The organism is Lentzea kristufekii, assembly GCF_033949925.1.
GTDB classification, from domain to species: Bacteria; Actinomycetota; Actinomycetes; order Mycobacteriales; family Pseudonocardiaceae; genus Lentzea; species Lentzea kristufekii.
On sequence record NZ_JAXAVV010000012.1, the window covers coordinates 167,701 to 222,731 of the forward strand.

Below are 55,031 nucleotides of genomic sequence, written 5' to 3' on the forward strand. Positions count from 1 at the left end.
GCAACATGAACAGGCCGACGGGCCGGTCGAAGTCGATCAGCCGGCCGGCCGCGGCGAAGATCTCGTCCGAGTCGCGCAGATCCGCCTGCACCACCGCCGTGTCGCGGTCGCCCGCGAGGATCAGCTCGCTGTGCGCGACCGCGACCGGGTCCCTGTCGACGTAGACGACCCTGCAGCCGGGCGCCTCCGCCCGCACGATCTCGTGCAGGTTGCCGACGGTCGGGATGCCGGAGCCGATGTCGAGGAACTGCCGCACGCCCTGCTCTGCCATGTGCAACGCGGCCCTGCGCAAAAACGACCTGTTCAGCCGTGCCGCGTCGCGGACGCCGGGCATGATCTGCAGGATCTTCTCGGCCAGCGCGCGGTCCGGGGCGAAGTTGTGGCCACCACCGAGCCAGTAGTCGTACACCCGAGCGGGTGACGGCACCGTCGTGTCCACACCTGGCGGGACCCAGCCGAGGTTGTTGCTCACCGGCTGAGCGTACTTGTGCACACCGGTCCGGCTGAATGGATGAGCATCCGATCGTGTGCATCTGCTCGCCACCACTGGACGGATGGCCCTAGGTTGTTCGGGGTCGCACGAAAGGGTGGTCGCGATGCCGAGCGTCACGACGGTGCCGGGCCGCTGGCCCCTCATCGGGCACTCCGTCACGCTGCTCAGGTCGCCGGTCGAGTTCCTGTCCTCGTTGCCCGCCAGCGGTGACGTGGTCAGGATCTTCCTCGGTCCCCTGCCGGTGTACCTGGTCACGACGCCCGAGCTGGCGCTGCGGCTGCTCACGTCCGACAAGTTCGACAAGGGCATCGTGTTCGACAAGATGCGCCCGCTGTTCGGCAACGGGCTCGCCACGTCGAACGGCGCGTTCAACCAGCGCCAGCGCCGGATGGTGCTGCCCGCGTTCAGCCGTGCGCGCGTGTCCACCTACGCGGAGAACGTGATCACGACGCTCGCCACCGGCCTGCGGGACTCGTGGCACGACGGTCAGCGCCTCGAGTTCGACCTGCTGATGCAGGACTTCGTGCTGACCGTCGCCGGGCGCACGTTGTTCTCCGCCGAGCTCGGGCAGGAGGTGCTGGCCGAGATCAAGCGCTCCATCCCGATCATGCTCAGGCACGTCCTGGTGCGCGCGTTCTCCCCCGGCTTCGTGGAACGGTTGCCGCTCAAGGCGAACCGCGAGTTCGACGAGGCCGCCGCCCGGCTGCGCGAAGCCATCCCCGCTGTCGTCGTGGGCGCGCGCGAAGAGGGCACCGACCACGGTGACCTGCTCTCGGCTCTGCTCGCCGCGCGCGACGAGGACACGGGCGAGGCGATGACCGACGAGCAGATCCACGACGAGGTCGTCACGATCCTCACCACCGGCGCGGAGACGACGGCGGTGGCGCTGGCCTGGTTCTTCCACGAGGTCGGCACGCGCCCCGAGGTGCGCCGGCGGTTCCACGCCGAGGTCGACGCCGTGCTGGGCGACCGGCCGGCGACGTTCGTGGACGTGCCGAAGCTCGAGTACACCGGCCGGATCATCAACGAGGTGCTCCGCCGCACCCCGCCGATCATCCTGATGCGCCGGGCCCGCGAGGACGTCGAGATCGGCGGCGTGCTCGTGCGGAAGGGCTCGGAGATCGCGGTCTCGCAACACACCCTGCACCGCGACCCCCGGTGGTTCCCGGACCCCGGCGGGTTCGACCCGGACCGTTGGGAGCCTTCGAGGGCCGCGGCACTGCCGAAGGGCGCCTTCATCCCGTTCGGTGCCGGCTCGCGGTTCTGCCCAGGTCATTTCCTCGCCCACACGGAGATCGCGATCGCGGCCGCGACGATCGCCACCCGGTGGGACCTCGTCCCCGTTGCGGGACAACGCGTCTACGCCCAGGTGAAGGCCACCATGCAGCCGAACCAGCTGCCCCTGGTGGCCACGAGAAGAAAGCCTCCAGCGTGAAACTGCTGCCCGTTCTTGCCGCTGTGCTGGCGATGACGTCGCTGACGCCTGCCGCGCACGCCTCCGGTGCCGACTGTTCGCTCACCACCCTGCCCGTGTCCGGCCCGACCGGCACCGCGACGATCTCCGGTCAGCTCTGCAAGCCGCTGGGCGTGAACCCGGACTCCGTCCAGCTGCTGGTGCACGGCGGCACGTACAACCGCGCGTACTGGGACCTGCCGGGCGTGCCGGAGTCCTATTCGTACCAGCGGAACATGGCCCGCGAAGGTCGTGCGACGTTCGCGGTCGACCGGCTCGGCACGGGTGCTTCGACGCACCCGCCCAGCCTGCCGCTGCTGATTTCCGTTGAGGCGCGGACGATGCACGAGGTGGTGCAGCACCTGCGCGCCGGTCGTGTCGGTGGCACCGCCTATCGCAAGGTCGTCATCGTCGGGCACTCCGTGGGGTCGGGCATCGTGGCGCTGGAGGCCGCGACCTACCACGACGTCGACGGCGTGGTCCTGTCCGGCATGACGCACATGCCGGCCGTCCCGGTGCTGACACTCGGTGCGGCGCTGGGACTTCAGCCCGTGTTCCTCGACGACCTGCTGGCGAAGCTCGGCAGCGACCCGTTGTACTTCACGACACGGCCGGGTGCACGGGCCGGGTTGTTCTACGCCGTGGACGGCGCCGAGCAGGCCGTGGTGGACGCGGACGAGGCCACGAAGGACCAGGTTTCCGTGCCGGGCATGGGAACCGTGGCCGTGTTCGGCATCGTGCTGCCCACGACGTACGGCATCGACGTGCCGGTGTTCCAGGCGGTCGGCAGTGACGACGTGCTGTTCTGCGGCCTGCTGGCGTTGCGCGACTGCTCGGACGCCGCGAACCTGCGCGCCCAGGAAGCCCCGTACTACCGGCCGGAAGCCCAGCTGCAGACGTACGTGCTGCCGGGCGCGGGTCACTCGCTCGGACTGCACCGCAACGCGGAGGACTACCGCGACGCGACCCGCGCCTGGCTGGGTTCTAGGTTCGGGATGTGAGCCGGGCGGCCGACGTGCCGATGCCCGACGGACCCTGGCTGAACGCTCCCACCTTCACCGGGGTCCGGATCTCGTCCTCGCCGTAACGGCTGGTCTCCTCGTGCCAGTTGAGGATCGCGACGATCCAGTCCTTCAGCTCGTCGGCGTAGCGGGTCAGCGACGCCCGCGTGGCCGAGTCCAGTGAGAAGTCCTCGAACATCTGCGGCAGGTGCGTCTCGACCGAGGAGAGGAACTGCCCGAGGCGGGCGTCCATCAACGAGAAGGTCACTTCGAAAGCGCGGGACTGCGAGACACCGAGGAAGTTCTCGATCACCCTCACCATGTTGTGCACCTCGCCCTCGTACTGGATCTCCTTCAGGTACGAGAACACGTCGTTGACCAGGCAGGCGTAATCCATGGCCGACCGCTCCATGGTCTGGATGACCCGGGTTCCCCAGATCTCCGGCGGCACCGTGGTCGAATGCGAAAAACGCGACAGGGAGGTCGTCAGTTCGGAACCGAACGTCGACCGCCGCATCTCCAGGTAGTCGATCGGGTCCGGAATGCGGTTCTGCTGGATGTTGACGACTTCCCACATCCACGCGTCGACCATGTCGTCCACGGTCTGCCGGAACGTCGCGCGGAACTCGGCGGACATGGGGCCGGCGGTCTTCTGCCACAGGTCGGCCAGGCTGCGTTCCATGGCGTTGACCGGCACCAGGGTCAGCACCATGTCCAGCGGCATGCACTGCTTGAGGCGTGCGGTCTGGAGCTTCAGGCCGGCCAGGTCGCGCAGGCGCCCGAACACCCACGGGTAGACGTCGTCGGCATAGGTGCCCCAGGTCAGCCAGCACGCCGAGAGGAACAGCTCGGCCGGGGTCGCGTCCGGGTCCAGCCCGGACGAGCACAGCGCGAGGTCGAACCCGCGGTGCTTGGCCTCGTCCCAGATGCCCTCGCTGTGGATGCCCATCTCCCGGCCCCACCCGATGATCTCCTCGCGCACCTGGTCGAGGTGCGGCGACAGGGTCAGCGTGAACGGGACGTCGAAGGACGGCAGCGTGTACGGCTCGACGATCTTCGGCGTGCTGGAGAACTGCCTGAGCCGCTGCGGCATGGTCTTGGCGTACGAGCCGAAGACGCCCAGCTGGGGCTTCGGGTCCTTGTTCATGTACCGCGACGACCGCAGGTGCCACTCGTGGCCGCCCGCCTGCCAGTCCTGCAGGCCCTTCACGTAGCCCAGGACGGCCGCGCGCCCGATGGGGTCGATGGTGTGCTCGTCCAGCAGGATCGGCACCTCGGTGAGCGCCGTGTGCTCGAACTGGTGCAGCCGGGAGGTCAGCAGGTCGTTGACGGCCTCGGCGGCCTGCTGCGTGGGCAGGTCGAGGAACTTCTCGAACACCAGCACGCCGTTGGAGAGCTCGCCCTCGTCGAGCACCTCGCGTTCGTAGGAGAACAGGTCGTTGCGCAGGTGCACGGCGTCGCTGAACGTGTCCCTGAGGACCCCGATGGGCCGGGACAGGGCGATGCGTGCGGGCACTTCGAGGCCGACGGCGTGCTCGACGAGGTTCGCGGACCACGGCGCGCCACCGACCTTGCGGCGCATCTCGATGTACTCGATGGGGTTGGACAGCCTGCGGGCGCTGATGTTGTGCAGCTCCCACATCGACTCGTCCAGCAGGTGCTTGGTGTTGGCGGCGAACCGTTCGCGCCAGTCGAGCGAGTGGGTGGGCACGGTGCGCCGCCAGAGGTCGGCGAGGCCCTTCTCCACCGGGTTCTCCGGTGTGGCCGTGATGGCACCGTTGACCGGCATGAACAGCGGCAGCCGGTCGAGGTAGGCCTGCGCGCCCTGGATGTCCGGGTTCCGCTTGTAGAGCTCGACGAAGTGGTCGTCGAAGTAGAAAACCCACACGTACCAGTCGGTGATGAGGTCGAGCGCCTCACCGTCGCAGTCGGGGTGGGTGTACGCGCAGAGCAACGCGTAGTCGTGCGACTCCAGGTCCTCTTCCGTCCAGATGACGGTGCCGTGCTGCGGCACGTCGATCATGTCCATCTCGCGTGCCCAGGCGCGCGTGTGGACGCGGGCGCGTTCGAGGTTCGGGTTCAGCCTGGCCGGGTGGGGCGTGTAGAACTCCGGCAGCTGGAACGGCTGCATGTGCGTTGGACCTCCGCGCGTTGGGCTGACGCACTGCACGCAACCAGCCCGACGCACGGGGACGCCAGATGGTGAAACAGTGATCCACACGTGCGTGGATCACTGTCGCCCGTTCAGCCCAACCCGGTTCACCCCGCGCACACTCAGCGCACGAGCGACTGGGCGCTGAGCTTCACCGCGAACGGGAATTGCAGCTCGATGATTTCTTCACCTTCGGAACGGGCCTGCTCGACGTAGACGCCGTTTTCGAGGTGCAGGCACCGCAGCCACGGACTGTCGTAGTCGATCATCCAGTAGTTCTCGCAGCCGACTTCCTGGAACTTCGCCCGCTTGAGTTCGAGGTCCACGTGCCGCGTGCGGGGCGACAGGACCTCGACCGCCAGCACCGGCGGCCCGATGAGCGCCTGTTTCGAGAACTGCTCGCGCCGGCCCACCACCAGGTCGGGAATGAAGACCGTGTCGTCGGCGAGCACGACGTCGACCGGAGCCGGGAGGACCTCGAGCTCCGGTGGGCAGACAGCGGTCAGCGCCACCAGCAGCCGGGCGACGACCCGCTGGTGCACGGGGCGGGGTGAGGGGCTCATGACGAGCACCCCGTCGACGAGTTCGAAACGGTGCCCGTCATCAGGCATCGCCTCCAGGTCCGCCCACGTCAGTGGTCTGCCGTGGGGAAACGTAGGGACACCACCCATGGTGCGTTCCACCCCCGTGTCGTGGCCACTGCCCGCCGGACGGATCCCGGCGATGCCATTAGACAAGACTGGTCCGTTTCTCACGACTCGCAAGCCCCTTTTGGCCGACCCCGCACCACTGCACGCACACGCCCTCGTCACCACCGTCCCGCAGGGTGAGCGACGGTTGGTCCTGCCGTGGAAGGCACCACCCGGACGGAGCAGCGTGATGGTTTCAATCGAACAAGTGGCTAATTTCTGATCAATTTTCGGGCGATTTTTGATAACGCACACCGCCCTGTCAATTGCCCGCGAATGCGACCCTAACGGAATCTTACGGACGAGCCAAGCACTCTGTTGGAGCAATACCCGGTCGCATTCCCCTGAATCGGTGTGATCGCGGTGGGGACGATGTGGGGACGGGCTTCACCACCCTCGGTGGCGACACCACCGAGGGGAGCAGAGGATGCGCAGGACGTCGGACAGGATCGCGCAGTGGGTGGCCTTCGCCGTGCTGGCGGCGGCCGTGATCACGCTGGTGGCGCTGGGGCTTTCGCTCTAGCGAGGGTCTGTTCCGCGAACGCGACGGCCCGCGGCTGGGGCGTGCTCCTGGCCGCGGCCACCGCCTCCTCGGCACACCGGACGGCGGCGGCCCGGTCGCCCAGCGCCAGGTGCACGGCGGAGAGCTGCCCGAGCACGCGGTCCACGCTCCACCAGCTGCGCTCCCGCACGATCACCAGGCACCGGTGCAGGTGGCCGAGGGCCTCGGCCGGTCTTCCGCCCAGCTGGGCGTCGAGTGACAGGGAGACGAGCAACGCGGCCTGTCCGATGTGGTCTCGCACGTCCTCCATGGACGCCAGCACCGCGTGGTCGTCGGGGAGGTTCGTGTACGTCCGGCACAGTCGTACCGCCTCACGCGCCAGCTCACGTGCGACGGTGTGGTGGCCCATTTCGTAACGCCAGTAGGCGTAGTCGGTCAGGGCGAGCGCTTCCCCGCGGCGATCGGCCGACTCGCGGTAGGCGACCAGCGACCGGTCCGCGTGGACCAGGCACTCCTCGTCGGCGAACGCGTCGAAGTGCACATGAGCGATGTTGTGCAGCGTCAAGGCGGTGGCCCGGACATCACCGTGTTCCTCCATCAACGCGACGGCCTCGCCCATGTACGCCAAGGCCTCCTCGGTCCGGCCCAGCTGGGCGTGGTGGATGCCGATGTGGTGCAGTGCGGCCGCCACCCCGGTCGGCGCACCCGCCTGCCGCATCAGCACGACACCGCGTTCGAAGTAGTCCAGAGACCTGTCGTACTCGTTGCGTTCGCGCGCGATCATGCCGAGCAGGCCCATCACGGACGCCTCACCGCGCAGGTCACCGATCTGCCGCATGAGGTCGAGCGCCTCGCGCAGGTCCTTCTCCGCCTTCGGGTCGCCGTCCTCCATGTACGCCGAACCCAAGCCCCGCAACGCTTCCGCGCGTGCCTTCAGGTCACCGAGGTGGCGTGCGGCGCCGAGGGCGACGTTCAGCACCTCGACCCGCTCCCTGCCGGAGCCGCGCAACAGCAGGTAATGGGCGAACTGGTGCGGTAGCTGCCACGCGTGGTGGAAGAAGCCTTCGTACGCCGCGAGGTAGACGGCGGCCCTGAGGTTCAGCCGCTCGGCCTCCTGCCACGCCAGTGCCTCGAACGGGGTGCGGAACTGCGGCGGGTCGACCAGCTCGTGGGTGACGGCGGAGTCGAGTTCCGGACGGCCCGGGGCGATCCTCCGCGCGGAGTCCTCCGCGCCGCGCAGGTAGTGGTCGAGGATCCGCGCGATCGCCTCCTTCCTCTCCGCCGGATCGACCGACGCCTTGGCGTGGTCCGCCAGGAGGTCGTGGAAGCGGTAGCGGCCGTTCTCCTTCTGCTGCACCAGGTGCGCGTCCAGGAGTTCGTCGAGCAGCCGTTCGGCCTCGGCACGGGTGGTGCCGATGACGGCGGCAGCGAGGTGCGCGTCCCAGTCCTCGCCGGTGTGCAGGCCCAGACACCGGAACAGGCGCTGCTGCTCGGGCGTGAGTTGCTGATAGGACAACGCGAACGCGCCCGCGACGCTGCGTTCCCCCGCGGTCAGTTCCGTCAGCCGCTGCTCGGTGAGGCGGCGGACGAGGTCCCGTGCGGACCAGGCCGGTCGGGTGCGCCAGCGGGCACCGACGATCCGCACGGCCAGCGGGAGGTACCCGCAGAGCCGCACGACCTCCCGGCAGTCCTCGTCCTTCCTGCGGGCGATGCTCGCCAACAGGTTCAGGGAGTCCTCTTCGGACAGCACGTCCAGCGAGATCGTGTGGGCGGCGTCCAGGTCGACGAGGCGGCGCCTGCTGGTGACCAGCACGAGGCCCGTACCGGGCAGCAGCGGGCGGACCTGGGCGGTGCTGCCCGCGTTGTCGAGCACCACGAGTGCCTTGCGGTGGGCCATTTCCGCCCGCCACCGGGCGGCGCGGGCGTCCAGGCCGTCCGGGATGTCCTGCGCGGGCACGCCGAGTGCCGTCAGCAGTTCCAGCAGCGCGTCCGACGGTGTGCGCGGCTCGACGCCCGCCGTGTAGGAGTGCAGGTCCACGAACAGTTGCGCGTCCGGGAAGCGAGCGGCCAGCCGGTGGGCGGCGCGGACCGCGATCGTGGTCTTGCCGATACCCGCCATGCCGTCGATGGCCGTGATCGCGACACATCCGGACGGTACGGCGGCGAGGATCTCGTCCAGATCGGAGGCACGGCCCGCGAAGTCGGCGATGTCGCCGGGCAGGTCGTTGCGCACGCGTGGCCGGTTGTCGGCCGTGAGCACCTGCTGGTGCGCCTGCTGCAGGTCCTTGCCGGGGTCGAGGCCGAGCTCCTCGGCGAGTCTGCCGCGGATGTCGTCGTAGGCCTGCAACGCCTCGGTCTGCCGATCGCAGCGGTGCAGCGCCACGATCAGCTGCGCCCACATCCGTTCCCTGGTCGGGTGCTGGCGGGTGAGCGACCGCAGTTCGGGCACCAGTCGCTCGTGCCGGCCCGCGCGCAGGTCGGCCTCGATCCGGGCTTCCAGCGTTGCCAGGTACTTCTCGGTCAGCGCGGGCACGTGGTCGCGTTCCAGCGCGTCGCTGCCGATGTCCGCGAACGGGCGGCCGCGCCAGAGTGCCAGCGCCTCCGCCGGCTCCAGCTGACCGAACCGGTGGACGTCGACCTCGTCGGGCCGCACGTCCAGCAGGTACCCGCCGGGCCTGGTCAGCACGATGCCGGGCAGTGCCTCGCGGAGGCGGCCGACCGCGGTCTGCAGGGCGTTGCGCGAGCCGCCGGTGAGCTCGACGAGTTCGTCGACACCGACCACCTGGCCCGGACGCAGCAGCAGGGCAGCGAGCACCACGCGCCGCTTCCCCTGCGGGACGTGGACATGGCGCCCGTCGAGCACCACGTCCAGCGGCCCGAGCAGGCCGAACGACCTCACTGCCACTGACCCCAGTGCACGACCTCGTCGAACGGCTTGCGCTTGCGCGTGCGCGGCGAAGCGCCCTCGGACACGTCCTCCTCGGCGGCGTGCCCGATCGCGATCATCCCGATCGGTGTGTAGACGTCCGGCACCCCGAACGCCGCGCGCAGCTCGGGCCACGTCTCCTTGTCGGTGCCGAAGAACACGGCGCCCAGGCCCTCGTCCACGGCCGTCTGCAGGATCAGCAACGCGGCCATGCCGGTGTCGATGTCCCAGTACGGCACAGGCCAGCGGTCCTCCTCGCCGAGCGAGGTCCAGGCCTTGTCAGACTGGGAGTAGCGCTCGAGGTAGACGGCCTTGGCCGAGAACGGGATGACGACGACCGGCGCCGTCTTCGCCTCTTCCCCGCCCCACCACTCGAACATCTCGGTGAGCCGCCGCAACGGCTCGCCCTGCAGCACGAGAAAACCCTGGCCCTGCGAGAACCCCGCCGACGGACCGCGCACGGCGTTGCGCATGATCCGCTGGATGCTCTCGTCGCTGACCGGCTCATCGGTGAACTTGCGCACCATGCGCCGGCGGCGGACCACGTCCTGGAACTCCATCGCGACCCCCAGATAGTCGAGCCTCGACCGTATCAGCGGCCGGGCTCGCCCACTCAGAGCCGGCGAAGCCCTGCCAGCACCCGTTCCAGCAGCATCCCGTCCGGCCTGTCGCCGCCGTACGACGACGCCGTGCGGTGCACGTCGATCAGCCCGTGTCCGGCCATGTCGCCGAGCAGCACCTTCGTGACACCCAGCGGCAGCCCGCGCAGGGAGGCGATCTCCGCCACCGAACGGGGCTGCCTGCACAGGGCCAGCACGTCCTGGTGTTCCGGGCGCACGGCCGTGGACGAGAACTCGTTGACCGAGACCAGGGTCTCGATCTCCAGGTGCACGTCGGACGTGGTGCGGCCGCCGGTCCACGCGTAGGCGCGCACGATCGACGACGACGAGTCGATGCCCGTCTCGACGGACGGCAGCGGCGGGACCGGCTCGAAGGCCAGCGTCGCGTACGGGTCCGGCTTCTGGACGGGTTCCGCGGAACGCTCGGGCTTCTTCTTGCCCCGCTTGCGGATCCTCTCGCTGTCGAAGCTGAAACCGCTGATCAGATCGCCGAAGTTGACCTGTTCGTCGGGCTCTCTCATGCGAGCTCGGCCCGCAGCTCGGGCGTGAGCAGCTGGCCCACCTGCCGCACGACGACGGTCATCTCGTAGGCGATCTGCGCGACGTCGGCGGAGGACGTCGCCAGCACCGCGAGGACGGAGCCGTCGCTGATCGAGGACAGCAGCATCACGCCTCTGTCCATCTGCACGACCGTGCGGACGACCGCCTCGCCGGCGAAGCACTTCGACGCGGACTCGGCGAGGGAGACCACGCCGGCCACGATCGCCGCGAACTGCGGTGCGACGTGCGCCGGCAGCTTCGAGGACGAGATCAACACCAGGCCGTCCGCGGAGATCACCACGGCGTGCTCGATGCCGGGGGTGCGTTCGGCGAAGTTGGTGACCAGCCAGCCGAACTGGTCCACCTGCGTGCTCATCGACTCTCCTGGTTTTCGGGAAGGCCGCGTTGCACACCCCGCTGGAAGGCGTCGAGGAAGCCCCGGGCCGATTCCGGCGTCTGGCGTGCGGGCGCGGGGGGAGGCGGCGGTGCGGCGGCCTGCGTCGTCTGCTGGAACCACGAAGCTCGCTGCCGTTCGATCGTCTCCCCTCGGAAAGACTCCCAGGACTCTTGCCGTCGTGGTGCCAGTTCGGCCGGAACCAACACGATCGCGCGAGTCCCGGCACCTTGCTTCGCATCCAGACGTACCACGATCTGGTGGCGTGCGGCGAGCCTTCCGACGACGAAAAGTCCCATTTCGCGGAAGACCTGGACGTCCACGCCCTCCCCCGCGGCCTCGAGCCGCTGGTTGACGCCTTCGAGCGCCTCGGGGTCGATGCCGATGCCCTGGTCGACCACGTCGATCTGCACGATGTCGCCCGCCTCGATCGACGCGCTGATCGAGACCTGGGTGTGCGGCGGCGAGAACGCCGTCGCGTTGTCGAGGAGTTCGGCGAGCAGGCGGACCAGGTCGCTCGCCACGTAGCCGACGACCTCGGCGTTCGGTGCCGTGTGCACCATCACCCGCTGGTACTGCTCGATCTCCGCGGCCGCCGCGCGCAGCACGTCGGTGAGCGGGATGGGCTTGTGGAACCGCCGCGCCACGTCGCCGCCGGAGAGCACCATCAGGTTCTCGTTGTTGCGGCGCATCCGGGTGGCGAGGTGGTCGAGCTTGAAGAGGTTCGCGAGCTGGTCCGGGTCCTCCTCGTACTTCTCCAGCTCCTCCATCAGCTTGAGCTGGCGTTCGACGAGGCTCTGGCTGCGCCGCGAGAGGTTCACGAAGATGTTGCGCATGTTCGCGCGCATGCCCGCCTGCTCGATGACCGACTTCACGGCCTGCTGGTGCACCGCGTCGAACGCGCGCGCCACCTGGCCGAACTCCTCGGTCGTGTGCACCGGCACGGGCTCGATCTCGGTGCTGCCGCGTCCGGTCGCGACCATCTCGGGGAGCTTGTCCCAGGCCACGTCGAGTGCGGAGCGGCGCAGCGCGTTGAGCGAGCGCAGCAGGTAGCGGCCGACGACGAACCCGATGGTGGCGGCCAGGATCAGGCTGGCGAACAGGATCGCGGACGCCGTGCCTGCGGCGTCGCTGGACTCGTCGCGCAGGCGGTCCGCGGTGGCGCGCAGGTCGTCCTGCAACCCCGTGACCACGCTGCCCATCGACGCCACCACGGCGCCCGTCGCCCTGCTCCAGTCCGCGGCCGCGATCGGCAGCGGCTTGGGCCTGGCGGCGTTGGTGCCGTTGCCCGGGTTCGGCGCGTCGGAGGTCGGGTGCAGCACCGCGGCGGCCAGCATCGTGCGCTGGGCCTCGATGTCCGGGCCGTTGAAGTTCTTGCCGTAGGTCTTCATCTGGTCCGAGGTCGCGAGCGCGGCGAACTCGCCCGCGATGTAGCCGAGCTTGACGTTCGACTCGACCAGCGACCGGACCTCCGCGTTGGTCAGCTGACCGCGGGTGAGCCCGGACAGCACGACCGCCTGCTGGTACAGGACCTGGTCGCGCACGTGCACCACGTGGTGCAGGCCCATGGCCGTGCGCAGCAGCGCGGCGTCGCCGAACTCGCTCGCGATGACCTCGTCCACGTCGAGCAACGAGTCGGTGAGCTCGCTGTAGGTCTTGATCACGGCCGGTACGTCGCCGCCCGCCCGCTCGCGCAACGCGGGCAGGTCGCCGATGCGGCCCTGCACGTCGTTCATGCGGGCGGTCACGACCTCGCCGAGCGAGGTCTTCGCGATCTGGGCGCGCAGCGCCTCGCGGGCGTCGTCGGTGCGCTGGACCTGTTCGGTCAGGAGCTGCGGGCCGACGCCCTCGGCGACGATCCGCCGTTCCATCTGCACGCCCTCGATCACGGGGATCAGGGCGGCACGGACCTTCACCAGTCGCTGGAGCGCCGCGTAGGTCTCGGCACGGTCGATCTGGGAGTTGATCTGCAGCACGCCGGAGCCCACCGCGATGGTGACCGGAACGATCAACACCGCGGCGAGCTTCACCGGCAGGCGCCAGTTGCGCCAGTTGACGAGCGCGTTGAACATCAGACGAAGAGCTTGGCCGCGTTCAGGAAGAGCCGGTACAGGCCGTAGGCGAGCGGCAGGCCCACCCACAACCACGCACCGATCAGCAGCAACGTGCTTGATCGGCTCTCTTGGGGTGAGCTCACTTCTTCACCACGCCTTCCGCTTTTTCCTCGTCCGCCGACTCGGCGGCTTCGGCGGCCTCGGCCTCGTTCCACTTGGCGACCGTGGCCTCGTCGTCGCCCTGGGGCGAGGGCTTGCCGGTCTCCTCAGCGGCCTGCGGCTCGTGGAACTTCGGGTTGACCGGGCGGATCAACTCGTTCGCGACGAAACCGACGACCAGCAGCGAGATCATGATGTAGAACGACGTCGCGTACAAGTCAGGACCGACGTGGCCGGCCCTCTTGCCCGCGTCCGCGATGGCGTTGACGATCAGCGGCCCGAGGACGCCGGCCACCGACCACGCGGTGAGCAGGCGACCGTGGATCGCACCGACCTGGTAGGTGCCGAACAGGTCGCGCAGGTACGCCGGGACGGTCGCGAAGCCCGCGCCGTAGAACGACAGGATCACCATCGCCGCGATCACGAACAGCGGGGTGCTGGTCGAGCCGGCCGTCAGCAGCACCAGGTAGAGCAGCGCGCCGACACCGAGGTAGAGGCGGTAGATGTTCTTGCGGCCCACGACGTCCGAAGTGGACGACCAGACGAACCGGCCCGCCATGTTCGCGGCGGACAGCAGCGCCACGAAACCGGTGGCCGCGGTGGCGGCGACGGGCGTCGAGGACTCCTTGAAGAAGTCGACCAGCATCGGCGCGGCCTTCTCCAGGATGCCGATGCCCGCGGTGACGTTGAAGCACAGCACGACCCACAGCAGCCAGAACTGCGGCGTCTTGATCGCGTTGTTCGCGGAGACGTTGAAGCCGACGTTGGCCTTCGGCTTGTCCTTGAGCAACGCCACCTTCTCCGCCGTGAACTCCGGGGAGGGGAGGCGGATCAGCAGCACGCCGACGCTCATGAAGACCGCGTAGGCGATGCCGTGCACGAGGAAGGCCTTGCCGATGCCCGACGTGGTGGCGCCGAACGCCGTCAGCATCGAGGTCGACCACGGTGACGCGATCAGCGCGCCGCCGCCGAAGCCCATGATCGCGATGCCGGTCGCCATGCCCGGCCGGTCGGGGAACCACTTGATCAGCGTCGAGACCGGCGAGATGTAGCCGATGCCGAGACCGATGCCGCCGACGAGGCCGTAGCCGAGGACGACGACCCAGTACTGACCGGCCCACACGCCGACCGCCGAGATCAGCAGGCCGGAGCAGAAGGCGATCAGGGACATCAGCATGGCCCAGCGCGGGCCCCTGCGCTCCACCGTCGTGCCGAGCACGGCGGCGGAGAGCCCGAGCATCACGATGCCGAGCTGGAACGGCAGTGCGGACTGCGTTCCGGTGATGCCGAGAGATTTCTCCAGCGGCGTCTTGAAGACGCTCCAGGCGTAGGCCTGGCCAATGGAGAGATGAATCGCCAGAGCCGCGGGCGGAACGAGCCAGCGGTTCCATCCGGGAGGCGCGACTTGGCGTTCGCGCGCTAAGAACCCCACTTTATCCCCAACCGTCACCAATAACGCGGACCGGCCGATCCTAGGCCAGGTGCACACGTGCGACAACGGGCTTGACCAAGGCTTCAGGTGTTGCACCTGATGCAACTCGCGACCGTCCACATGATACAAAGCCTGGTTCGAACCATTTGAGACGAATGGGTGTCGGACTTTCAGTCCGGTTTCAGTCCGGTCAGCGTTCGGCATTGGTCCGGTTTCGTCCGTTTCCGGGTTCTCCGTCACGTTGACTGCACACGTGAGAGCGCTACAGTGGGCGCCGCACACGAGGGGCAGGGGTACATGACCAAGGCGATCAGGTCGCCTGGCGAAGCACAGCACGAGTACCGGGAAATCCGGGGTTTCGCGTCGTTCGACGACCCGGAGACTTTGTCGTACGTCGATTCCGACGGCACACCGAACTACGAGCTGATTCGGCAGACCGACGAATTCCGCGTCCTCCGTCGGCGGCTCACGACGTTCATCTTCCCGATGACCGCGCTTTTCCTCGCGTCGTACCTGACCTTCGTACTGCTGTCCGCGTACGCGAAAGACTTCGTCAGCACCAAGGTGATCGGCGTGATCAACCTCGGGATCCTGCTGGGCCTCGGACAGTTTGTGACTTCGATCATCATCACGCTCGGTTATGCCCGTTACGCAAAGCGACGACTGGACCCGCAGCGGAAATTGCTCGCCGAGAAGACGGGCGTCGAGGAGTAAGTCATGCCCACCACCGGCAACCCGGTGCTGAACCTCAGCGTCTTCGCGGTGTTCGTCCTGATCACCCTTTACATCGTCTACCGCGTTTCGAGCCGGAACGTGACGGCGTCGGACTACTACGCCGCCGGCAGCTCGTTCACCGGCGCCCAGAACGGCGTGGCGCTGTCCGGCGACTTCCTGTCCGCCGCGTCGTTCCTCGGCATCTCCGGCGGCATCGCGGCGCACGGCTACGACGGGTTCCTCTACTCCGTCGGCTGGGTCGTCGCGTGGCTGGTCGGCCTGCTGCTGATCGCGGAGGGCCTGCGCAACACCGGCCGCTTCACCGTCGGCGACGTGCTGGCGTTCCGGATGAAGCAGCGCCCGGTCCGCGCGGCCGCGGCGAACGCGACGCTGGTGATCTCGTTCTTCTACATGATCGCGCAGATGGCGGGCGCCGGCGGCCTGATCGCGTTGCTGCTCAACGTGACCTCGAAGTGGGGCCAGGCGATCCTCATCGCGCTGGTCGGCATGGTCATGGTGCTCTACGTGCTGGTCGGCGGCATGAAGGGCACGACCTGGGTGCAGATCATCAAGGCCGTCCTGCTGCTGCTCTGCGTGACGCTGATGAGCGTCTTCCTGCTGGGCAAGTTCGGGTTCAGCCTGTCGGCGATCATGCAGCAGGCCACCGAGAACAACAAGCTCGGTGAGGCGGTGCTGGATCCGGGCGCGAAGTACGGCTTCAGCGCGATGTCCAAACTGGACTTCGTCTCGCTGGCGCTGTCGCTGGTGCTCGGCATCGCGTCGCTTCCGCACGTGCTGATGCGCTTCTACACCGTGCCGAACGCCTCCGAGGCACGTCGTTCGGTCGTGTGGGCGACCTGGACAATGGTCATCTTCTACCTGTGCACGCTGGTGATCGGCTTCGGCGCGATGGCCCTGGTCGGCACCGACAAGATCGCCGCGGCACCGGGTGGCGAGAACTCCGCCGCACCGCTGCTCGCGTTCGAGATCGGTGGCGCGGTGCTGCTCGGCGTCGTGTCCGCCGTCGCCTTCGCCACGATCCTCGCGGTCGTCGCCGGCCTGACACTGGCAGCCTCCGCCTCGTTCGCGCACGACGTCTACGCGAACGTGATCAAGCGCGGCAACGCCGAGCCCCGCAGGGAGATCCGGGTCGCGCGCCTGACGGCCGTGGTGGTCGGCATCCTGTCGATCATCGGCGGCATCGCGGCGAACGGGCAGAACGTCGCGTTCCTCGTGTCGCTCGCGCTGGCCCTGGCCGCCTCGGCGAACCTGTCGACGATCCTCTACACGATCTTCTGGCGGCGCTTCAACACCACCGGCACGCTGTGGAGCATCTACGGCGGCCTGGGCTCGTGCCTGGTGCTGATCCTGTTCTCGCCGGTGATGTCCGGCGCGAAGACGTCGATCTTCCCGGACCTGGACTTCGCGTGGTTCCCGCTCGGCAACCCCGGCCTGGTGTCGATCCCGTTCTCGTTCCTGTGCGGGTTCCTCGCCACGATCTTCTCCAAGCGCGAGCCGGAGCTGGCCGCCAAGGCGGCGGAGATGGAAGTCCGGGCGATCTCGGGCATCGGCGCCCGCACGTAGCCCTGCACTAGTTTCCGGGGATGATCCCCGACTCGTGGGCGATGATCGCGGCCTGCACGCGGTTGCGGACCCCGAGCTGCCGGAAGATCGTGCTGACGTAGACCTTCACGGTGCCCTCGACGACGTGGATGCGGGCGGCGATCTCGGCGTTGGACAGGCCGACGCCGACCAGGCCGAGCACCTCGCGTTCCCGCGCGGTCAGGACCTCGATCCGTTGCGTCGCAAGCGGTCGCGGGTGCGCGTGGGAGAGCTGGTCCACGACTCGCTTCGCCACCATCGGCGACAGGAACGCGCCGCCGTTCGCGACGGCGCGGACCCCGGAGATGATCTCCTGCGGGTCGCCGGTCTTCAGCACGAACCCGGCCGCGCCCTCCCCCAGCGCCCGGCTGATGTACGCGTCGTCGGCGAACGTGGTCAGCACCAGCGTCTTCGTGCCTGGATGGCACTCGCGGATCACCTTGGCCGCGTCCAGGCCGTCGAACACGGGCATGCGGATGTCGAGCACGGCCACGTCGGGCCGGTGCCGGGCCACGAGGTCGATCGCCGCGCTCCCGTTCTCCGCCTCGGCGACCACCTCGATGTCCCCGGCGGTGCCGAGAACGGCCTTCACGCCGAACCTGACCACCGGTTCGTCGTCCGCGAGCACGACCCTGATCAACCGCTCCTCCTGGCGAGCCACTGCTTGGACACGAGCCGATCATCCCGGAAGCACAGCTGGTGCAGGTCGTGACGGTCGCCGTCGAACGGGTTGGGGTGCGTGCTGTAGTAGCGGCACTCGGTGTCCGGCGGGGCGGTGACGCCGAGCGGGTTGTCGACGCGGGTGCGCAGCGGCAGGTCGAGGGCGTCCTCTTGTTGCCCGAGTTGTGCCCGTTCGAACTGCTGTGGTGTGAGAACGGACGTCACGGCGTCGAACACCATGTAGCCGGGCACGCCGACCGCGATTCCCGCGCACACGACCGTGGTGATCAGGACCGTGCGTTTGGCGCTCTTGCGAAGCTCCTTCTCCGTGCGTTCGCGGCGTACGTGTGTGGGCGTCGTCCGGGCACGTGGGCGTTCCGGGAGCTTCGCCCTGACCTCGAACCCTCCGTCGTCGGAGGGCGCTGCCTCGAACCAGCCTCCGACGAGCGCGACTCGTTCGGCGAGGCCCACCAGGCCCTTGCCGCTGCCGACCGCCTGGGTCTTGGGCGCCGGGCCGTTGGTGATGCGGAGCTCGAGGTTCGCGGACAGGCTCACGGTGACCTTCGCGCCGGGAGCGTGCTTGATCACGTTCGTCAGGGCTTCGGCCGTCACCCGGTGGACGGTCCGCGCGATGATGCCGTCGATGGCGGTCCTGCGGCCGTTGACGAGCTCGACGTCGAGTCCGCTCCTGGCAACGACCTCCTCGATCGTCGCGACGGGTTCGTCCTCGTCGGCGCGCAGCACCTGCATGACGTCGGCCAGCCGTTCGGCCGCGGCCGTGACGCTGGCACGGGCGGTTTTGGCTGCCTCGCGCTGTTGTGCGGTGAGCGTCGGCTCCAGCTCCAGCGCGCCGGTCAGCAACGCGGCCCGTGCCAGCTCGTGACCGACGAGGTCGTGCATCTCGCCCGCGAGCCGGGCGCGTTCGGCGTTGCGGGCGTTCTCGACGCTGCGCTCCAGCAACGAGGCGTGCTCCCAGCCGACCTCGCGCAGCTCCGCGTACCGGCGCCGGAACCGGCCGAAGGCCCAGGGCACGACACCGAGCACGCCGATGCCGGAGGTGACGGCGAGCGCGGTGTCGGAGCCACCGCGCTCGGTGAGAGCGACGACGACACCGGCGATCTCGGCGATCGTCAGTGCGATGGCGGTGGGCCGGGGGTCCTCGGCGTTGCGTCCGGCGAGGAAGCTGACCAGTGCCAGTGCGGGAGCCAGCGCCACCACCCTGACGTCGAAGTCGACGGTGACGAGGTAGCAGACGAGCCAGGTCCCCAGTGCGGTTCCCAGTGCGACCGCGGGCCGGTTGCGCACCACGGTGAAAGCCGCGCCGAACAGGACCAGGTAGAGCAGAACCTCCCACACGGCAACCATCATCGCAGTCGCTGCATCACCACGGTCGGCGCGTCCGCCACCTCACCGCGCCGCTGCCTCCTGTCCAGCAGCACCGCGATCCCCCACGACACCAACGCTCCGAGCGCCAGCCCGGCCATGACGTCGTGTACATAGTGGACACCCACGATCACCCGCGACGACGCCGCCGCGATCGCGCACACAGCCGCCACCCAGCCGTAGGTCCGGTGCAGCGCCCAGATCGCCATCGCGGACGCACCGGCGATCACCGAGTGGTTGCTGGGGAACGACCAGTCACCCGGCTCCGGGCACTCCGCGATCGACGGCGCCGTGCGGCAGGGCCGTTCCTCCTGCACGACCAGCTTGACGACCTCGCTGATCGCGTACGCCACCACCACACCGGCACCGGCGAGGAACGCCCGCAGCCTGTGCTGGAACCACAACAACAAGAACATCAACGCGAACACACCGAGCACCGCGTCGGTGCCCACAGTCAGCCAAGTCACCCAGCCGAACCTACGAAGGCGCCGGCGCCGGCGCCCCTGCCCTTCGGAACCGGATGCCCCTTACTTTCGACAAGGCGCCGCCGTGCTGCGGCGACGGCCAGAGCGTGGAGAATGCACGAGGTGCTGATCCAGCGAGCGGCCATCGCACTCGTCCAGGTCCTCGGCCTGGCCGTGTGGTTCTCGATGTCCGCCGTCGTTCCGTCTCTCCAGGCCGAGTGGGGCATCAGCGCGGGTGCCGCGGTGTGGCTGACCGCGTCCGTGCAACTCGGCTTCGTGACAGGCGCGGTCGGGGCCACGGTGCTGAACCTGGCCGACCGCCTCCGCCCGCACCTGCTGCTCGCCTGCTCCGCGGCTCTGGGCGCGGTGTTCACGCTGGTGCTCGGGCTGTTCGTGGACGGGCTGGGCGCCGCGATCCCGTTGCGGTTCCTGACCGGGGTGGCGCTCGCCGGCGTCTACCCGGTGGGCATGAAGCTGATGGCGTCCTGGTCGGAGCCGCGCAACCGCGGACGGGCGCTGGGTGTGCTGATCGGGGCGCTGACGCTGGGCTCGGCGCTCCCCCACGTGTTCGGGCGGCTGCCTTGGCGCGAGGTGCTCTTCGCCGCCGCGGCCATCGCTCTGCTGGGTGCCGTGGTGGCGTTGCTGTTCGTTCGGCCGGGGCCGTTCCTGACCGCCACGACCGCGCAGCTCAACCCGCGTTATGCCGTGCAGATGTTCCGGGAGCGCAAGCCGCGGCTGGTGAACCTCGGCTACTTCGGGCACATGTGGGAGCTGTACGCGCTGTGGACGTGGCTGCCGGCGTTCCTGCTGAGTTCGGGCGAACCCGTTGGTGTCACGGTGTTCCTGACGATGGGCGTGGCCGGGTTCGCCGGCTGTCTCGCGGGCGGCTGGGCGGCGGACAGGTTCGGGCGCGCGCCCGCCGCCGTGGGAGCGCTGACGGTGAGCGGGCTCTGCTGCCTGCTCTCGCCGCTCGCCTGGGGAACGTCGCTGCTGATCGCGTTCTGCGCGGTGTGGGGCGCATCGGTGATCGCGGACTCCGGGGTGTTCTCGGCGTCGCTGAGCGAGGTCGCCGACCCGCGCTACGTCGGGACGGCGCTCACCGCGCTGACCGCCGTCGGGTTCGGGCTGACGGTGGTCAGCATCCAGCTCGTCCCGCTGCTCGCCGACGCCGTGACCTGGCGTTATGCGTTCCTGCTGCTCGTGCCCGGTCCGGTGATCGGTGCGCTCGCCATGCTCAGGACCAGGTCGTAGTAGCCGTCGGGGTTGTCCGCGCCGGACCGGCCGTCGATCAGCTCGCGCACGACGTCGCAGTGCCCGGCGTGCTGCGCGGTCTCGGCCGTGACGCGGACGAGCAGGTGCCCGAACGTGGTCTGCCGCTTGTGCTCCGGCCACCACGGCACCGAGCCCGGCGCGTCCAGCGGCAGGTCCGCGATCGACTCGTCGGTGTGCTTCCAGGCCTGGCGGTACAGGTCGACGAGGTACTCGCGGGACTCGGACGGCTTGGCCCACATGTCGCCGTTCTCCCAGACCGACCCGTCCTCGTTCCACGGCAGCGTCACCGGCGCGGGACGGCCGACGCTGTCGCCGAGGTAGCCGAACTCGATGCCGACCAGGTGCTTCACCAGGCCGAGCAGGTTGGTGCCGCTGGGCACGAGCGGGCGCCGGACGTCGTACTCGCTCAGGCCGTCCAAAGAGGACAGCACCGAGTCGCGCGAGTTCTGGAGGTAGCGCTGGAGGTCGTGAGCGATCATGCCGCCGACCCTAACGCCGTCGGACGACGACGTCCTTCGGTTTCGCCACGACCTCCTGCGGCGGCCGCAGCACGTCCGGTGCGGTGCTCCACTGGCTGTACACGGCGGTGAGCCGCTCGGTCTGCTCGTCGACGGACGGCGCGCTGCGCTCGACCCGCACCGGCCTGTTCTCGTCGTCCACCTCGACGACGAGCCGCACGTCACCGTTCGTGTAGCCGCCCGAGTGCGGCACCCCGCCCGCGGCGAACACGTACCGGTCGCCGTCGTGCTCGGTGAGCCGGAGGGTCTTGCGGTCGATCCCGGTGAACGCGCCGCTCGGTGCGTATCTCTGCTGGGCGAGCGACAACTCCACCGAGAGCGTGCCCACCCACAACGCGTCGTTGAGCCCCATGCCGGAGAACTCCTTGCCGGGCGGCAGGGTGAGATCGCTGTGGCTGAGGTAGTCGTCGTCCTGCACTTTCACCGAGCGGTAGTCGGTGGTGCCGTACCTGCCCTCCACGTGTGCGGTCACGTCCCACTTCGGCCGGCCGCCCATCCAGCTGAAGTGCAGCACACCGGCGTAAGCCTGTTTGTGCGGATGCTTGCCGTCCACCTCGATCTTGACGTCGAGCCGCACGGACTTCTGCTTCTGCATCACCTCCCGCCAGCCGTCGAGCAGTGCCACCGGATCGGCGGGCGTGGCCGAACACGCGGTCAGCACCAGGAGCAGGGACAGGGCCAGACGCATGCCATGAGTCTCCCGCGCTGCTGACGTTTGCACGTCCCGTTCGCCGGAAACCACGAGGGCATGACCGAACACCAGCAGTTCACCACGCCCGAGGGCGGCGGCGAGCCCGTCGACGAGGAACCGGACGCGGTCGCGACCGAGGCGGGCGGCGGCGAGTTCGTCACCTCGCCCGAGGAGACGGCCATGCACATCGAGGAGACCGAGGAAGGCGGCGGCCGCGTCGACCGTCCGGGTGACGGTTACCTGGACGAGTAGGCACGTTCGGCTGACTCACGGAGGGTGACGCCAGGTCAACGCCGGATCGCTCGAATGTCGCTCAAGTTTCGCTGGAGCGGCCGTTCGTCTAGGACACAAGCTGACCTCAAGTGGTCCTAGAGTCCTTCATGTCGGGACAAACGAGCGAAGGACAGAAGCGATGACCACCACCGAGATCCTCACCGGCGAGCGCGCGGACCTCCTCGAGACCCTGCAGCAGCACCGCTGGTTCCTGACGTTCACCGCGCAGGGCCTGAGCGACGAGCAGGCGGCGTCGAGCCCGACCGCGAGCGCGCTGAGCATCGGCGGTCTGATCAAGCACGTCGCGTCGGTCGAGGAGAGCTGGGTCAAGTTCATCGAGCACGGCACCTCGGCGATGGAGACCGACCCCGAGTCGACGGACTACGAGAACCACGCGGCGAACTTCCGGATGGAGCCGGGTGAGACGCTGGAGAGCATCATCGCCCGCTACAACGAGGTCGCGGCCTACACCGACAAGCTGGTCGAGACGGTCGACATGGACCTCTCCCACGCGCTGCCGTCCGCCCCGTGGTTCCCCGAGGGCAAGACGTGGTCGGCCCGGCGGGTGTTCGTGCACATCGTCGCGGAGACCTCGCAGCACGCGGGCCACGCGGACATCATCCGCGAGACGATCGACGGCCAGAAGACCATGGGCTAGGCGTTGGGCGGGCTGAAGGTCGAGAGGAACTGGTCCCGGAAGTCGCTCATCCGCGACACCGGGGCCGACCCTCCCGGCTTGATCCCGTCGTCCCACTTCCAGGCCCCGACCTCGGCCATCACGGCCGGGTCCTTGGCGACGACGGTGATCGGCACGTCCCGCGACGCGCCTTCGCCGGTCACCATCTGCGCCGGCTGGTGGTCGCCCAGGAACACCATCACCAGGTTCTCGTCGCCGTACTTCTCGATGTACGAGAGCACGGACTCCAGCGAGTACGAGATGGAGTGCGCGTAGTCGGCGCGCACGGCCGCCGGGTCGCGGCCGAAGATCGACTCCGGCGGGTCGTTCGAGGCGGGCATCGTCGAGTAGATCGAGCCGTCGCCGAGGTCGTCCCAGTCCACGAAGTCCGGGGTCGGCGACCACGGCGCGTGCGAGGACACCATCGGGATCGCCGCCATCACCGGGCCGTGCGCCTTGGCGCGCTCGTTGCGTTGGAACGACTCCAAGGTGAACTGGTCGGGCGTCGTCGCGTAACCGAAGCGGGGACCGGCGTATCCGAGGTCCTGGGCGGCGTAGATCTTGTCGTAGTGGAAGAAGTCGCCTTCCGGCCACGCCTGCGTGATGCCGGGGACGACACCGACCGAACGCCACGACGACTCGCGGAACGCGCGCGGCAGCGTCAGCCGGTCGGAGGCCACCAGGTTGCGGTACCGCTGCTGGTTGTCGATCCACAGCCCGGACAGCAGCGTCGCCTGCGCCATCCAGCTGCCACCGCCGGCGGTCGGCGAGGTCAGGTACGCCGAGCGAGCCGAGTACCCGGCCGCCGTCAGCCGGTCGTTGCCCTGCGCCAGCTTCGCGGCGACGTCCGGCATGTCCAGCGCCGACTTCCCGTAGCTCTCCACGAACGTGAAGACGACGTCCTTGCCCTGCAACGAGGACAACAGCCCGGGGCGATCGCGGAACGCGTCGACCGAGGCCTCCGCCGCGAACACCTCCCGGTCGTTCAGACCGGCCTGGACGCGCCGCGCGTGGTCGACCAGCGACGTCGCGGCGGCGTCGGAGTAGACCGGAACCCCTGGTACGGCAAGTGAAACGCACGCCACGACCGCCGCGGCCACGGCCCGGATGGCGACGGGACGCCGTCCGGCGGCGACGGAACCGAGACGCTGCACGGAGATCGCCGCGACGAACACGATCCCGGCGACCAGCGCGACCGTGAGCCCCACGGCGAGAACCGAGGCGAAGCGGCCGAACGTCACGTCCACGAAGTCGATGGCGGGCACCAGCAGCGGCCAGTCCAGCACGAGGTCGAACGGCCGGTACAGCACCATGTCGAAGCCGATGTCCATGATCTTGACGACCGCGAACAGGCCCAGCGCGACACCGCCTGCGATGGCCGCGGGCTTGCGGAACCGGTCGGGCAGCAGCATCAGGACCAGCACGCCGACGAGGCCTTCGAGCGGCACCCGCAGGAACGCCTCGAACGAGAACTTCTCCAGGTCGCTCGGTGCGATGAGCACGAACAACACGAACAGCCCCGCCAGGACCGTGACCGTCCGCCGCAGCAACATCCTCACCGAGAATCCCCTTTCCAGACCCTATGAGGTAAACGCGGCGCGGCACGCCACCGGTTCAACTGCTCTACCATCTTCTCCGTGACCCGCCCGCACGTTCTGCTCAGCGTCGCCGTCAGCCTCGACGGCCACATCGACGATCGCGGCACCGAGAGGTTTCCTCTTTCGAACGCCGAGGACTTCGACCACGTCGACCGGATGCGCGCGGAGTCGGACGCGATTCTGGCGGGAGCCGAGACACTGCGCCGTGACAACGCGCGGCTGCTCGTCTACAGCGAAGAGCGGCGCGCGCGGAGAATAGCCGACGGCAAACCGGAGTACCCGTTGCGCGTCACCGTCACCAGAAGTGGCGATCTCGACCCTGAGCTGCGGTTCTGGCACTGCGGCGGCGCCAGTCTGGTGTACTCGCGCACCCCGGAGACCACGGTCGGCCACCTCACCGAGACGAAGACCTTCAGCGAATTCTCGGAGATTCTGGACGATCTCGGCGCGCGTGGCGTGAGAAAGCTCATGGTCGAAGGCGGCACGAGCATTCACACGGCGTTCCTCGAAGCCGGACTGGCCGACGAGATCCGGGTGGCGGTGGCACCGATGCTGATCGGGCAGGCGACGGCCCCGCGTTTCGTGAATCCCGCCGAATTCCCCGGTGGACCGGCACGCCGATTCCACCTGGAGGACGTCACGAAAGTCGGGGACGTCGCGGTGCTCCGCTACTTCCCGAAAGTCACTTCCGAACGAGCTTGAGCGCACCGAAGATCTGTTCGCGGCGGTAGACCGCGATCACCAGCGCCCACACCATGAAGATCAGCGGCATCATCGCGTCGTCGAAGCCGCCGTTGGTGACCAGGAACAGCTCGGTCAACGCCGCGCCGGCCATGATGCCCGCGAGACCCAGCGCCGCGAGGCCGCAGATGGGCGGGATGAGCAGGCCGATCGCGGTGCCGATCTCCAGCACACCGGTGAAGTAGCGGAACCACTGACCGAAGCCGATGTCGTCGAACTTGGCGACGAACGAGTCGGTGAACAGCGCGTAGCCGTTCATCACGAACTGCACGGCGAGCACGATCTGCAGGATCCAGACGACGATGTTGCCGATCTTCGCCGCTGTTGAGGTCTGCTCAGGCATGGCGGGATTCTCCCACCGAAACGGCCGCGTTGTTCCACAGCCAGAGCACATCGCGACCGAACGACCACACGAGCGATGCCAGCGCGAGACCAACGAGGACGCCCGCGAACGGCAGCAGGCCGGACGCCGCCACCACGAGGAAGACCCCTTGGACCGCGGCCACGACCTTGCGGGCGTAGCTGGCGGGCAGCGGTGCGTTCATCCAGCGCAGACGCCAGGAAGCGGCGACGAACACGTACCGCATGAGCCCGATCGCGAGCACCCACGGACCCATGTGCACGGCCACGTACGCGCTCAGAACCAGGATGAGGAAGGCGTCGACCTCCATGTCGAACCGGGCGCCCAGCGCGGTCGAGGTGCCCGTGCGGCGAGCGACCTGACCGTCCACCCAGTCGAGTGACAGCGCGACGGCCGCCAGCGTCACGACCAGCGCGACCGGGACGTCCTGCCCGGCACGGTCCGCGACCAGGGCGGTCACCGCGCCGACCATGAGGCCGCGAGCGAGCGTGACGCGGTCAGCGGGACCTAATGAGCTGGTGCGATGACGTTGCATGCCGTAGCCGAGGAACGCCCACGTGGCGAACCCGTAGGCGAGACCGGCGGCCCAGCCGAGCAGTCCGAGGCCGGTAGTGGCACCCACCACAGCCAGCAGGAGTACCTGGGCGGCGGCCCAGGCGGCAGGCTCCCGTACGACGACAGGTGTCCTGGTGTGCTGAAGTGTGATCATCAGGTGCCCCTAACGAACTTCGTGCGGCGGAGGTGTTGTGAGTGACACGTACGGCGAGTGCCTTTTGGCTCAATGAATCCGGAAACGGGGAAGTCCGGCAGGTCGCACTGCCCGAACCCGGTCCGGGTGAGGTCGAGGTGCGCACGCTGTTCTCGGGCGTCAGCCGCGGCACGGAGACCCTCGTGTTCCGCGGTGGTGTGCCGGAGAACCAGTACGCGGTGATGAGGGCTCCCTTCCAGGAGGGCGACTTCCCGTGGCCGGTGAAGTACGGGTACCTCAACGTGGGCGTCGTCGAACACGGGCACCTGCGCGGGCGCACGGTGTTCTGTCTCTATCCACACCAGACTCGTTACGTGGTGCCGGAAACCTCGGTCACGCTCGTACCGGACGCGGTGCCGGCCGCGAGAGCGGTGCTGGCGGGCACCGTCGAGACCGCGGTCAACGCCGTGTGGGACGCGCGTCCGCTGATCGGCGACCGGATCGCGGTGGTCGGCGGCGGCATGGTCGGGTCGAGCGTCGCGGCGGTGCTCGCCACGTTCCCCGGCGCCCGCGTCGAGCTCGTGGACGCCGATCCGGCTCGGGAGGAGGTCGCCCGGAAGCTCGGTGTCGGCTTCGCCCTGCCGGGCGACGCCCTGGACGGCTGCGATCTCGTCTTCCACGCCAGTGCGACCGAACCGGGCCTGACCACGGCTCTCGACCTGCTCGCGCCCGAAGGCCGCGTGATCGAGCTGAGCTGGTACGGCGACCGGAAGATCTCCGTGCCGCTGGGCGAGTTCTTCCACTCGCGCAGGCTGACGATCCGCAGCAGCCAGGTCGGCACGGTCGGCCGCCCCGACCGCACCTACGCCGAACGCATGGCGGTCGCGCTCGACCTGCTGGCCGACGACAGGTTCGACGCGCTGATCACGGGCCACAGCGCGTTCGAGGAACTGCCCGAGGTGATGCCCAAGCTGGCCGGCGGCGAGATTCCGGCGCTGTGCCACCGGATTGACTACGGTCAGGCTCATGTTTCCGAGTGACACCACGGTCGACGTCCGCGGCAGGAGCGTGGCCGTGCTCCCGGTCGGCAGCACCGAGCAGCACGGTCCGCACCTGCCGCTGGCCACGGACTCGGTGATCGCGTGGACGATCGCGTCGGAGATCGCCGCCAGGTACCCGGTCCGGCTGCTGCCGCCGATCCAGTTCTCGTGCTCGCAGGAGCACGCCGGCTGGCCGGGGACCGTCAGCATCTCCGCGCGCACGCTGATCTCAGTGGTCACGGACATCGCGGAGTCCCTGCGGCGCAACGGTGTCACGAACGTGGTGCTGGTCAACGGCCACGGCGGCAACTACGTGCTGTCGAACATCGTGCAGGAGGGCGAGGGCCTGGCCCTCTTCCCGGGCCGGGACGACTGGGCGTTCGCGCGGGAGAAGGCCGGCATCGAGACCTCGGCGTACAGCGACATGCACGCGGGCGAGCTGGAGACCTCGATCCTGCTGCACGCGCACCCCGATCTGATCCGTCCCGGCTACGAAACCTCTGACCACCTGGCGGAGGACCGGCGGCACATGCTCACCCTGGGTCTGGCGCCGTACACGTCCTCCGGCGTCATCGGGCGTCCGTCACTCGCGTCAGCGCGCAAGGGCGAGCTCCTGCTCGCGGGGCTGGCCGAGTCCTTCCGCCACTACCTCGACCTGTTCGGTCTTGGCACGGCGTGAGAGGAACAGCACGACCGCGCCGGGCAGTGCGGCGATGAGCGCCAGCACGCCGTAGACGATGCCCGTGGTGAAGCCCTGCGCGGCGCCCAGACCGGCGGCGCCGAACGCCACCGCGAGGAACGCCTCGCGCGGGCCGAACCCGCCGATGTTGACCGGGATCGCCATGATCAGCAGCGCCAGCACGACGACCGGCGCGAGCTGGGTGATCGTCGCGTCCGACCCGGCGGCGCGGGCGGCCACCAGGAACATCGCGACGTAGCCCGCGACCGTGGCGGCCGACAGCCCGATGACGGCGGGCCAGGTGCGCAACGACAGCAGCCTGATGCCGTCCGCGAGGGTGTTGACCAGCGCCTTGCGCACCGGCCGGATGTTCCAGCCGACGGCGGTCAGGACGGCGAGACCGGCGAGGACCAGCGCGGCGGTGGTGCCGTCCGGCGCCAGGTCGAGGCCGGGCGCGGGGTGCGTGAGCAGCACCGCGAGCCCGATCCCGATGAGCACGATCTGGCCGGCGAAGCGCTCGAAGAACACGGCGCGCACGCCCCGTCCGACGTCGCCCGACTCACGGCCGTGGTTGACCGCGCGGTGCACGTCGCCGAGCACGCCCGCGGGCAGCACGGCGTTGACGAGCTGGGCGCGGTAGTAGTCGCTGACCGCGGTGCGCAGGGTCAGCGGCAGGCCGAGGCGGCGCGCGACGAGGACCCAGCGACCCGCGCTGAGCACCGTCGTCACGAGCCCGATCGCCAGTGCGGCGGCCACGGAGAACGCGTCGATCGCGCGCAGTCCGTCGACGAACGCCCCGGTGCCCAGGCGCACGCCCAGAGCCACCAAGATGCCCAACGCCAGCACAAGACGGAGCCACGGCCAGAACTTCTTCATCACACAGCTCCCGGTAGTGCCAGCAAGTCGACGTGGTGGACCGTCACGGAGGCCGTTGACCTGCGGCGCAGGTACTCGGAGGCCTCCGAGGCGAGTGCGGGTTCCTGCTCCACCGCGGCGTCGACCCAGCCCTTCAGCCACTCGGCCTGCAGGGCGTCGCCATGCATCCGCCAGGGGCTCTGAGCTGTCCGAACCGAAGCGCCGGCTGCCACGAACGCCTCTTCGGCAGCGGCGGGAGCATCAGGTCCGAGCAGACGGCGCCCGTCCACGACGCGACGCTGGTGAGCGTTGAACGCGTCCTGGAAGGCGGCGTCGAGCGGCTCGGCCGGATCGATGTCGATCCGGCCTGCCACCGAGAGCGTGAACAGAGCGGGCACATGTGCTTCTACGCATGCAACCGCCAGAGCGTTCATCTCGTCAGTAGTGAGCAAGTCGAGCAAAGCGGAGCAAGTGACCAGGTCAGCCCCCGCGATGTCGGCGGCTTTCAGAGACGTGAGGTCGCCCTCGCGCGTCTCGGCGGTGACGTTCTCCAGGGCGCTCACGCTGGCCTCCGCCAGCCCGAGCAGCCGGGGGTCGCGGTCGTGCAGCACCCAGTGCTGTACGCCGCCGAGCCTCCCGGCGAGCCATCGTCCCATCGATCCCGTCCCACAACCCAGGTCACGGATCGTCAGGGGGTTTCGGTTCACCAGAGTTTCGCGGAGGGCGTCCACGAGCTCGGTCGAGCGTGCGGTCGCGTCGGCGTTTTCACGCAGTGCCAGCCATTCCGGGGCGAAGGTCATGGCCGGAGCGTAGCCAGCACCCTCCGCAGGTCCTCTGTGGATTCGTCCCAAGTGGACAGAACGGCCCGCCGGGCGAGCGCCTTCGCGCGCAGTTCAGCGCGGAGATCTTGATCTTCGAACCAGCGTGTCAGTGCAGCGTCCAATGCATTTTCGTCCCCGGCGGGAATGAGCAGACCGCCGTCGCCGAGGGCGTCCGGGACCGCGCTCGCGATGACCGGCAGACCGCGGGCGAGCGCCTCCGCGACGACCATGCCGTAGGTCTCGGCGCGGGAGGCCAGCACGAAGAGGTCGGCGCTGGCATACGCGCTGGCCAGAGCCTCGCCGGCGAGTGGCCCGGGGAAACTGACGCGGTCGTCCCGCGGAAGCTCGCGCAGGAACGGCCGGTGCGGGCCCACGCACGTCAGCCGCCAGTCGCGTTCGATCCTCCCCAACGCCCTGACCAGCAGGTCGTGGCCTTTGCGAGGTGTGATGGACGCGACGCAGAGCAGGTGGTGGATGCCGTCCGTGCCGTGCGCCAGGGGCGCTGGATCGGTGCCGGGGACGACGACGTGGACGTGGTCGAGCCCGTGCCTGCGCTCGATGTCGCGCGCGGCCGTCGGACTCGTCGCGATGACGGCCCTCGCGGCCCTCAGGACCTGCCCTTCGCGGGCGTCGAGGGCGCGTGCGGTGCCGGGATCGAGGCCCGTCTCGTCGGCGAGCGGCAGGTGCACCAGCACGGCGATGTTCAATCTTCGTGTGTGAGGAACGACGATTTCGGGTAGTCCGCAACTCACGAGGCCGTCGAGGAGCACGACGTCTCCGTGCGGAATCGCCGCAAGCGTTTGCTCCAACGCGGTGGCGTCACTCGGACTCGGCCAGTCACCAGCGACGAGCAGACGGTTCAGGCCCGCGCTCACGCGCAGGTCGTAGACGTTGCCGCCGCTGGGACTGCCCGGATCTCCGACGTCAGCCGGAAGGACGAAGTGCACGTTCGTAGCCCGCCCACGCCACATGCGACTCGTGAAGTGTGACGGCGATCGCATCGATCCCGTGAGCGCCCTCACCCAGCGCGCCCTCGGAGATCTTGTCCGCGAGCTGGTCCGCGATGTGTTTCGCGAGCCACTCGGTGGAGGTGTTGATGCCCGCGAACTGGGGTTCTTCGTCCAGATTGCGGTAGTTGAAGGCGGCCAGGACCTTGTTCAGCTCCTGGGTGGCGAGTCCGATGTCGACGACGATGTTGTCCGAATCGAGCTCAGTCCGTTTGAACGTTGCGTCCACCACGAACGTTGCTCCATGGAGACGTTGTGCCGGACCGAAGACCTCGCCGCGGAAACTGTGGGCGATCATCACGTGATCGCGGACGGTGATGCTGAACAGGGTGACCTCCGCTGTGCGGTCGGGTTACGGTGCGACTCCATCCGAGCGTAGCTGCACGTTCGGAAGGCGCCTGGTGACAAGGGGACCGGAGATGTTCGAAGAGGCCTTCAACGAGGAAGACGTCGCGGAGTCCGATCTGGTGACCCGCCGTGGCACCTTCCGCGCAGTCGCGTTCCGCGCGGACGGCCACGAGCACATGGCCCTGGTGTACGGCAAGACGAAGCTGCGCGAGAACGTCCTCGTGCGCATCCACTCCGAGTGCATGACCGGCGACATCTTCGCCGCGATGCGCTGCGAGTGCGGGGAACAGCTCGACGCCGCGTTGAACACGATCGTGCGCGAAGGCAGCGGCATCCTCGTCTACCTGCGCGGGCACGAAGGACGCGGAATCGGCCTGGTGTCGAAGATCCGCACCCACGTGCTGCAGGACGAAGGACTGGACACGTTGGACTCGGCCACGTCGCTCGGCCTGCCCGTCGACGTCCGCGACTACTCCCCCGCGGCTCGCGTGCTCAAGCACCTGCGCGTGCAGTCCGTGCGGCTGATGTCCAACAACCCGGACAAGATCGCGGCGCTGGAGTCCCACGGAATTTCGGTGACCGCGCGCGTGCCTTCGCTGATGACCCCCAACGCGCACAACATCGCGTACCTGACGGCGAAGCGGGACCGGCTCGGTCACGACCTGCCTCAGGTCGAGGAGTTCACGACGTTGCCGCATGCCCGCTGACCATTGCTTTCCCACCATGTGGCGCTCAAACTGGGCCGATGCTGGCGCTGCGGGCAGGGCGTGCGTTCGACGGTGAGCGGTCCGTTCCGGGCCCCGTCACGGTTCTCGTCGAGGACGGGAAGATCAAGGCCGTCGAGCAGGGGCATCCCGACGTCGCCGGTGCCGAGGTCGTCGACCTCGGCACCGCCACCGTCCTGCCCGGACTGATCGACACCCACGTCCACCTGTGCGCGGACAGCGAGAACGGCGCGCTGGACCGCCTGCCCGGCTTCACCGCCGAGCACCTCGACGAGGTGATCAGGAACGGTCTCGACCGCCACCTCAGGGCAGGCGTGACCACGGTCCGCGATCTGGGTGACCGCGAGTGGTCCGTCGTGGAGCAGCGCTCGAAGCACCGGCAACGCGTCCTCGCCTCCGGGCCGCCCATCACCAGCCCGCGCGGTCACTGCTGGTCGATGGGCGGCGAAGCGTCCGGTGACGACGCGCTCCGCCAGGCCGTCCGTGCCAGAGCCGAGCGCAACGTCGACGTCGTCAAGATCATGGCCAGCGGCGGGTTCGCCACCCCCGGCACGATCGTCGACGACTGCCAGTTCACCGAGCACGAACTGCGCGTGGTGGTCGAAGAGGCCCATTCGCTGGGCCTCCCGGTGACCGCGCACGCCCACAGCCTCAGGGCCGTCCAGCAGGCCGTGGCCGCCGGCGTGGACGGCATCGAGCACTGCACGTGCCTGTCCGGCGGGGCCATGGTCGTCCCCGTCGAGCTGATGGACGCGCTGGCGGAGGCCGACATCGCGGTCTGCCACACCTTCGGCGTCACGATGGAGCCGCCTCCTCACATCAAGGAGGCGTTCGACCGCATGGGCATGAGCATGGCCGCCAAGATCGACGCGGCCGGGCGCATGTACGACCACGGCGTGCGCACGGTGTCCGGCACGGACGGTGGAATCGGTGCGGGCAAACCACACGGGATCATCGCCCACGCCCTGCAGGACCTGATCGCGGCGGGCATCCCGAACATCGCCGTGCTGGCGAGCGCGACCAGCCAGGCCGCCAGGGCGTGCGGCGTGAGCAAGGGCGTGCTGAAGCCCGGCTGGGATGCGGACGTCATCGCCGTGCGGGGAAATCCCGTTCGGGACATCACGGCGTTGCACCACGTGACGACCGTGGTGATCGGAGGTCAGATCGTGACGACCGTCTTGCCGACGGACCGCCGCGAGTAGACGTGGTCCACCGCGTCGAGCGCTTCGGCCAGCGGGAACACCTTGCCCACAGCGGCTTTCACCGATCCCGCCTCGACGAGCACGCGCAGCTCGTCGAAGATGTCAGCGCGTTCGGCGGACATCAGCGGTGCGAACTTCTTGGACGAGAACGGGTTCAGCAGGAGCGAGCCCAGCGACTTCTGGAAACCGCCCGTGATCGACCCGCCGGTCTCCGCACCGACCAGGACGATCCTGCCGCGGTCGTTGGTGGCTTTGCGCAGCCTGGACAACGGCCTGGCGCCGCCGCAGTCCAGGATCAGGTCGTACGTGCCGGTGAAGTCCGCGACGGTGTAGTCGAAGACCTCGTCGGCACCCAGTGACCGCGCCAGCCCGACCTTGCTCGTGCTGCACACACCGGTCACATGTGCGCCAAGGGCTTTCGCGATCTGGACCCCGTACGACCCGACGCCACCGCCCGCGCCGAGCACCAGGACCCGTTGCCCCGGCTGGACTCCGCGCAACCCCTGCAGCGCCGTCCCGCCCGAGATCGGCATCGCGGCGGCCTCCGTGAACGAGGTCCCCTCCGGCTTGCGCACCAGCCGTGAGACCGGTGCGACCGCGTACTCGGCGAACGACCCCTCGCACGTGCCGAACACCTCGTCGCCGACCTCGAACCCGGTCACGCCGTGCCCGACCTCCCTCACGACACCGGCGACGTCCCGTCCGGGCACCGGCGACTTCGGCCCGCGGAACCCGAACCCGAGGAACCGCAGCAGGTACGGCTTGCCGGTGAGCAGGTGCCAGACGCCCATGTCGACGCCCGCCGCCCGCACCTCCAGCAGAACCTCGCCCTGCCCAGGCACAGGCACATCGAGGTCACCGAACACCGCCGATCCGTATCTTCGTTGCACGACAGCCTTCACAGCTCTTCCTCCTCCGGGTACTGGAACACCTCTTCGAGCGACACCCCGAACACGCGCGCGATCTTGAAGGCCACCTCCAGCGAGGGCGAGTACTTGCCCTGCTCGATGGCGATCAACGTCTGCCGCGTCACGCCGATGGCCGTGGCGAGGTCGGCCTGCTTCATCTCGCCGTGCGCGAAACGCAACGCACGGATGGAGTTCGTGACTTTGGTCGGCTTCACGGCATTCCCCGCCGGTAGAACGCGATCTTCGCCGCGGACCCGAGCACCGCGGACAGCACGAAGCACAGGTAGAGCACGTTGGCGATCCAGAAGTACGGCGCCTCGACGATCGCCAGCGCCATCGCGGACACGCCACCGATGGCGATGAACGACTGGCCGATGTGGTCACCGAACCGGCCGATCTCCCGGTCCCGCTCGTCGGCCTGCAGCCCGTCGTTGCGGGCGGCGATGCCGAACCAGATCCCGGACACGATGCCGGCGACGATCCCGAACAGGATCGTCCACACCAACGCGCCCACGTACGGCGCCTCGGCCAGCGGACGTCCCGCCGCCCCGTTCAGGACGAGCACGACATACACGGCATAACCAGCTATGGCGATGACCGCCAAGGCCCACGCCCGCTTCTCCTCGAACGCCATGGTCCCGCTCCTGATGTCAAAGAAACCTGACATCACCAAGGTAAAGCGAACTAGACACCGTGTCAAACATCTTTGACTTAACCTTTTCGTGATCAACGCGTCCGTATGGCGGTCGACTACGTCTGATCGGACCCGTTAGCGTGCGGCGCATGCTCCGTCCGATCCTTGTTGCGTGCGCGCTTGCCCTCACGGCATGTGGCCACGCAGTGACGGCGGAACCTCCCGCCGCCGCGCGCACGCAAACCCAGTCGCACACCCCCGCGGCAGCGCCCCTCGTGGCGACGCCCGAGGTCTGCCCGCTGCCCGACAGCGGGTTCGAGTGCGGCTTCCAGAAGCGGATCAAGGCGGCCCAGGACTACGCCGAGACCAGGCCGGGAACCACGGGCTTCGTGCTGCGCGACCGCAAGTCCGGCGCGATCTGGCGCAACGACCGCTCCGGTGACATGACGTGGACCGCGTCGACGATCAAGCTCGCGATGGTCGTGAACCTCCTGGAACGCCACCGCGCCGGCAAGATCAAGCTCAGCACCGAGGACCGCCGCCTGATGAGCGCGATGCTGCACACGTCCGACGACGACGCGGCCGACACGCTGTGGAAGCGCTACAGCGGCACGACGTTCAACGCGGCGTTCGGCAAGTACGGAATGACCGATCTGGTGCCGCAAAAGGGTTATTCGACCGCGTTCCCCTACTGGGGTTTCGAGAAGTGCACGGCGAACGACCTCGACCGCCTGATGAACTACATCCTCGACTCCGTGCCCGCGGACGACCGCGCGTACGTCCTCGGGCAGATGCGCGAGGTCGGGCCCGTGCAGCAGTGGGGCGTCTGGGGTCCCGACTCCGGCGTCAAGAACGGCTGGTCCGAGGAGGAGGGCGGCTGGGTGATGAACTCGGTCGGGTTCGTCGGCGCGGACGAGCGGTACACGCTCGCGATCATGAACAACCTCAAGGGCGAGGGCGCCTACGACGAGGGCCGCGCGACCGACACCGAGATCACGCGCATCCTGTTCCGCTAGCGCGGCATCGGTTCGAAGTGGAACGAGCGGATGAAGCAGTCGCGCGGCTGGTTCACCGCGAACAGCACGCAGTCGGCCACGGACCGCGCGGTGAGCACGCCGTCGCGCGCCGCGTCGTCGCTGTTGTCGAAGTCCGGCGGGTACAACGCGATCATGCGAATGCCTTCGGGTCGCAGCCGTTGCGACATGATCTCCGCGTACCGCCCCTGACCCGCCTTGGCGGCGTGGAACGCGGCGTGCGCGATGTGCGCGGGATCGCTGCGCGACTCGGCCTCCAGCGACACGAGCGTGACGACGTCCGGGCGTTCAGAACGCCGCAGCAGGGGCAGAAAACTCTCGGTCATCAGCACCGTTCCGGCCGTACCGGACAAGATCGTGCGCACGATCGCGTCGTCGTCCACCTGGGACTCCGCCAGGAACGCCGCACCGTTGTTGACCAGCACGTCGACGTGGCCGAGCAGCTCACCGGTCCGCGCGGCACAACCCCGGACCGACACCGGGTCCGTGAGGTCGCACCGCAGCGCCAGCGCACCGGGCACCAGGTCGCGAGTGCGTTGTGCGGCAGAGAGATCACGGGCCGTCACGACGACCGTCGCGCCCTGCTCGGCGAACCGCTGCGCGATCGTGCGCCCGAAACCCCTGCCGCCACCTGTGACCACCACGTTCATGACCGAGATGCTGCAACCTCGATCCCGGTGGAGGTCAAGCCGCCGGCGAACGGCGTGCGCCGTCAGCCCTGGATCGACTCCCACAGGCAGAGCACGGTGCCCTCGCTGTCCTTGACGTACTGCGAGAACCCGTGGTCGCCCACGCGTTCCTTGGCGTTGAGCACAGTGCCGCCCGCCTCCACGACCTTGCGCGCCACGACGTCGATCACCGGCACCTCGATGATCAGCACGGGCCCCTGCACGAACTCGGTCCGCGGCGAGATCCCGCCGTCCGCGTCGGCCACGTCGACCGGCTCCCCGTCCGTGTCGACGAGCACGTAGTCGAACGGCAACTGCTGCGCCGACCACCCGAAGACGTCGCGGTAGAACGCCGTCGCACGGCCGAGGTCGTCCGCCGGCAGCTCGAACTTGACCCGGCTCATCGCGCGAGGTCCGGCACCTGGGCGACGAGTTCCTCCGGCGCGGACAACCGCCAGGCCTCGAACACCAGCTCCTTCATCTCGTCGGCCTCGATGCCTTCGAGGTGCACCACGACCCAGCCGAAGCCACCGGACGTGAACTGCTCCTCGAACACCTCGGGCCGTTCGGCCACGAGAGCCCGCTGCTCGGACAGCGTCTGCTTCAGCCCGACCGTCTGCGTGCGCGGCCAGTAGTAGCCGAACACCTTGCCGCGCACGCGGAACGTGTCGTACTGCTGACCCGACGACCGCCGCGCCTCGGCGAGCCCGTCCACGATCTTGAAGAGCTGCTTGTTCGATGTCGCCACTGCCGACCCCCAAAGCCGAAGGCGGAAAGTATAAATCCGGCTTTCAGGACGCGGACGCGGTGAGCCTCCCCAGGTGGTCGACGACCAGTGCGGCGTGGGACAGCGGGGTGCTCAGGTCCTCGACGTCGCCGTTGGTCGTGTAGTCGAGCAGCACGACGTCGGCGGACTCGGCCAACTCGCGCAGGCGCTCGACCTCTGCCCGCAGACGATGTGCCAGGACCCAGCGGTAGGCAGGTAAGTAGATCTCCTGACGAGCCGTGCGGTAGTCCAGCAGCCGCTCGCCCGCGAGGCCCGCGCGGTGCCCGCGGACCGGCCCGAAGCGCCGGACCGTGCGCTTCAGGCCCTTCATCGACGTCACCGCGAGCTTCGACGGGTCGACATCGGCCCCCTCGAACACCTTCAGCGCCTGCCACAGCCCCTCGACGGACTCACTCGTCACGCCGGGCGACAACGGCACCGGGATCTGGCCGTGCGGGAAGAACGGGCTGAAGCGCACCCACGGCTCGGGGCCGCGGGAGGTCACGTCGATGACCACCGCGTCCGGGCGGTTCACCTTGCGGCGCTTGCTCGCGACTTCGATCGGCATGACCCGAGCATGGCAGGGGGGTCTGACAATTCTGGACGGTCAGCGCACCGGTTGGGCGGTCAGGGTTGTCGTTGACGTGACACGGCTGCGTTGGGTCAGCACGACGCAGACGAGCACGACGGCCGCGGTGACGAGGGCCGGCCAGCCGACCGGTTCACCCAGGACGAGTGCCGACCACAGGAGCGTCAGCACGGGCTGGGCCAGCTGGATCTGGCCGATCTTGGCCACGCCGCCCGCGGCCAGGCCCGCGTACCAGGCGAAGAAGCCCAGGAACATCGAAATCAGTGACACGTAAGCGAAACTGAGCCACACGACGGTGTCAGCGCGTGAGAAGTCGGCTGTGTACAAGGAGATCGGGATCGTCACCGGCAGCGAGACGACCAGTGCCCAGCAGACGGTCCTGGCGCCGCCCAGCTCACGGGAGAGCGCGCCGCCCTCGGCGTATCCCAGGCCGCACAGCACCACGGCGATCAGCAGGTAGCCGTCGGCCAGGCTCAGCGAGCCGGAGAAGCCACCGCCGGTGGCCACGAACGCCAGCACCGCGAGCAGTCCGGCGCCACTGGCGAGCCAGAACTTGAGGGGCGGGCGTTCGGAGGCGCGCAGGACCGCCCAGATCGCCGTGGCCATGGGCAGCACGGCGATCACGACGGCGCCGTGGGCCGAGGTCTGCGTGGTGAGGGCCAGGGACGTGAGCAGCGGGAAGCCGACCACGATGCCGAGGGCGACGATGAGCAGGCGGCGGACCTGCGTCACCGACGGAAGGGGCGCTCGCGATAACGCGAGGTAGGCGATCGCCAGGAGGCCGGCGACGAAGGCACGTCCGAACGCGACGAACCACGCGTCCAGACCTGCCACTGCCAGGCGGGTCGCTGGCAGGGAGAAGCTGAAACCCAGGACGCCGAGCGCGCCGAGTGTTACCCCCGCTGGCACGATAACGTTACTCTTGGCTCTCATGGATGAGGATAACGCAGCCGCCCGCGTTATCGAGCACCTGAGAGCAGCGGCACGGTCCGGTCGCGCCGGCGACCGCATGCCCTCGGTGCGCGAGCTGATGGCGCGGCATCGGGCGTCGCCCGCGACGGTCCAGCAGGCGATCCAGCGCGTGGCCGCCGAAGGACTGGTCGAGGTGCGCCCCGGCCGTGGCAGCTACGTCGCCCCGCGGACGGCGGCGACGAGCCACGACCTGTCGTGGCAGGCCGTCGCGCTCGGCGAGGGCAGGCCCGGCGAGGACCTGGTGGCGAACCTCGTCGCGGTGCCGAAACCCGAGGCGATCCCGCTGACCAGCGGCTACCTCGACCCCGATCTGCAGCCGACCGACGCGCTCGGCGCCGCGCTCAGCCGTGCCGCACGCCGCCCCGCCTCGTGGGGGCGCGTCCCGGTCGAGGGCAAGGAGGAGCTTCGCGCGTGGTTCGCGAAGGAGGCGGGCGGTGAGCTCAGGGCCGGCGACATCACGGTGTGCGCGGGGGCCCAGGAGGCACTCGCGACGGTGTTCCGCGGGCTCGGCGACCGCGGTGACGCCGTGCTGGTCGAGTCGCCCACCTACCTCGGCGCGATCGCGGCGGCGCGCGACGCCGGGCTCAAGGTCGTCCCGGTGCCGGCGGACCAGGACGGCGTGCGGCCGGACCTGCTCCAGGCCGCCTTCGAACGCACCGGCGCGAAGGTCTTCTACTGCCAGCCGCTGCACGCGAACCCGCACGGCGCGGTGCTGTCCGACGAGCGGCGCACCGAGGTCATGCGGATCGTCCGCGGCGTGGGCGCGTTCCTGGTCGAGGACGACTGGGCGCGCGGCTTCACCATCGACGGCACCGCGCCGCCGACGCTGGTCTCGCAGGACACCGACGGCCACGTCGTCTACGTCCGCTCGCTCACCAAGGTCGCCGCGCCGGGCCTGCGCGTCGCCGCGATCGGAGCCCGCGGCCCGGCGGGCATCCGGCTGAAGAACACCCGTTCCCGGCAGGACCTGTACGTGGCGGGGCCGTTGCAGGAGGCGGCGATCGACTTCGTGACGTCCCCCGTCTGGCGCCGTCACCTGCGCACGCTCCAGCAGTCCTTGAGGTCCAGGCGCGACGCTCTGAGGCGCGCGCTCGGCGAGCACCTGCCCGAGCTCGAGATCGCGAGGTCGTCCGGCGGGCTGCACCTGTGGGCACAACTCCCCCACGACGTCGACGACCTGGAGCTCACGACGGCCGCAGCCGCACGTGACGTCGTGGTGTTCCCTGGCCGGCCGTGGTTCGCCGCTGAACCGCCGGGCAGTTTTCTCCGTTTGACCTACGGAGGCGCACCTGAGCACGTGCTCGCCGAAGGTGTCCGGCGGCTGGCCGACGCCATGGTCGCCGTGCGGCGATGACCGCTTCGGGTGAATTGCATCGTTCGTTAACTTGACTCATTCCAGAAAAGGCGGCAGGGTGGGGCTGTGCCCACGGCTTCCGATTTCGAGCGCCTGCTGCGTGGAGCGTCGCTTCGGGTGACGGCCCCGCGGATAGCAGTGCTGTCCGCAGTGCACTCCCACCCGCACGCCGACACGGACTCGATCATCGGCGTCGTGCGTCAGAACCTCGGCGCGGTCTCCCATCAGGCCGTGTACGACGTGCTCCGAGCGCTGACCGGAGCCGGCCTGCTGCGGAAGATCGAGCCCCAGGGCTCGGTCGCCCGCTACGAGGCGCGCGTCGGGGACAACCACCACCACGTCGTCTGCAGATCCTGCGGTGCCATCGCCGACGTCGACTGCGCAGTCGGCCACGCGCCCTGCCTGGACGCATCCGACGACCACGGCTTCGTCATCGACGAGGCCGAGGTCATCTACTGGGGCTCCTGCCCCGAGTGCACGACCGCCGCGAAAAGTTCCTGAACACCCGGAAGGATTCCCGTGTCCGACAGCACTGACGCCAAGCTGAGCGAGCTGAACGTGGAGGAGGCCGGCGGATGCCCGGTCGCCCACGGCCGGCGCAGCCACCCCAGCGAGGGCGGCGGCAACCGAGACTGGTGGCCCAACCAGCTCAACCTCCGGATCCTCCGCAAGCACCCGGTCCAGGCGGACCCGTTCGGTGGTGAGCTCGACTACGGCCAGGAGTTCCTGACCGTCGACCTCGACGAGCTGGCGCGCGACGTCGACGCCGTGCTGACCGAGTCGAAGGACTGGTGGCCCGCGGACTTCGGGCACTACGGCCCGTTCATGATCCGCATGGCGTGGCACAGCGCGGGCACCTACCGCACCCACGACGGCCGCGGTGGGGCCGGCGCGGGCATGCAGCGCTTCGCTCCGCTCAACAGCTGGCCGGACAACGGCAACCTGGACAAGGCCCGCCGTCTGCTGTGGCCGGTCAAGAAGAAGTGGGGCAAGAAGGTCTCCTGGGCCGACCTCATGATCTTCACGGGCAACCGCGCCCTCGAGACGATGGGCTTGAAGACCTTCGGCTTCGCCGGCGGCCGCAACGACGTGTGGGAGCCGGACGAGGACGTCTACTGGGGCCCGGAGACCGAGTGGCTCGGCGGCGACACCCGCTACAGCGGTGAGCGCGACCTCGAGTCCCCGCTCGCGGCCGTCCAGATGGGTCTGATCTACGTCAACCCCGAGGGCCCGAACGGCAACCCGGACCCGCTGGCCTCCGCCCGCGACATCCGCGAGACGTTCGGCCGCATGGGCATGAACGACGAGGAGACCGTCGCGCTCATCGCCGGCGGCCACACCTTCGGCAAGGCGCACGGCGCCGGCGACCCGTCGCTGGTCGGTGCGGAGCCCGAGGGCTCCGTCATGGACGCGCAGGGCTTCGGCTGGATCAGCACGCACGGCACCGGCAAGGGCCGCGACGCCATCACCTCCGGCCTGGAGGTGACCTGGACGCAGAAGCCCACCGAGTGGACGAACCTGTTCTTCAAGAACCTCTTCCAGTTCGAGTGGGAGCTCACCAAGTCGCCCGCGGGCGCGCACCAGTGGAAGCCGAAGGACGGCGCGGGCGCCAACACGGTGCCGGACCCCGAGGACGGCACGCTCAACCGCACGCCGATGATGCTGACCACGGACCTCGCGCTGCGCTTCGACCCGATCTACGAGCCGATCTCGCGCAAGTTCGCGGAGGACCACGAGGCGTTCGCGGAGGCCTTCTCCCGTGCGTGGTTCAAGCTGACCCACCGCGACATGGGCCCGATCCAGCGCTACCTCGGCCCGCAGGTGCCGCAGGAGGAGCTGATCTGGCAGGACCGCCTGCCCGTGCGCGACTACGAGCTGATCTCCGCCGAGGACGTCGCGTCGCTGAAGGCGAAGATCCTGGAGACCGGCCTCTCGATCTCGCAGCTGGTCAAGACCGCGTGGGCCTCGGCCTCGTCGTTCCGCCAGAGCGACAAGCGCGGTGGCGCCAACGGTGCCCGCATCCGCCTCGAGCCGCAGCGCGGCTGGGAGGTCAACGAGCCCGACCAGCTCGCCCAGGTGCTGCGCACGCTGGAAGGCGTGCAGGAGGCCTTCAACGTCGGCCAGACCGCCGGCAAGAAGGTCTCGCTGGCCGACCTGATCGTCCTCGGCGGTGCCGCGGCGATCGAGCAGGCCGCCAAGGCCGCAGGCCACGACATCGAGGTGCCGTTCCTCGCGGGCCGCGTGGACGCGTCCCAGGAGCAGACCGACGCAGAGTCGTTCTCCGTCCTGGAGCCGAAGATCGACGGCTTCCGCAACTACCGCGGCAAGGGCCACCCGCTGCCGTCGGAGTACCTCCTCGTCGACAAGGCGAACCTCCTCGGCGTCTCGGCGCCGGAGATGACCGTGCTGGTCGGCGGCCTGCGCGTGCTGGGCGCCAACCACGGCGGTTCGCAGGCGGGCGTGCTCACGGCCAAGCCGGAGACGCTGACCAACGACTTCTTCGTCAACCTCCTCGACATGGAGACGGAGTGGAAGTCGGTCACCGAGGACGAGGAGAACTTCGAGGGCCGCGACCGCGCCACCGGTGCCGTCCGCTGGACCGCCACCCGCAACGACCTGGTGTTCGGCTCGAACTCCGAGCTGCGCGCCGTCGCCGAGGTCTACGCGAGTGACGACGCCGGCACGAAGTTCGTGCAGGACTTCGTCGTCGCGTGGAACAAGGTCATGAACGCGGACCGCTACGACGTCTGATCCCGCCCCACCCCAGGTGCCCCAGGCCACTCCCCCGGCCTGGGGCACCTTCGTGTCCGGCGCCTTCGTTCCGGTGAACATCGGCAGCGACGGAGCGTTCCAAGTAGTTGCCCGAGTGGGTTCGGCGTCGACCGCTGCCAGTCTTCCCCCACGGGAACGCCAGCACGTCCTCGTGTCCTCGGAGCCGTACCTGCTGATCAACCCGGAAGAGCACACCGGCCACCACCGCACTGAAGTCCACACGTTCGAACGCTGAGCAGCCGGCCGGATCGTGTTGTGCGGCAACGTCATCGCTTGACGCGCGGTAAGACCTGCGTCGCCTCCGGGTCGCCCTTCGAGCGCTGGCGCAGGCGGGTGACGACGAAGAGGACGACGGCCGTGGCCACGGCGACGATCACGAGCTTCTGGAAGACACCGGCGTAGGACTCGACCCGGTGCCAGTTCTCGCCCAGCAGATAGCCCGCCCCGACGAAGATGGTGTTCCAGATCAGACTGCCCGCTGTGGTGAGCACGAGGAATTTCGGGAGGTTCATGCGTTCCACTCCCGCGGGCAGGGAGATGAAGCTTCGGAACAGCGGCACCATTCGGCCGAAGAAGACGGCTTTGGTGCCGTGCCGGGTGAACCAGGCTTCGGTCCTGTCGAAGTCGGTCACGCGGACCAGCGGGATTCGGGCCACGAGGTTGCGGGTTCTGGTGCGGCCCAGGAGCATTCCCGCGAAGTAGACGATGACGGCTCCTGCCACCGAGCCCACGGTGGTCCAGAACAGCGCCGCGGGCAGGCTGAACACGCCTTTGCTCGCGGAGAAGCCGGCCAGGGGCAGCACCAGCTCGCTCGGGATCGGCGGGAACAGGTTGTCGAGGCCCACGACCACGGCCGCGCCCACCCCTCCCAGTGACTCCATCAACGAGACGGCCCATTCAGCCAGCATTGGTTTCCCTTCAGGCGACGGTGAAATCGGTCGGGGTCCACGTTAGGAATGGGGAAAGGGCGGGACCATGAGGTTGTCCGTCGGGAATCGTGGGGGAAACCGCAGGGGCATACTGCGGTAAACCACAATGCCGGGGGGCTGGGGCGTCAGTACGGTGGTGAACGTGCATCAGGGGGAGCGGCTCGGCGCGGGTTCGTTGGTGCGTGGCTGGTTCCGGATGCTCGTGGGTCTCACGATCGGGTCGCTGACGGGACTGGCCGGTCTCGCCGCCGCGGCCACCGGTGTGGGCGTGGTCCGGCTGACCGAGTACGAGCTCGACAGGATCACGCGGTTCGACCGGGCCGTGCACACGAATCCGCTGACGCGCCAGGGCTGCCGTCGTTACCTCGCGGTGCGGTGGCTGGTCGGTGCGCTCGGCGCCTGCGTGATCTGGTTGCTGGCGTCCTGGTACGTCGTCGGGATCTCGATGGTGACGGCGTGGCTGTTCGACGGCGACTGGGCGCTCATCGAGGAGTCGGACCAGGTGACCCTCGGGCTGATCGCGGTGCTGGCGATCCCCGGTGCGGTGGTCATCTTCGTGACGACGGCCGGCGTGGTCGGCGTGGCGGTGCTGGACCGGTGGCTCGCCACCACGATGCTCGGGACCAGCCAGCAGACGCTGCTGCGCGAGCGGGTCGCGGAACTGACCAGCACGCGGGCCGAGGTGATCGAGGCGATCGACGACGAACGGCGGCGCATCGAGCGCGACCTGCACGACGGCGTCCAGCAGCGGCTCGTGGCGCTCGGCATGCTGATCGGCCGGGCGAAGCGGGCCAGGGGTGAGGAGCAGTTGCAGGAGTTGTTGCGGCAGGCGCACGACACGGCGGGCGAGGCCATCGACGAGTTGCGCGAGGTCGCGACGCGCGTCTACCCGGCCGTGCTGGACGACTCGGGGCTGGACGCGGCGCTCGAGGTGCTGGCGGAACGGTCGAGCGTGCGCGTCGAGATCAGCAACAGGCTCGTGTCGTCACCCGGCACCGCACTGGAGGCGGTGATCTACTTCGTGACGTCCGAGGCCGTCACCAACGCGGCCAAGCACGCGGACCCGTCGCTGGTCGAGGTCCACGTCCGGCCGGACGGCAGGGGTGGCATCGCGATCGTCGTGCGGGACGACGGCATCGGCGGCGCCGACCCCACCGGCACCGGGCTGTCCGGGCTCGCGAGGAGGGTCAAGGCGGTGGACGGGGCCTTCGAGGTGACCAGTCCGCCCGGCGGTCCCACCACGATCTACGCGAGGCTGCCGTGCGAGTGATCCTGGCCGAGGACTCGACACTGCTGCGCGAGGGCCTGATCCGGCTGCTCGCCGAGGAGGGGCACGACGTCGTGGCCGCCGTCGGCACCGCGCCGGAACTGCTGAAGGCCACCGAAGAACACCGGCCGGACATCGTGGTGACGGACGTCCGGATGCCACCGGACCACAAGGACGACGGCATGCGCGCCGCACTGGAGATCCGGGAACGCTGGCCGGAGGTCGGCGTGCTCGTGCTCTCGCAGTACGTGGAGAACCGCTACGCCACCGAGCTCATCACCAGCACCGGCGGCAAGGTCGGCTACCTGCTCAAGGACCGGGTGGCGCAGGTCGACGAGTTCCTGGAGGCGCTGGACAGGGTCGCGGCGGGCGGCGCGGCGTTCGACCCGGAGGTCGTGCGCAGGCTGCTGACCAGGACGACGCACGTCGACCCGATCGAAACGCTGACCGCGAGGGAGAAGGAGGTCCTCGAACTGATGGCCCAGGGCCTCACCAACGCCCGCATCTCCGCGCAGCTGCACATCTCGCAGAGCGCCGCGGAGAAGCACATCAACGCGATCTTCGACAAGCTCGGCCTCTCCGGCTCGTCCGGCCTGAGCCGCCGGGTGATGGCCGTCGTCCACTACCTGGGCAGCTGATGAGCATCGAGGACCTGCTCACCACGCCGGGCGCGAAACTGGAGCGCGGCACGTTCAACGATGCCGTCGTGGTGAAGGGGAAGTGGGTGGCGCGGTTCCCCCGCCAGGACCTGCCCGACGCACGGCGCCGCGCGCGAGCGCTCCGGCGGATCTCGCGGCTCGGCCTGCCGTTCGCCGTGCCGGAGGTGATCGAGGACCGGCTGGACCTGCCCCTGGGCCAGGCCCACGTCGTCATCTCGTACCTGCCCGGCAAGCAGGCGCGGACCGCGGGCGACGACGCGGTCCGCGAGGTGCTCGACGCGCTCGCGGAAGTCGAGCCGGACGAAGAACTCCATGCCCTGCTTGACGAACCACTGCACCACGCCGGTGGCCGGCACGCGGCGGAGACGATCACGGAACTGGTGTTCCCGCTGCTCGACGCCGACGAGCGCGCCCAGGCCGCGGATGTCCTGCGGCGATTCGCGGACCTGCCACCGGCCACGGGCTTCGTGCACGGCGACCTGGCACCGGTGAACCTGCGCTGGCACAACGGGAAAGTCAGCGGGATCATCGACTGGGACTTCGCCTGCGCGAGCGATCCCGCCCTCGACGCGGCCGCGTTCGCGAGCTACGGCTGGCCCCTGGTCAAGCGGATCAGGCCGGACCAGTACGAACGGGCCCGCACGCACGCCGCGATGTTCCCGCTGACCGGCGCGGTGTCCGCGATCCTCCAGCACAGCGACCCGGCGAGGTTCCTCGCCTGGTTCCGCCGCCGCTGCGCGGTCCGCGAGCACCCACCGGCCGACTGAAGGACGCGGGTGTGCTCACCGTCACAGACGTCTTCGAGCGCGGTATTCGTGCCCCTGGTCAGCGGAATCGCGCTGCTGAGGGCCGCCAGGCGGCGGACTTCACCCGGACGGAGGACTTGATCACTATGATGGGTGAGTGCCCCTGAGTCGTCGACCTCTCGCGTCACTCGCTGCGCTCGCGCTGGTCAGTGCGGTCACGGCATGCACCAACGCAGCGGTCGGCGACCCAATCGGAGCACCGGTCGAGCAGCAGAAGCCCACGTCGACGAAGAAGGCACCGGCTCAGGCGCCCCCCAGGGACAGGATCAGGCTCAGCGTCGAGAACGGCCGCCAGAGCGCCGGCACCGTGATCGCCGGGGCCGGGGACGCGCCGTACAACTACGCGCCCGCCGTGATGGTCGACAACGGCAAGGTGCGCGCGTGGTGGTGCAGCCAGCTGAGCGCGGCACCGCCCGGCGGTGACGACATCCTCTACAGCGAGGGCCCGGCCGTGGGCGGCCCGTTCTCGACGGCGGTCCCGGTGTTCTCGGGCAGCGGCGGCAGCTTCGACGCGATGCACACGTGCGACCCGTCGCTGATCAAGATCGGCAACGTCTACTACATGTATTACACGGGCGCCGCGCGGGACAACCACGCGAACGGCAGCTCGGTCGGCGTCGCCTCCAGCAAGGACGGCATCACCTGGACGCGGGAGGCGGGCGGCCAGTCGATCGTCGCCCCCGCCGGGGACAACATCCGCGAGAACACCTACGGCGCGGGCCAGCAGTCGGCGATCTACCTCGACGGCTGGGTGTACCTGATGTTCACCGACACCACCGGCCTCGCCTCGCACCAGAACGGCGCCGGCCAGTACGTGCTGCGCTCGAAGGACCCGACGTTCACCAAGGGCGTCGAGGCACTGGGCAAGCAGGGCTTCAAAGCGGTGACGTCGAACAACGGCCCGCGCACGCGGTCGGTGGTCGAGGCCTTCAGCGCGGACTGGATGTGGATCGAGGCGGCGTCGTCGTTCGCCATCGCCCACGAGACCGACGAGGGCACCACCATCACGTTCTGGAACAGGGACTTCACCCGCCACCCGTTCGAGGCCGTGCTGATCCCCGGCGCCTGGGAGGAAGGTCCCGGCCTGCTGCGCACGCCGGAAGGCCACGCGCCGGCCGACGGCAAGGACCCGTGCGGACGGGTGGGGCTGGACGTGCTGCGCGGCACCGTCGAGGGTCCGGCCGGACCGACGAACATCTCCCACTTCGGCCTCGACGCGGTCGGGATCAAGGGCTGCGTCACCGCGACCGAGGTGAAGGCGCTCAACGGTTTCGCGGTGCCTTCGCCGGAACGCACGCTCGACGTCGTCGTGGGCGGCAACGTGATGCGCTTCGAGCGCCGTTCGGTGGCGGAGAAGTTCGCGCGCGGTGTGCTCGGCACCCGGCCGCAGGGCGTCGACGCGCTGAAGCTCGCGTTCACCGTCCCGGCCGGCGCGCCCGCGGTGACCAACCCGGCGGGCCAGGTCGGGCTGCTGCTCGACGGCAAGCTGTGGGTCGTCGGCTCTGCCGAGGTCGCGACGCTGAACTCGTCCACGATCACCCCGGTGTCCGCTGATCAGTGGGCCCGGTACGAGCGCCTGCCGGATCTCGTCCGGCGCTGACCGGATACGTTCTCCCCGGGGTTGACAGCGGACATGGGGGACCGACTGGTGGCAGTCACGACGCAACGGCCCGGCGAGCTGGCGGACAGCCTGGTGCCGCTGCCGGACGAACCGCGGCACGAACTCGCGTGGCTGGGCCTGCTGTCGGCGTTCGTCGCCTCGGTGGCGTTCCTGCTGGTCATCCCGGCGGGCTGGTCCCGGCTCGACCACCTGTGGGCCGAGGACGGCGCCCGGTTCATGGTCGACGCGGTGCGCTCACCGGCGCTGGAGAACCTGGTCGACCCCTACGGCGGCTACCTGCACGCGCTGCCCCGCCTGGTCGCCCAGCTGGTCGCGGTGCTGCCCCTCGAGTGGACGGCCGCGGGGTTCGCGGTCTGCGCCGCGGTGCTGCGGGCGCTGGTCGCGTTGATCACTTTCTCGGCCTCCAAGGCGTACCTGAGGTCGACGCCGATGCGGTTCGCGCTGTCGGCCCTGGTCATCGTGCTGCCCGCGGGCAACTCCGAGACCTTGAACAACATGGCGAACCTGCACTGGTTCCTGCTCTACGGCGCCTTCTGGGCGTTGTTGTGGCGCAACGCCCCGCGGGTGCCGGTCGCGTTGTTCGTGGTCCTCGCCGCCCTGTCCAGCCCGCTGGTGTTCGTCCTGGCCCCGATCGCGCTCCTGCGGCTCCTCCAGCCGCGCAAGGAGGTGCCGATCGCGTTCCTCGCCGCTCTGGTCGTGCAGGGCCTGACGATGCTGTTCGCCTCCCGGACGCCGTACTCGCACGACGAGGTCGACCCGGTGCAGGTGCTGCTGGCGAGCCTGCTGCGGGTGCCCGTGGTCGCGTTCACGGGGTCGGAGCGGGTCAGCCAGTTCTACCCGTCGCACGGCAACCTGCTGATCCTCGGCGCGCTGCTGGCCGCCGCCGTGCCGATCGCCGCGGGCCTGTGGTTCGGCAACCGGGCCGCACGGGCGCTCGCGCTGGCCGCCGGCGCCTGCAGCGTGATCGTCATCGTCGCCTGCCTGGTGCTGAACTGGACGCAGGTCCTGCAGGTGCAGGCGCCGGAGGCCGTGATGGCCAGCCAGCGCTACAGCATCGCGCCGTGCCTGTTCCTGTTCACCGCGATCTTCGTGGGCCTCGACGCGACGCCGGGGAAGACCTGGCAGCGCCTGGTGGTGGGCGGTAGCCGCTACCTGATCGGGATCCTCGTGGTGGTCAGCATCATCACCCAGTTCCGGGAACCGAAGACCGTGCTGTCAGGCATTCCGTGGGACGAGAGCCTGGCGCGCGCACGTGCGGAATGCGCCGCGGGAGCGACGGAAGCCCGGTTGGAGCACGAACCTCGGGACTGGTTCTTCGTCGTCCCGTGCGAATCGGTGCGCTGACAAGCCCCGCTACGCGGTGGACGTGCGCCTGACGAAGTCCCGGAACGACCTCGCCGGCCTGCCCGTCACGTCCTGGACGGTCGTGGTGACCCGGTCCTCCGCTCCCCCGCGGATGTCCTCGTCGAGCCCGGCGAGGAGGGCCGCGAAGTCACGGGGCAACCCTTCGGCGATCCGTTCGGTCATCTCGGCGGTGCTGATCGACCGGTGCCGCACGGGCTTCCCGGTGACCGCGGTGATGATCGCGGCGGCATCGGCGTAGCTCAGCGCCTCGGGGCCGGTGATGACGTGATCGGTGTTGTGCGGCACCGGGTCCGTCAACGCGCGCGCGGCCACCGCCGCGATGTCGTCGGCGTCGACGAACCCGACCCGGCCGGCACCGGTGGCCGTGACGATCTCGCCCGCCCGGACGCCGGACGCGAGCGGGTGGTCGCCGGTGAAGTTCTGCATGAACCAGGACGGCCGCAGCACCGCCCATTCGGGCAGGGTGCGCACGAGTGCGGGGAGAGCGCCCATCCCCGTGGCGCTCTCCGGCACCGCGGACGAGCTCAGCAGTACCACTCGCCGCACGAGCCGCGCTCGAGCGAGCAGCGACTCGACCACCGGGACGGGGTCGACGACTCCGATCGGGGGAATCAGGTAGACATGATCTATCCCGGCCAGGGCACCTTCAAACGTCGCCGGCACGTCCCAGTCGAACCGGACGTGGTCCGGGAGCACCGGTTTCCTGGTGCCGATGCGGGCGCCCGGCAGCAGGGAGGCGAGACGGCTGCCGGTCGTGCCGGTGCCGCCGATGACCAGCGTGTTCATGCCGGCAGCTCCTGTGCGAGAAGCGGGTTCCAGTAGTCGCGGTAGTGCGCGATCTCGCCGTCGCGGGTCGTGATGACCGCGATGTAGGAGGCCCGGTACGGCTTGCCCGTCGCAACGACGACCCCCTCGGCGTCGAACTCCGCGATGAGGACGTCCGGATCCGCGCTCTGGTGCACGACCTGCTTCGGGAAGCCCTGGATGTCGAGCATCTTCGGGTAGTCGCGCAGGTAGTCCTCGATCGCGGCGCGGCCCTCCACCCCGGCCGGCCAGCCGGGCGGGGCGAACGGGAACTCCATCACGCCGTCCTCGGCCCACAGGCCCGCGAAGCCGATCATGTCCTTGTCCAGCAGCAGTTGCAGTGCCCTCGGGATGAGGTCCACGGAAGTTCCTCCGAAAGAAATGGACGAGACGGTATCGTCCCGTCCATAACAGTAGGCGGGACGGGACCGTCTCGTCCAGTCCTATGATGTGCGCCATGACCAAGCGCACCCCGACCGGCGCCGCCGTCCTGCAGCCCCACGTGACGCAGGCGATCACCGACGCCGTGTTCGACGAGCTGGCCCTGCACGGCTACGGCCGGCTGTCGATGGAGGCGGTGGCCAAGCGCGCGGAGGTCGGCAAGAGCGCGCTGTACCGGCGCTGGCCGTCCAAACAGGACATGGTGGTCGCGGCGCTGTCGGAGTTCTCCGTGCCACTGGCCGAGGTTCCGGACACCGGCTCGTTGCGCGGCGACCTGCTGGCCACGGTCACGGCGGTGCGCGACTGGCTGACGCACCCGAGGTTCGCGACGATCCTGCCCGACCTCACCGCCGAGGCCGTCCGCACTCCGGCGTTGTCCGAGGCGATCGCGGCGACGATCGGCGAACCCCGGCGCGCGCTCGGCGCGGTGACGCTGCGGCGAGCGATCGACCGGGGCGAGCTACCGGCTGATCTCGACTTCGAGATCGCGCTGGACCTGGTCGCGGCACCGGTCTACTGGCGGCTGTCCGTGCGGCGCGCCGAGGTCGAGCCCGACTACCTCGAACGGCTCGTCGACCACCTGGTGCGCGCGCTTCAGTGCTGATAGCTGGGGTAGTCGACGTATCCCGCGGGAGTCTGGAACCAGGTCTCCTGGTCGGCACCGGCGAGCGGCAGCCCCAGGCGGAACCGTTCGACCAGGCATCGGTGAGCTGGCGGAACGCACGGGCGTGAGCGTGCGCGCGTTGCGCTACTACGAGGAACAGGGCCTTCTCGCGTCCGAACGCAGCGGGAGCGGCCAACGGCGTTATGCCGAGAACGCCGTCGACCGCGCGGCTGATCCAGCAGCTCTACGCCGCCGGAATCTCCAGCACGTCGATCCTGGAGATGCTGCCGTGCGTGGTGACGGGGGTGGCGGCACCGGAGGTCCTGGCCAAGCTGCACGGGCACCGGTCGTCGGTGGTGAAGCAGATCGAGGAGCTGCAGGAAACCCTCCTGCAGCTCGACACGGTGATCGCGGGCGCCACCAAGACCTGCGCGACCGGGGTGCCGTGCCCGCCCAGCTGAGCGGGCACGGCACGGACGTCAGATCGTGGCGGTGTCGATCACGAACCGGTACCGCACGTCGCTCGCCTGCACCCGCTCGTAGGCGGTGTTGATCTCGTCGGCGCCGATCAGCTCGATCTCCGAGCCGAGGCCGTGCTCGGCGCAGAAGTCCAGCATCTCCTGGGTCTCCGCGATGCCGCCGATCATCGAGCCGGCGAGCGTCTTGCGTCCGCCGAGCAGCCCGAACAGGTTCAGCGAGATCGGCTCCTCCGGCGCGCCGACGTTCACGATCGCGCCGTCGGTCTTGAGCAGCCCGAGGTAGGTACCGAAGTCGAGCGGCGCGGACACCGTGGACAGGATCACGTCGAACGTGCCCGCGAGCTCGGTGAACGTCGCCGGGTCGCTGGTGGCGCGGTAGTCCTGGGCGCCGAGCTTGAGCCCGTCGTCCTTCTTGCGCAGCGACTGCGACAGCACGGTGACCTCGGCGCCGAGCGCGGCGGCGATCTTGACGCCCATGTGGCCGAGCCCGCCCAGCCCGACGACGGCGACCTTCTTGCCCGGCGCGACACCCCAGTGCTTGAGCGGCGAGTAGACGGTGATGCCCGCGCACAGCAGCGGCGCGGCCACGTCCAGCGGGAGCCCTTCGGGGATCCGCACCACGAAGTTCTCGTCGACGACGATCTGCTTCGAGTAACCGCCGTAGGTGACGTCGCCGTGGCGGTCGACACCGTTGTAGGTCATGGTGTTGCCGCCCGTGCAGTACTGCTCGAAGCCGCGCAGGCAGTTGTCGCAGTCGCGGCACGAGTCGACCATGCAGCCGACGCCGACGCGGTCACCGACGGCGTGGCGGGTGACCTCGGAGCCGACCTCGACGACCACGCCGGCGATCTCGTGGCCCGGGACCATCGGGAAGATGCCCTGACCCCAGCCCTCGTTGACCTGGTGGATGTCCGAGTGGCAGATGCCCGCGAACTTGATGTCGATCAGGACGTCGTGCGCGCCGACCGCGCGACGCTCGATGGTGGTGCGCTCCAGCGGTGCCTTGGGTGCGGGAGCGGCGTAGGCAGCGACGGTGCTCATCAGGTCTCTCCTCGTTGTCGTGTCCGTTGAAGACACTGCTCCGCTTCGAGGGCGCTACCCAGACACCTGTTCTTCGTACGACTGGCATGCCTACCACCAGCAGTAGCAGGCACGGTTTGCCCAGGCCGGGGATACTCGGGGCATGGACGTCGACCCGCGCACCGAGCTGAGCGAGTTCCTGCGCAGCCGCCGGGCGCGGCTGTCCCCCGACGACGTCGGGCTGCCCCGTTACGGCCGCACCCGCCGTGTGCCGGGCCTGCGCCGCGAGGAGCTGGCGCAGCTCGCAGGCGTCTCAGTCGCCTACTACACGCGTCTTGAGCAGGGCAACGGCCGCAACGTCTCGGACGAGGTGCTGGACTCGATCGCACGCGCGTTGCAGCTCAACGAGGCCGAGCAGACGCACCTGCGCAACCTGACGGCCTGCCCGTACGACAACAAGAAGAAGAAAAAGACCTCACGCGGCGTCCGCCCGGCTTTGAAGCACCTGCTCGACAACGTCGGCGTGCCCGCCTACATCGGCGGGCGCCGCTCGGACGTCCTCGCGTGGAACCCGATGGCCGCGGCGCTGTTCGGCGACTGGGCCGAGCTGGAGCCGCGCGAGCGGAACTGGGCGCGCTTCATCTTCCTCCAGCCCTCCTACCAGGAGCTCTTCGTCAACTGGGAGAGCAAGGCCGCCGACGTAGTCGGATTCCTGCGGATGGACGCGGGTTGCTACCCGAACGACCCCGAGCTCACCGCCCTGATCGGCGAGCTGTCGGTGAAGAGCGAGCTGTTCCGGCAGCTCTGGGCCAAGCACGACGTGAAGGAGAAGTCCTTCGGCACGAAGATGCTCCGCCACCCGCTCGTGGGCGAGATGACGCTGGCGTACGAGACGCTGCGGATGCCGAGCGAGCCGGACCTGTTCTTCACCACCTACCACGCGGAACCCGGCACGCCGTCCGCCGAGGCGCTGCAGCTGCTGGCCAGCTGGGGCAAGGACGCGACCCGCTCCGGTGAGTCTGTTAAGAACCGGACATGAGAACACCGCGTCTGGAGATCGAGTACTGCACCCAGTGCCGGTGGCTGTTGCGCGCCGGGTGGACCGCGCAGGAGCTGCTGACCACGTTCACCACGGAACTGGGTGAGGTCGCTCTGGTGCCCGGCACCGGCGGCGTGTTCGACGTGCGGCTCGACGGCGAGACCCTGTGGTCGCGCAAGGAGCAGGAGGGCTTCCCGGACCTCGCCGTGCTCAAGCAGCTCGTGCGCGACCGGGTGGCGCCGGAGCGTTCCCTCGGCCACACCGACCGCAAGAACTCCGCCGACGCCTGAGGAACGCCTGCTGTCGCAGCGAAGACCTGCGAATTCCCTGCGGCACGGATTGGCGGCTCGTAGGGTGACGGCCGTGCATCCGAACCAGGGTTGGCAGGCGCAGCAACCTCCACGGGGACACGGTCCGGGCTGTGGCCCGCCGCCCGCTGGGGGCAGCCGTTGCGGCCGAGCGTCGCGTCGGCGTTCCTCGCGGGCGGGCTGTGGCTGCTCGTCGCGGTGCTGTGCTTCGTGCTGGCAGGGCTGAACTCCGCCGACGGCATCCGGCAGACCCCGGAGGCCGCCGTCGCGTTGCTGGGGCCGGCGTTCGGACGCGGTTTCATCGCCAACGGCGACCCGGCGATCGTCGCCACCTACGTCGCGGGCGGCGTGGTGCTGCTGCTCGCCGCACTGGTGATCGCCCGGCTCGGGTTCGCGCGCTGGATCCTCGCCGGGCTCGGGTTCCTGGTGTGCGCCTACTACGTCTTCGCGGTCGTCCGGCTGACGATCGACCACGGTGGCACGCTGATCATCGTGCCGAGCATCGCGCTGATGCTGTGGCTGGCCGCGTCGATGGTGTCGGTGCTGCCGCCGGTCGGACGGGCGATGCGGTGATCACTCCGTCCGGATGAACCCCTTCGACACCATCCAGTCCCGCGCCACCTCGCCCGCGTCCCTGCCCTCCACGTCGACCTGACGGCACAGCTCGATCATCTGGTCGTTGGTCAGCGCGGCGCTCACCTTCTCCAACGGGCCGCGCACCTGCGGGTACCGGGCGAGGAACTCGGCGCGCACGGTCGGCGCCACGTTGTACTGAGGGAAGGCCTTCTTGTCGTCCTCCAGCACGCGGAGCTTCTGCGCGGCGATGCGGCCGTCGGTCGTGAACACCTCGCCGACCGGGCACGTGCCGCCCGCCACGGCCGAGTAGATGGTGCCGATGCCGAAGTTCTTCACCTCGGTGGCCGGGAAGCCGTAGGTCCGTTGCGCCGCGGGGAAACCGTCCTGGCGGCTGGTGAACTCGGTCTCCAGGCAGAACACCGCCTGGTCCGGGTTCTGGACGAGGAACGCCGCCAGGTCGGACGTGGTCCTGAGGCCGTGCTGCTCGCCGTAGGCCTCGGTGACGGCGAACGCGTACTGGTCGTTGAGCGGTGAGTAGGCGAGCCACTCGACGCCGAACCTCTCCAGGTCGGCCTTCTTCGTCGCGTCGTACTGCGCCTGTTCACCGCCGGGCACGGGAAGTTCGTTGCCCTGGTAGTTGATCCAGCCGGTGCCGGTGTACTCCCAGGTGACGTCGACCTCGC

61 protein-coding genes and 2 pseudogenes (2 of these 63 only partly in view) are annotated in these 55,031 nt (G+C 69.2%); 28 read left to right on the plus strand and 35 right to left on the minus strand.

The window, feature by feature from the left end:
• A protein-coding gene (locus tag SK571_RS24825; protein ID WP_319986487.1) for an SAM-dependent methyltransferase crosses the window boundary here: on the minus strand, positions 1–472 show its 5' portion. 341 nt of this gene lie to the left of the window's left edge; 472 of the gene's 813 nt are visible here — the first part of the coding sequence; its start codon is at positions 470–472; the stop codon falls past the left edge of the window.
• 124 nt (positions 473–596) lie between these two features.
• Between SK571_RS24825 and SK571_RS24830 the strand changes: the two genes are divergently transcribed.
• Positions 597–1,928, plus strand: coding sequence for a cytochrome P450 (locus SK571_RS24830; RefSeq protein WP_319986488.1), 1,332 nt, complete (start codon positions 597–599; stop codon positions 1,926–1,928).
• A gap of 32 nt (positions 1,929–1,960) precedes the next feature.
• Entirely contained in the window at positions 1,961–2,947 is a 987-nt protein-coding gene (locus tag SK571_RS24835) for an alpha/beta hydrolase (RefSeq protein ID WP_319986616.1), read from the plus strand.
• Here SK571_RS24835 and SK571_RS24840 read toward each other — a convergent pair.
• The 9 genes and pseudogenes from SK571_RS24840 to SK571_RS24880 all read right to left on the minus strand — a co-directional run.
• Positions 2,931–5,078, minus strand: a complete 2,148-nt coding sequence (locus SK571_RS24840; protein WP_319986489.1) for a terpene synthase family protein — start codon at positions 5,076–5,078, stop codon at positions 2,931–2,933. The genes SK571_RS24835 and SK571_RS24840 overlap by 17 nt on opposite strands.
• A 143-nt stretch (positions 5,079–5,221) precedes the next feature.
• The gene (locus SK571_RS24845) at positions 5,222–5,770 is read right to left on the minus strand and encodes a Uma2 family endonuclease (RefSeq protein WP_266039622.1); all 549 of its coding nucleotides are present in this window, start codon (positions 5,768–5,770) and stop codon (positions 5,222–5,224) included.
• Positions 5,771–6,279: 509 nt separating this feature from the next.
• Positions 6,280–9,195: an AfsR/SARP family transcriptional regulator gene (locus SK571_RS24850; protein ID WP_319986490.1), complete on the minus strand. Its 2,916-nt coding sequence runs from the start codon at positions 9,193–9,195 to the stop codon at positions 6,280–6,282.
• Entirely contained in the window at positions 9,186–9,776 is a 591-nt protein-coding gene (locus tag SK571_RS24855; protein WP_319986491.1) for a nitroreductase family protein, read from the minus strand. Before SK571_RS24855 ends, SK571_RS24850 begins: the two co-directional genes overlap by 10 nt.
• A gap of 53 nt (positions 9,777–9,829) precedes the next feature.
• Positions 9,830–10,357 carry a DUF742 domain-containing protein gene (locus SK571_RS24860; protein ID WP_319986492.1) on the minus strand — a complete coding sequence of 176 codons (528 nt, stop codon included), beginning with the start codon at positions 10,355–10,357 and terminating at the stop codon, positions 9,830–9,832.
• A complete protein-coding gene (locus SK571_RS24865) occupies positions 10,354–10,752 on the minus strand; it encodes a roadblock/LC7 domain-containing protein (protein WP_319986493.1) in 399 nt (132 codons plus the stop codon). Before SK571_RS24865 ends, SK571_RS24860 begins: the two co-directional genes overlap by 4 nt.
• Positions 10,749–12,842 carry a sensor histidine kinase gene (locus SK571_RS24870; RefSeq protein WP_319986494.1) on the minus strand — a complete coding sequence of 698 codons (2,094 nt, stop codon included), beginning with the start codon at positions 12,840–12,842 and terminating at the stop codon, positions 10,749–10,751. The genes SK571_RS24865 and SK571_RS24870 overlap by 4 nt, the downstream gene beginning before the upstream one ends.
• Positions 12,842–12,967 (minus strand): MFS transporter small subunit, encoded by a 126-nt coding sequence (locus SK571_RS24875; RefSeq protein WP_319967897.1) that lies wholly within the window; start codon positions 12,965–12,967, stop codon positions 12,842–12,844. Before SK571_RS24875 ends, SK571_RS24870 begins: the two co-directional genes overlap by 1 nt.
• 122 nt (positions 12,968–13,089) lie before the next feature.
• Positions 13,090–14,415: pseudogene (locus SK571_RS24880) on the minus strand (OFA family MFS transporter); the annotation flags it as partial.
• A gap of 297 nt (positions 14,416–14,712) precedes the next feature.
• Here SK571_RS24880 and SK571_RS24885 point away from each other — a divergent pair.
• Positions 14,713–15,129, plus strand: coding sequence for a DUF485 domain-containing protein (locus tag SK571_RS24885; protein WP_258948828.1), 417 nt, complete (start codon positions 14,713–14,715; stop codon positions 15,127–15,129).
• 3 nt (positions 15,130–15,132) lie between these two features.
• Positions 15,133–16,713: a solute symporter family protein gene (locus tag SK571_RS24890; RefSeq protein ID WP_319986496.1), complete on the plus strand. Its 1,581-nt coding sequence runs from the start codon at positions 15,133–15,135 to the stop codon at positions 16,711–16,713.
• A 7-nt stretch (positions 16,714–16,720) separates the two neighbouring features.
• On the opposite strand, the gene SK571_RS24895 is transcribed toward SK571_RS24890, so the two are convergent.
• Genes SK571_RS24895 through SK571_RS24905 form a run of 3 tightly spaced genes read right to left on the minus strand, consistent with a single transcriptional unit; the run spans position 16,721 to position 19,241 of the window.
• Positions 16,721–17,371 (minus strand): response regulator transcription factor, encoded by a 651-nt coding sequence (locus tag SK571_RS24895; RefSeq protein ID WP_319986497.1) that lies wholly within the window; start codon positions 17,369–17,371, stop codon positions 16,721–16,723.
• Positions 17,368–18,747: a sensor histidine kinase gene (locus tag SK571_RS24900; protein WP_319986498.1), complete on the minus strand. Its 1,380-nt coding sequence runs from the start codon at positions 18,745–18,747 to the stop codon at positions 17,368–17,370. Before SK571_RS24900 ends, SK571_RS24895 begins: the two co-directional genes overlap by 4 nt.
• A gap of 8 nt (positions 18,748–18,755) precedes the next feature.
• Positions 18,756–19,241: a phosphatase PAP2 family protein gene (locus SK571_RS24905; RefSeq protein WP_319986499.1), complete on the minus strand. Its 486-nt coding sequence runs from the start codon at positions 19,239–19,241 to the stop codon at positions 18,756–18,758.
• Between the two features lie 120 nt (positions 19,242–19,361).
• Between SK571_RS24905 and SK571_RS24910 the strand changes: the two genes are divergently transcribed.
• Complete coding sequence (locus SK571_RS24910) at positions 19,362–20,489, plus strand: MFS transporter (protein ID WP_319986500.1); 1,128 nt, start codon at positions 19,362–19,364, stop codon at positions 20,487–20,489.
• Here SK571_RS24910 and SK571_RS24915 read toward each other — a convergent pair.
• Together SK571_RS24915 and SK571_RS24920 are read right to left on the minus strand one after the other, a co-directional pair.
• The gene (locus SK571_RS24915; RefSeq protein WP_319986501.1) at positions 20,420–20,989 is read right to left on the minus strand and encodes a DinB family protein; all 570 of its coding nucleotides are present in this window, start codon (positions 20,987–20,989) and stop codon (positions 20,420–20,422) included. The genes SK571_RS24910 and SK571_RS24915 overlap by 70 nt on opposite strands.
• Positions 20,990–20,999: 10 nt before the next feature.
• Positions 21,000–21,716, minus strand: coding sequence for a hypothetical protein (locus SK571_RS24920; RefSeq protein ID WP_319986502.1), 717 nt, complete (start codon positions 21,714–21,716; stop codon positions 21,000–21,002).
• 60 nt (positions 21,717–21,776) lie between these two features.
• Between SK571_RS24920 and SK571_RS24925 the strand changes: the two genes are divergently transcribed.
• The gene (locus tag SK571_RS24925) at positions 21,777–21,971 is read left to right on the plus strand and encodes a hypothetical protein (protein WP_266039604.1); all 195 of its coding nucleotides are present in this window, start codon (positions 21,777–21,779) and stop codon (positions 21,969–21,971) included.
• 160 nt (positions 21,972–22,131) lie between these two features.
• Positions 22,132–22,650: a DinB family protein gene (locus SK571_RS24930; protein ID WP_319986503.1), complete on the plus strand. Its 519-nt coding sequence runs from the start codon at positions 22,132–22,134 to the stop codon at positions 22,648–22,650.
• Here the strand turns inward: SK571_RS24930 and SK571_RS24935 are convergent.
• A complete protein-coding gene (locus SK571_RS24935; protein ID WP_319986617.1) occupies positions 22,647–24,221 on the minus strand; it encodes an alkaline phosphatase family protein in 1,575 nt (524 codons plus the stop codon). The two genes, SK571_RS24930 and SK571_RS24935, sit on opposite strands and share 4 nt — an antisense overlap.
• An 84-nt stretch (positions 24,222–24,305) precedes the next feature.
• Between SK571_RS24935 and SK571_RS24940 the strand changes: the two genes are divergently transcribed.
• Positions 24,306–24,968, plus strand: coding sequence for a RibD family protein (locus SK571_RS24940; protein ID WP_319986504.1), 663 nt, complete (start codon positions 24,306–24,308; stop codon positions 24,966–24,968).
• On the opposite strand, the gene SK571_RS24945 is transcribed toward SK571_RS24940, so the two are convergent.
• Together SK571_RS24945 and SK571_RS24950 are read right to left on the minus strand one after the other, a co-directional pair.
• Positions 24,949–25,350, minus strand: a complete 402-nt coding sequence (locus tag SK571_RS24945) for a DoxX family protein (RefSeq protein ID WP_319986505.1) — start codon at positions 25,348–25,350, stop codon at positions 24,949–24,951. The two genes, SK571_RS24940 and SK571_RS24945, sit on opposite strands and share 20 nt — an antisense overlap.
• Positions 25,343–26,077 (minus strand): CDP-alcohol phosphatidyltransferase family protein, encoded by a 735-nt coding sequence (locus tag SK571_RS24950; RefSeq protein WP_319986506.1) that lies wholly within the window; start codon positions 26,075–26,077, stop codon positions 25,343–25,345. Before SK571_RS24950 ends, SK571_RS24945 begins: the two co-directional genes overlap by 8 nt.
• Positions 26,078–26,118: 41 nt before the next feature.
• On the opposite strand from SK571_RS24950, the gene SK571_RS24955 reads away from it, so the two are divergent.
• Positions 26,119–27,096, plus strand: coding sequence for a zinc-dependent alcohol dehydrogenase (locus SK571_RS24955; protein WP_319986507.1), 978 nt, complete (start codon positions 26,119–26,121; stop codon positions 27,094–27,096).
• Positions 27,083–27,775 carry a creatininase family protein gene (locus SK571_RS24960; protein WP_319986508.1) on the plus strand — a complete coding sequence of 231 codons (693 nt, stop codon included), beginning with the start codon at positions 27,083–27,085 and terminating at the stop codon, positions 27,773–27,775. Before SK571_RS24955 ends, SK571_RS24960 begins: the two co-directional genes overlap by 14 nt.
• Here the strand turns inward: SK571_RS24960 and SK571_RS24965 are convergent.
• From SK571_RS24965 to SK571_RS24980, 4 genes are read right to left on the minus strand one after another with little or no spacing between them, the layout of a single operon-like run.
• A complete protein-coding gene (locus SK571_RS24965) occupies positions 27,689–28,651 on the minus strand; it encodes a lysylphosphatidylglycerol synthase transmembrane domain-containing protein (RefSeq protein ID WP_319986509.1) in 963 nt (320 codons plus the stop codon). The two genes, SK571_RS24960 and SK571_RS24965, sit on opposite strands and share 87 nt — an antisense overlap.
• Positions 28,651–29,430: a class I SAM-dependent methyltransferase gene (locus SK571_RS24970; protein WP_319986510.1), complete on the minus strand. Its 780-nt coding sequence runs from the start codon at positions 29,428–29,430 to the stop codon at positions 28,651–28,653. Before SK571_RS24970 ends, SK571_RS24965 begins: the two co-directional genes overlap by 1 nt.
• Positions 29,427–30,398 (minus strand): glycosyltransferase family 4 protein, encoded by a 972-nt coding sequence (locus SK571_RS24975; RefSeq protein WP_319986511.1) that lies wholly within the window; start codon positions 30,396–30,398, stop codon positions 29,427–29,429. The genes SK571_RS24970 and SK571_RS24975 overlap by 4 nt, the downstream gene beginning before the upstream one ends.
• Positions 30,376–30,786, minus strand: coding sequence for a 6-pyruvoyl trahydropterin synthase family protein (locus tag SK571_RS24980; RefSeq protein ID WP_319986618.1), 411 nt, complete (start codon positions 30,784–30,786; stop codon positions 30,376–30,378). Before SK571_RS24980 ends, SK571_RS24975 begins: the two co-directional genes overlap by 23 nt.
• Before the next feature lie 91 nt (positions 30,787–30,877).
• Between SK571_RS24980 and ribA the strand changes: the two genes are divergently transcribed.
• Entirely contained in the window at positions 30,878–31,513 is a 636-nt protein-coding gene (gene ribA / locus SK571_RS24985) for a GTP cyclohydrolase II (protein WP_319986512.1), read from the plus strand.
• 38 nt (positions 31,514–31,551) lie between these two features.
• The gene (locus SK571_RS24990; RefSeq protein ID WP_319986513.1) at positions 31,552–32,733 is read left to right on the plus strand and encodes an amidohydrolase family protein; all 1,182 of its coding nucleotides are present in this window, start codon (positions 31,552–31,554) and stop codon (positions 32,731–32,733) included.
• Here the strand turns inward: SK571_RS24990 and SK571_RS24995 are convergent.
• The 3 genes from SK571_RS24995 to SK571_RS25005 are packed head-to-tail and all read right to left on the minus strand — an operon-like array spanning position 32,691 to position 34,275.
• On the minus strand, positions 32,691–33,623 hold the full coding sequence (locus SK571_RS24995; protein ID WP_319986514.1) for an NAD(P)-dependent alcohol dehydrogenase: 933 nt from the start codon (positions 33,621–33,623) through the stop codon (positions 32,691–32,693). The genes SK571_RS24990 and SK571_RS24995 overlap by 43 nt on opposite strands.
• 8 nt (positions 33,624–33,631) lie before the next feature.
• Positions 33,632–33,856, minus strand: a complete 225-nt coding sequence (locus SK571_RS25000) for a helix-turn-helix transcriptional regulator (protein WP_319986515.1) — start codon at positions 33,854–33,856, stop codon at positions 33,632–33,634.
• The gene (locus tag SK571_RS25005) at positions 33,853–34,275 is read right to left on the minus strand and encodes a hypothetical protein (protein WP_319986516.1); all 423 of its coding nucleotides are present in this window, start codon (positions 34,273–34,275) and stop codon (positions 33,853–33,855) included. Before SK571_RS25005 ends, SK571_RS25000 begins: the two co-directional genes overlap by 4 nt.
• A 206-nt stretch (positions 34,276–34,481) precedes the next feature.
• On the opposite strand from SK571_RS25005, the gene SK571_RS25010 reads away from it, so the two are divergent.
• Positions 34,482–35,291, plus strand: coding sequence for a serine hydrolase (locus SK571_RS25010; RefSeq protein ID WP_319986517.1), 810 nt, complete (start codon positions 34,482–34,484; stop codon positions 35,289–35,291).
• Here SK571_RS25010 and SK571_RS25015 read toward each other — a convergent pair.
• The 5 genes from SK571_RS25015 to SK571_RS25035 form a co-directional block, all read right to left on the minus strand.
• Complete coding sequence (locus SK571_RS25015) at positions 35,288–35,959, minus strand: SDR family oxidoreductase (protein ID WP_319986518.1); 672 nt, start codon at positions 35,957–35,959, stop codon at positions 35,288–35,290. The two genes, SK571_RS25010 and SK571_RS25015, sit on opposite strands and share 4 nt — an antisense overlap.
• A gap of 62 nt (positions 35,960–36,021) precedes the next feature.
• Positions 36,022–36,381 carry a VOC family protein gene (locus SK571_RS25020; RefSeq protein WP_319986519.1) on the minus strand — a complete coding sequence of 120 codons (360 nt, stop codon included), beginning with the start codon at positions 36,379–36,381 and terminating at the stop codon, positions 36,022–36,024.
• Positions 36,378–36,725, minus strand: coding sequence for an MmcQ/YjbR family DNA-binding protein (locus SK571_RS25025; RefSeq protein WP_319986520.1), 348 nt, complete (start codon positions 36,723–36,725; stop codon positions 36,378–36,380). The genes SK571_RS25020 and SK571_RS25025 overlap by 4 nt, the downstream gene beginning before the upstream one ends.
• Positions 36,726–36,768: 43 nt before the next feature.
• Positions 36,769–37,311, minus strand: a complete 543-nt coding sequence (locus tag SK571_RS25030; RefSeq protein WP_319986521.1) for a DUF6939 family protein — start codon at positions 37,309–37,311, stop codon at positions 36,769–36,771.
• Between the two features lie 39 nt (positions 37,312–37,350).
• Positions 37,351–38,241 carry a DMT family transporter gene (locus SK571_RS25035; protein ID WP_319986522.1) on the minus strand — a complete coding sequence of 297 codons (891 nt, stop codon included), beginning with the start codon at positions 38,239–38,241 and terminating at the stop codon, positions 37,351–37,353.
• Positions 38,242–38,263: 22 nt separating this feature from the next.
• Here SK571_RS25035 and SK571_RS25040 point away from each other — a divergent pair, with 22 nt between their 5' ends.
• From SK571_RS25040 to SK571_RS25055, 4 genes are all read left to right on the plus strand, one after another.
• Positions 38,264–39,658, plus strand: a complete 1,395-nt coding sequence (locus tag SK571_RS25040; protein WP_319986523.1) for an aminotransferase-like domain-containing protein — start codon at positions 38,264–38,266, stop codon at positions 39,656–39,658.
• A 66-nt stretch (positions 39,659–39,724) separates the two neighbouring features.
• Complete coding sequence (locus tag SK571_RS25045; protein ID WP_090068208.1) at positions 39,725–40,159, plus strand: Fur family transcriptional regulator; 435 nt, start codon at positions 39,725–39,727, stop codon at positions 40,157–40,159.
• 18 nt (positions 40,160–40,177) lie between these two features.
• Positions 40,178–42,409: a catalase/peroxidase HPI gene (gene katG, locus SK571_RS25050; RefSeq protein ID WP_319986524.1), complete on the plus strand. Its 2,232-nt coding sequence runs from the start codon at positions 40,178–40,180 to the stop codon at positions 42,407–42,409.
• Positions 42,410–42,461: 52 nt separating this feature from the next.
• Complete coding sequence (locus SK571_RS25055) at positions 42,462–42,665, plus strand: carbohydrate-binding protein (protein ID WP_319986525.1); 204 nt, start codon at positions 42,462–42,464, stop codon at positions 42,663–42,665.
• A 31-nt stretch (positions 42,666–42,696) separates the two neighbouring features.
• On the opposite strand, the gene SK571_RS25060 is transcribed toward SK571_RS25055, so the two are convergent.
• Positions 42,697–43,338 carry a DedA family protein gene (locus tag SK571_RS25060; RefSeq protein WP_319986526.1) on the minus strand — a complete coding sequence of 214 codons (642 nt, stop codon included), beginning with the start codon at positions 43,336–43,338 and terminating at the stop codon, positions 42,697–42,699.
• 163 nt (positions 43,339–43,501) lie between these two features.
• On the opposite strand from SK571_RS25060, the gene SK571_RS25065 reads away from it, so the two are divergent.
• From SK571_RS25065 to SK571_RS25085, 5 genes are all read left to right on the plus strand, one after another.
• The gene (locus SK571_RS25065; RefSeq protein WP_319986527.1) at positions 43,502–44,629 is read left to right on the plus strand and encodes a sensor histidine kinase; all 1,128 of its coding nucleotides are present in this window, start codon (positions 43,502–43,504) and stop codon (positions 44,627–44,629) included.
• The gene (locus SK571_RS25070) at positions 44,620–45,264 is read left to right on the plus strand and encodes a response regulator transcription factor (RefSeq protein ID WP_319986528.1); all 645 of its coding nucleotides are present in this window, start codon (positions 44,620–44,622) and stop codon (positions 45,262–45,264) included. The genes SK571_RS25065 and SK571_RS25070 overlap by 10 nt, the downstream gene beginning before the upstream one ends.
• Positions 45,264–46,052 (plus strand): phosphotransferase, encoded by a 789-nt coding sequence (locus SK571_RS25075; RefSeq protein ID WP_319986529.1) that lies wholly within the window; start codon positions 45,264–45,266, stop codon positions 46,050–46,052. The genes SK571_RS25070 and SK571_RS25075 overlap by 1 nt, the downstream gene beginning before the upstream one ends.
• 136 nt (positions 46,053–46,188) lie before the next feature.
• On the plus strand, positions 46,189–47,691 hold the full coding sequence (locus tag SK571_RS25080; protein WP_319986530.1) for a glycoside hydrolase family protein: 1,503 nt from the start codon (positions 46,189–46,191) through the stop codon (positions 47,689–47,691).
• 48 nt (positions 47,692–47,739) lie between these two features.
• Complete coding sequence (locus SK571_RS25085; protein WP_319986531.1) at positions 47,740–49,056, plus strand: hypothetical protein; 1,317 nt, start codon at positions 47,740–47,742, stop codon at positions 49,054–49,056.
• A gap of 9 nt (positions 49,057–49,065) precedes the next feature.
• On the opposite strand, the gene SK571_RS25090 is transcribed toward SK571_RS25085, so the two are convergent.
• Positions 49,066–49,863 carry a Rossmann-fold NAD(P)-binding domain-containing protein gene (locus tag SK571_RS25090; RefSeq protein ID WP_319986532.1) on the minus strand — a complete coding sequence of 266 codons (798 nt, stop codon included), beginning with the start codon at positions 49,861–49,863 and terminating at the stop codon, positions 49,066–49,068.
• Positions 49,860–50,243 (minus strand): nuclear transport factor 2 family protein, encoded by a 384-nt coding sequence (locus tag SK571_RS25095; RefSeq protein WP_319986533.1) that lies wholly within the window; start codon positions 50,241–50,243, stop codon positions 49,860–49,862. Before SK571_RS25095 ends, SK571_RS25090 begins: the two co-directional genes overlap by 4 nt.
• Before the next feature lie 95 nt (positions 50,244–50,338).
• Here SK571_RS25095 and SK571_RS25100 point away from each other — a divergent pair, with 95 nt between their 5' ends.
• The 3 genes and pseudogenes from SK571_RS25100 to SK571_RS25110 all read left to right on the plus strand — a co-directional run bounded on the left by SK571_RS25100 (position 50,339) and on the right by SK571_RS25110 (position 51,387).
• Positions 50,339–50,926 carry a TetR/AcrR family transcriptional regulator gene (locus SK571_RS25100; protein ID WP_319986534.1) on the plus strand — a complete coding sequence of 196 codons (588 nt, stop codon included), beginning with the start codon at positions 50,339–50,341 and terminating at the stop codon, positions 50,924–50,926.
• Between the two features lie 130 nt (positions 50,927–51,056).
• A pseudogene (locus tag SK571_RS25105) lies at positions 51,057–51,119 on the plus strand (MerR family DNA-binding transcriptional regulator); the annotation flags it as partial.
• A 10-nt stretch (positions 51,120–51,129) separates the two neighbouring features.
• Positions 51,130–51,387, plus strand: coding sequence for a MerR family transcriptional regulator (locus SK571_RS25110; protein WP_319986621.1), 258 nt, complete (start codon positions 51,130–51,132; stop codon positions 51,385–51,387).
• An 18-nt stretch (positions 51,388–51,405) separates the two neighbouring features.
• Here SK571_RS25110 and SK571_RS25115 read toward each other — a convergent pair whose 3' ends face one another.
• Positions 51,406–52,446 carry an NAD(P)-dependent alcohol dehydrogenase gene (locus tag SK571_RS25115; RefSeq protein WP_406602027.1) on the minus strand — a complete coding sequence of 347 codons (1,041 nt, stop codon included), beginning with the start codon at positions 52,444–52,446 and terminating at the stop codon, positions 51,406–51,408.
• Between the two features lie 142 nt (positions 52,447–52,588).
• Between SK571_RS25115 and SK571_RS25120 the strand changes: the two genes are divergently transcribed.
• The 3 genes from SK571_RS25120 (at position 52,589) to SK571_RS25130 (ending at position 54,345) form a co-directional block, all read left to right on the plus strand.
• Positions 52,589–53,464, plus strand: coding sequence for a helix-turn-helix domain-containing protein (locus SK571_RS25120; protein WP_319986535.1), 876 nt, complete (start codon positions 52,589–52,591; stop codon positions 53,462–53,464).
• On the plus strand, positions 53,461–53,754 hold the full coding sequence (locus tag SK571_RS25125; protein WP_319986536.1) for a SelT/SelW/SelH family protein: 294 nt from the start codon (positions 53,461–53,463) through the stop codon (positions 53,752–53,754). Before SK571_RS25120 ends, SK571_RS25125 begins: the two co-directional genes overlap by 4 nt.
• A gap of 90 nt (positions 53,755–53,844) precedes the next feature.
• Entirely contained in the window at positions 53,845–54,345 is a 501-nt protein-coding gene (locus SK571_RS25130; RefSeq protein WP_319986537.1) for a hypothetical protein, read from the plus strand.
• On the opposite strand, the gene SK571_RS25135 is transcribed toward SK571_RS25130, so the two are convergent.
• Positions 54,346–55,031, minus strand: the 3' portion of a protein-coding gene (locus SK571_RS25135) for a glycine betaine ABC transporter substrate-binding protein (protein ID WP_319986538.1). It continues 268 nt past the right edge of the window; the window shows 686 of its 954 coding nt (coding positions 269–954); its start codon lies beyond the right edge, outside the window; the stop codon is at positions 54,346–54,348.

Bases quoted from the DNA above. Each gene is read 5' to 3' on its own strand.
- SK571_RS24830 (WP_319986488.1), top strand. From the start codon at position 597: ATGCCGAGCGTCACGACGGTGCCGGGCCGCTGGCCCCTCATCGGGCAC.
- SK571_RS24835 (WP_319986616.1), top strand. From the start codon at position 1,961: ATGACGTCGCTGACGCCTGCCGCGCACGCCTCCGGTGCCGACTGTTCG.
- SK571_RS24840 (WP_319986489.1), bottom strand. From the start codon at position 5,078: ATGCAGCCGTTCCAGCTGCCGGAGTTCTACACGCCCCACCCGGCCAGG.
- SK571_RS24845 (WP_266039622.1), bottom strand. From the start codon at position 5,770: ATGGGTGGTGTCCCTACGTTTCCCCACGGCAGACCACTGACGTGGGCG.
- SK571_RS24855 (WP_319986491.1), bottom strand. From the start codon at position 9,776: ATGGAGTTCCAGGACGTGGTCCGCCGCCGGCGCATGGTGCGCAAGTTC.
- SK571_RS24860 (WP_319986492.1), bottom strand. From the start codon at position 10,357: ATGAGAGAGCCCGACGAACAGGTCAACTTCGGCGATCTGATCAGCGGT.
- SK571_RS24865 (WP_319986493.1), bottom strand. From the start codon at position 10,752: ATGAGCACGCAGGTGGACCAGTTCGGCTGGCTGGTCACCAACTTCGCC.
- SK571_RS24870 (WP_319986494.1), bottom strand. From the start codon at position 12,842: ATGTTCAACGCGCTCGTCAACTGGCGCAACTGGCGCCTGCCGGTGAAG.
- SK571_RS24885 (WP_258948828.1), top strand. From the start codon at position 14,713: ATGACCAAGGCGATCAGGTCGCCTGGCGAAGCACAGCACGAGTACCGG.
- SK571_RS24890 (WP_319986496.1), top strand. From the start codon at position 15,133: ATGCCCACCACCGGCAACCCGGTGCTGAACCTCAGCGTCTTCGCGGTG.
- SK571_RS24915 (WP_319986501.1), bottom strand. From the start codon at position 20,989: ATGATCGCTCACGACCTCCAGCGCTACCTCCAGAACTCGCGCGACTCG.
- SK571_RS24920 (WP_319986502.1), bottom strand. From the start codon at position 21,716: ATGCGTCTGGCCCTGTCCCTGCTCCTGGTGCTGACCGCGTGTTCGGCC.
- SK571_RS24925 (WP_266039604.1), top strand. From the start codon at position 21,777: ATGACCGAACACCAGCAGTTCACCACGCCCGAGGGCGGCGGCGAGCCC.
- SK571_RS24930 (WP_319986503.1), top strand. From the start codon at position 22,132: ATGACCACCACCGAGATCCTCACCGGCGAGCGCGCGGACCTCCTCGAG.
- SK571_RS24935 (WP_319986617.1), bottom strand. From the start codon at position 24,221: ATGTTGCTGCGGCGGACGGTCACGGTCCTGGCGGGGCTGTTCGTGTTG.
- SK571_RS24945 (WP_319986505.1), bottom strand. From the start codon at position 25,350: ATGCCTGAGCAGACCTCAACAGCGGCGAAGATCGGCAACATCGTCGTC.
- SK571_RS24950 (WP_319986506.1), bottom strand. From the start codon at position 26,077: ATGATCACACTTCAGCACACCAGGACACCTGTCGTCGTACGGGAGCCT.
- SK571_RS24960 (WP_319986508.1), top strand. From the start codon at position 27,083: ATGTTTCCGAGTGACACCACGGTCGACGTCCGCGGCAGGAGCGTGGCC.
- SK571_RS24965 (WP_319986509.1), bottom strand. From the start codon at position 28,651: ATGAAGAAGTTCTGGCCGTGGCTCCGTCTTGTGCTGGCGTTGGGCATC.
- SK571_RS24970 (WP_319986510.1), bottom strand. From the start codon at position 29,430: ATGACCTTCGCCCCGGAATGGCTGGCACTGCGTGAAAACGCCGACGCG.
- ribA (WP_319986512.1), top strand. From the start codon at position 30,878: ATGTTCGAAGAGGCCTTCAACGAGGAAGACGTCGCGGAGTCCGATCTG.
- SK571_RS24990 (WP_319986513.1), top strand. From the start codon at position 31,552: ATGCTGGCGCTGCGGGCAGGGCGTGCGTTCGACGGTGAGCGGTCCGTT.
- SK571_RS25005 (WP_319986516.1), bottom strand. From the start codon at position 34,275: ATGGCGTTCGAGGAGAAGCGGGCGTGGGCCTTGGCGGTCATCGCCATA.
- SK571_RS25015 (WP_319986518.1), bottom strand. From the start codon at position 35,959: ATGAACGTGGTGGTCACAGGTGGCGGCAGGGGTTTCGGGCGCACGATC.
- SK571_RS25020 (WP_319986519.1), bottom strand. From the start codon at position 36,381: ATGAGCCGGGTCAAGTTCGAGCTGCCGGCGGACGACCTCGGCCGTGCG.
- SK571_RS25030 (WP_319986521.1), bottom strand. From the start codon at position 37,311: ATGCCGATCGAAGTCGCGAGCAAGCGCCGCAAGGTGAACCGCCCGGAC.
- SK571_RS25040 (WP_319986523.1), top strand. From the start codon at position 38,264: ATGGATGAGGATAACGCAGCCGCCCGCGTTATCGAGCACCTGAGAGCA.
- SK571_RS25060 (WP_319986526.1), bottom strand. From the start codon at position 43,338: ATGCTGGCTGAATGGGCCGTCTCGTTGATGGAGTCACTGGGAGGGGTG.
- SK571_RS25075 (WP_319986529.1), top strand. From the start codon at position 45,264: ATGAGCATCGAGGACCTGCTCACCACGCCGGGCGCGAAACTGGAGCGC.
- SK571_RS25090 (WP_319986532.1), bottom strand. From the start codon at position 49,863: ATGAACACGCTGGTCATCGGCGGCACCGGCACGACCGGCAGCCGTCTC.
- SK571_RS25100 (WP_319986534.1), top strand. From the start codon at position 50,339: ATGACCAAGCGCACCCCGACCGGCGCCGCCGTCCTGCAGCCCCACGTG.
- SK571_RS25110 (WP_319986621.1), top strand. From the start codon at position 51,130: ATGCCGAGAACGCCGTCGACCGCGCGGCTGATCCAGCAGCTCTACGCC.
- SK571_RS25115 (WP_406602027.1), bottom strand. From the start codon at position 52,446: ATGAGCACCGTCGCTGCCTACGCCGCTCCCGCACCCAAGGCACCGCTG.
- SK571_RS25120 (WP_319986535.1), top strand. From the start codon at position 52,589: ATGGACGTCGACCCGCGCACCGAGCTGAGCGAGTTCCTGCGCAGCCGC.
- SK571_RS25125 (WP_319986536.1), top strand. From the start codon at position 53,461: ATGAGAACACCGCGTCTGGAGATCGAGTACTGCACCCAGTGCCGGTGG.